Origin of the sequence: Bradyrhizobium sp. B117, assembly GCF_038969555.1 — a bacterium.
In the GTDB taxonomy this organism is placed as follows: Bacteria; Pseudomonadota; Alphaproteobacteria; order Rhizobiales; family Xanthobacteraceae; genus Bradyrhizobium.
On the sequence record NZ_CP152414.1, the window covers coordinates 7,398,067 to 7,454,107 of the forward strand.

59 protein-coding genes, 1 tRNA gene, 1 pseudogene and 1 riboswitch (1 of these 62 cut by a window edge) are annotated in these 56,041 nt (G+C 62.3%); of the genes and pseudogenes, 42 read left to right on the forward strand and 19 right to left on the reverse strand.

What is annotated here, in order from left to right; translation table 11 throughout:
* Positions 1-354: 354 nt before the first annotated feature.
* Positions 355-675, forward strand: coding sequence for a site-specific integrase (locus AAFG16_RS35755; protein ID WP_342732885.1), 321 nt, complete (start codon positions 355-357; stop codon positions 673-675).
* Here the strand turns inward: AAFG16_RS35755 and AAFG16_RS35760 are convergent.
* Entirely contained in the window at positions 664-2,214 is a 1,551-nt protein-coding gene (locus tag AAFG16_RS35760; RefSeq protein WP_342732887.1) for an NF038122 family metalloprotease, read from the reverse strand. The genes AAFG16_RS35755 and AAFG16_RS35760 overlap by 12 nt on opposite strands.
* A 728-nt stretch (positions 2,215-2,942) precedes the next feature.
* On the opposite strand from AAFG16_RS35760, the gene AAFG16_RS35765 reads away from it, so the two are divergent.
* From AAFG16_RS35765 to AAFG16_RS35785, 5 genes are all read left to right on the forward strand, one after another.
* Positions 2,943-3,155, forward strand: a complete 213-nt coding sequence (locus AAFG16_RS35765; protein WP_283081123.1) for a hypothetical protein — start codon at positions 2,943-2,945, stop codon at positions 3,153-3,155.
* Positions 3,156-3,609: 454 nt separating this feature from the next.
* The gene (locus AAFG16_RS35770; RefSeq protein WP_283081124.1) at positions 3,610-4,116 is read left to right on the forward strand and encodes a heme-binding protein; all 507 of its coding nucleotides are present in this window, start codon (positions 3,610-3,612) and stop codon (positions 4,114-4,116) included.
* Between the two features lie 387 nt (positions 4,117-4,503).
* Complete coding sequence (locus tag AAFG16_RS35775) at positions 4,504-5,835, forward strand: serine hydrolase domain-containing protein (protein WP_342732892.1); 1,332 nt, start codon at positions 4,504-4,506, stop codon at positions 5,833-5,835.
* Positions 5,836-6,380: 545 nt separating this feature from the next.
* Positions 6,381-7,667 carry a sulfite dehydrogenase gene (soxC, locus tag AAFG16_RS35780; protein ID WP_342732894.1) on the forward strand — a complete coding sequence of 429 codons (1,287 nt, stop codon included), beginning with the start codon at positions 6,381-6,383 and terminating at the stop codon, positions 7,665-7,667.
* Positions 7,654-8,190 (forward strand): cytochrome c, encoded by a 537-nt coding sequence (locus AAFG16_RS35785; protein ID WP_283081127.1) that lies wholly within the window; start codon positions 7,654-7,656, stop codon positions 8,188-8,190. Before soxC ends, AAFG16_RS35785 begins: the two co-directional genes overlap by 14 nt.
* Positions 8,191-8,625: 435 nt before the next feature.
* Here the strand turns inward: AAFG16_RS35785 and AAFG16_RS35790 are convergent, their stop codons facing one another.
* Positions 8,626-9,213, reverse strand: coding sequence for a hypothetical protein (locus AAFG16_RS35790; RefSeq protein ID WP_092214326.1), 588 nt, complete (start codon positions 9,211-9,213; stop codon positions 8,626-8,628).
* A gap of 346 nt (positions 9,214-9,559) precedes the next feature.
* On the opposite strand from AAFG16_RS35790, the gene AAFG16_RS35795 reads away from it, so the two are divergent.
* The 4 genes from AAFG16_RS35795 to copD are packed head-to-tail and all read left to right on the forward strand — an operon-like array spanning position 9,560 to position 12,262.
* A complete protein-coding gene (locus AAFG16_RS35795; protein WP_283081128.1) occupies positions 9,560-9,874 on the forward strand; it encodes a DUF2946 domain-containing protein in 315 nt (104 codons plus the stop codon).
* Positions 9,875-9,927: 53 nt separating this feature from the next.
* A complete protein-coding gene (locus AAFG16_RS35800; RefSeq protein ID WP_283081129.1) occupies positions 9,928-10,926 on the forward strand; it encodes a hypothetical protein in 999 nt (332 codons plus the stop codon).
* Between the two features lie 6 nt (positions 10,927-10,932).
* A complete protein-coding gene (locus AAFG16_RS35805; protein ID WP_283081130.1) occupies positions 10,933-11,289 on the forward strand; it encodes a copper resistance CopC family protein in 357 nt (118 codons plus the stop codon).
* A gap of 16 nt (positions 11,290-11,305) precedes the next feature.
* Positions 11,306-12,262: a copper homeostasis membrane protein CopD gene (gene copD, locus AAFG16_RS35810; protein WP_283081131.1), complete on the forward strand. Its 957-nt coding sequence runs from the start codon at positions 11,306-11,308 to the stop codon at positions 12,260-12,262.
* A 33-nt stretch (positions 12,263-12,295) separates the two neighbouring features.
* Here copD and AAFG16_RS35815 read toward each other — a convergent pair whose 3' ends face one another.
* The 7 genes from AAFG16_RS35815 to AAFG16_RS35845 form a co-directional block, all read right to left on the reverse strand.
* Entirely contained in the window at positions 12,296-12,529 is a 234-nt protein-coding gene (locus tag AAFG16_RS35815) for a hypothetical protein (RefSeq protein WP_342732901.1), read from the reverse strand.
* Between the two features lie 350 nt (positions 12,530-12,879).
* Positions 12,880-13,005, reverse strand: coding sequence for a hypothetical protein (locus AAFG16_RS35820; protein ID WP_283081133.1), 126 nt, complete (start codon positions 13,003-13,005; stop codon positions 12,880-12,882).
* 260 nt (positions 13,006-13,265) lie between these two features.
* On the reverse strand, positions 13,266-13,670 hold the full coding sequence (locus AAFG16_RS35825; RefSeq protein ID WP_342732903.1) for a host attachment family protein: 405 nt from the start codon (positions 13,668-13,670) through the stop codon (positions 13,266-13,268).
* A 42-nt stretch (positions 13,671-13,712) separates the two neighbouring features.
* The gene (gene nhaA, locus AAFG16_RS35830) at positions 13,713-15,581 is read right to left on the reverse strand and encodes a Na+/H+ antiporter NhaA (protein WP_342732905.1); all 1,869 of its coding nucleotides are present in this window, start codon (positions 15,579-15,581) and stop codon (positions 13,713-13,715) included.
* 30 nt (positions 15,582-15,611) lie between these two features.
* Positions 15,612-16,679, reverse strand: coding sequence for an ATP-binding protein (locus tag AAFG16_RS35835; RefSeq protein WP_342732907.1), 1,068 nt, complete (start codon positions 16,677-16,679; stop codon positions 15,612-15,614).
* A gap of 732 nt (positions 16,680-17,411) precedes the next feature.
* The gene (locus AAFG16_RS35840; protein WP_342732909.1) at positions 17,412-17,621 is read right to left on the reverse strand and encodes a hypothetical protein; all 210 of its coding nucleotides are present in this window, start codon (positions 17,619-17,621) and stop codon (positions 17,412-17,414) included.
* Between the two features lie 28 nt (positions 17,622-17,649).
* Complete coding sequence (locus AAFG16_RS35845; protein WP_342732911.1) at positions 17,650-17,955, reverse strand: hypothetical protein; 306 nt, start codon at positions 17,953-17,955, stop codon at positions 17,650-17,652.
* 556 nt (positions 17,956-18,511) lie between these two features.
* Between AAFG16_RS35845 and AAFG16_RS35850 the strand changes: the two are divergent.
* The 3 genes and pseudogenes from AAFG16_RS35850 to AAFG16_RS35860 all read left to right on the forward strand — a co-directional run.
* A pseudogene (locus tag AAFG16_RS35850) lies at positions 18,512-18,700 on the forward strand (NADP-dependent oxidoreductase); the annotation flags it as partial.
* Between the two features lie 64 nt (positions 18,701-18,764).
* A complete protein-coding gene (locus AAFG16_RS35855) occupies positions 18,765-19,682 on the forward strand; it encodes an NADP-dependent oxidoreductase (RefSeq protein ID WP_342732913.1) in 918 nt (305 codons plus the stop codon).
* A 219-nt stretch (positions 19,683-19,901) separates the two neighbouring features.
* Positions 19,902-20,363 carry a hypothetical protein gene (locus tag AAFG16_RS35860; protein ID WP_342732915.1) on the forward strand — a complete coding sequence of 154 codons (462 nt, stop codon included), beginning with the start codon at positions 19,902-19,904 and terminating at the stop codon, positions 20,361-20,363.
* 274 nt (positions 20,364-20,637) lie between these two features.
* Here the strand turns inward: AAFG16_RS35860 and AAFG16_RS35865 are convergent, their stop codons facing one another.
* Genes AAFG16_RS35865 through AAFG16_RS35875 form a run of 3 tightly spaced genes read right to left on the reverse strand, consistent with a single transcriptional unit; the run spans position 20,638 to position 23,111 of the window.
* Entirely contained in the window at positions 20,638-22,338 is a 1,701-nt protein-coding gene (locus tag AAFG16_RS35865) for a glutamine--tRNA ligase/YqeY domain fusion protein (protein WP_342732917.1), read from the reverse strand.
* 8 nt (positions 22,339-22,346) lie between these two features.
* The gene (locus AAFG16_RS35870; RefSeq protein ID WP_342732919.1) at positions 22,347-22,796 is read right to left on the reverse strand and encodes a DUF983 domain-containing protein; all 450 of its coding nucleotides are present in this window, start codon (positions 22,794-22,796) and stop codon (positions 22,347-22,349) included.
* Positions 22,797-22,856: 60 nt separating this feature from the next.
* A complete protein-coding gene (locus AAFG16_RS35875) occupies positions 22,857-23,111 on the reverse strand; it encodes an efflux RND transporter permease subunit (RefSeq protein ID WP_342732921.1) in 255 nt (84 codons plus the stop codon).
* 275 nt (positions 23,112-23,386) lie between these two features.
* On the opposite strand from AAFG16_RS35875, the gene AAFG16_RS35880 reads away from it, so the two are divergent.
* From AAFG16_RS35880 to AAFG16_RS35940, 13 genes are all read left to right on the forward strand, one after another.
* Positions 23,387-24,424 carry a hypothetical protein gene (locus AAFG16_RS35880; RefSeq protein ID WP_342732923.1) on the forward strand — a complete coding sequence of 346 codons (1,038 nt, stop codon included), beginning with the start codon at positions 23,387-23,389 and terminating at the stop codon, positions 24,422-24,424.
* Positions 24,425-24,427: 3 nt separating this feature from the next.
* Positions 24,428-24,583, forward strand: coding sequence for a hypothetical protein (locus AAFG16_RS35885; RefSeq protein WP_342732925.1), 156 nt, complete (start codon positions 24,428-24,430; stop codon positions 24,581-24,583).
* Positions 24,584-24,792: 209 nt separating this feature from the next.
* Entirely contained in the window at positions 24,793-25,368 is a 576-nt protein-coding gene (locus AAFG16_RS35890) for a cytochrome P460 family protein (protein ID WP_342732927.1), read from the forward strand.
* Positions 25,369-25,546: 178 nt separating this feature from the next.
* Complete coding sequence (locus AAFG16_RS35895) at positions 25,547-26,080, forward strand: DUF1993 family protein (RefSeq protein WP_342732929.1); 534 nt, start codon at positions 25,547-25,549, stop codon at positions 26,078-26,080.
* Between the two features lie 223 nt (positions 26,081-26,303).
* The gene (locus tag AAFG16_RS35900; RefSeq protein WP_342732931.1) at positions 26,304-26,705 is read left to right on the forward strand and encodes a hypothetical protein; all 402 of its coding nucleotides are present in this window, start codon (positions 26,304-26,306) and stop codon (positions 26,703-26,705) included.
* Between the two features lie 76 nt (positions 26,706-26,781).
* Complete coding sequence (locus AAFG16_RS35905) at positions 26,782-28,218, forward strand: MFS transporter (RefSeq protein ID WP_342732933.1); 1,437 nt, start codon at positions 26,782-26,784, stop codon at positions 28,216-28,218.
* A gap of 92 nt (positions 28,219-28,310) precedes the next feature.
* Positions 28,311-28,730, forward strand: a complete 420-nt coding sequence (locus AAFG16_RS35910) for a cupin domain-containing protein (RefSeq protein ID WP_260384401.1) — start codon at positions 28,311-28,313, stop codon at positions 28,728-28,730.
* A 527-nt stretch (positions 28,731-29,257) separates the two neighbouring features.
* Positions 29,258-30,082, forward strand: a complete 825-nt coding sequence (locus AAFG16_RS35915) for a hypothetical protein (RefSeq protein ID WP_342732939.1) — start codon at positions 29,258-29,260, stop codon at positions 30,080-30,082.
* Between the two features lie 281 nt (positions 30,083-30,363).
* On the forward strand, positions 30,364-31,320 hold the full coding sequence (locus tag AAFG16_RS35920; RefSeq protein WP_283081136.1) for an AraC family transcriptional regulator: 957 nt from the start codon (positions 30,364-30,366) through the stop codon (positions 31,318-31,320).
* 252 nt (positions 31,321-31,572) lie between these two features.
* Positions 31,573-32,193 (forward strand): nitroreductase family protein, encoded by a 621-nt coding sequence (locus AAFG16_RS35925; RefSeq protein ID WP_342741022.1) that lies wholly within the window; start codon positions 31,573-31,575, stop codon positions 32,191-32,193.
* A 34-nt stretch (positions 32,194-32,227) separates the two neighbouring features.
* The gene (locus AAFG16_RS35930) at positions 32,228-32,773 is read left to right on the forward strand and encodes a peroxidase-related enzyme (protein ID WP_283087052.1); all 546 of its coding nucleotides are present in this window, start codon (positions 32,228-32,230) and stop codon (positions 32,771-32,773) included.
* 44 nt (positions 32,774-32,817) lie between these two features.
* Complete coding sequence (locus tag AAFG16_RS35935) at positions 32,818-33,465, forward strand: NAD(P)H-dependent oxidoreductase (RefSeq protein WP_283081137.1); 648 nt, start codon at positions 32,818-32,820, stop codon at positions 33,463-33,465.
* 112 nt (positions 33,466-33,577) lie between these two features.
* A complete protein-coding gene (locus AAFG16_RS35940) occupies positions 33,578-34,096 on the forward strand; it encodes a DUF3788 domain-containing protein (RefSeq protein ID WP_342732944.1) in 519 nt (172 codons plus the stop codon).
* Here the strand turns inward: AAFG16_RS35940 and AAFG16_RS35945 are convergent.
* The gene (locus AAFG16_RS35945) at positions 34,014-34,412 is read right to left on the reverse strand and encodes a hypothetical protein (RefSeq protein ID WP_342732946.1); all 399 of its coding nucleotides are present in this window, start codon (positions 34,410-34,412) and stop codon (positions 34,014-34,016) included. The genes AAFG16_RS35940 and AAFG16_RS35945 overlap by 83 nt on opposite strands.
* A 569-nt stretch (positions 34,413-34,981) precedes the next feature.
* On the opposite strand from AAFG16_RS35945, the gene AAFG16_RS35950 reads away from it, so the two are divergent.
* Genes AAFG16_RS35950 through AAFG16_RS35960 form a run of 3 tightly spaced genes read left to right on the forward strand, consistent with a single transcriptional unit; the run spans position 34,982 to position 36,562 of the window.
* The gene (locus tag AAFG16_RS35950) at positions 34,982-36,058 is read left to right on the forward strand and encodes a hypothetical protein (RefSeq protein ID WP_342732948.1); all 1,077 of its coding nucleotides are present in this window, start codon (positions 34,982-34,984) and stop codon (positions 36,056-36,058) included.
* Positions 35,992-36,306: a hypothetical protein gene (locus tag AAFG16_RS35955; RefSeq protein ID WP_342732950.1), complete on the forward strand. Its 315-nt coding sequence runs from the start codon at positions 35,992-35,994 to the stop codon at positions 36,304-36,306. The genes AAFG16_RS35950 and AAFG16_RS35955 overlap by 67 nt, the downstream gene beginning before the upstream one ends.
* 13 nt (positions 36,307-36,319) lie before the next feature.
* A complete protein-coding gene (locus AAFG16_RS35960; RefSeq protein ID WP_342732952.1) occupies positions 36,320-36,562 on the forward strand; it encodes a hypothetical protein in 243 nt (80 codons plus the stop codon).
* A 38-nt stretch (positions 36,563-36,600) separates the two neighbouring features.
* Here the strand turns inward: AAFG16_RS35960 and AAFG16_RS35965 are convergent.
* Positions 36,601-36,675, reverse strand: a tRNA-Gln gene (locus AAFG16_RS35965).
* A gap of 241 nt (positions 36,676-36,916) precedes the next feature.
* Here AAFG16_RS35965 and AAFG16_RS35970 point away from each other — a divergent pair.
* On the forward strand, positions 36,917-38,692 hold the full coding sequence (locus AAFG16_RS35970; protein ID WP_342732954.1) for an acyl-CoA dehydrogenase: 1,776 nt from the start codon (positions 36,917-36,919) through the stop codon (positions 38,690-38,692).
* Positions 38,693-38,946: 254 nt separating this feature from the next.
* On the opposite strand, the gene AAFG16_RS35975 is transcribed toward AAFG16_RS35970, so the two are convergent.
* Positions 38,947-40,185 carry an MFS transporter gene (locus tag AAFG16_RS35975; RefSeq protein WP_342732956.1) on the reverse strand — a complete coding sequence of 413 codons (1,239 nt, stop codon included), beginning with the start codon at positions 40,183-40,185 and terminating at the stop codon, positions 38,947-38,949.
* A gap of 254 nt (positions 40,186-40,439) precedes the next feature.
* Here AAFG16_RS35975 and AAFG16_RS35980 point away from each other — a divergent pair, with 254 nt between their 5' ends.
* The 8 genes from AAFG16_RS35980 to AAFG16_RS36015 all read left to right on the forward strand — a co-directional run bounded on the left by AAFG16_RS35980 (position 40,440) and on the right by AAFG16_RS36015 (position 49,722).
* The gene (locus tag AAFG16_RS35980; RefSeq protein WP_342732958.1) at positions 40,440-41,198 is read left to right on the forward strand and encodes an enoyl-CoA hydratase-related protein; all 759 of its coding nucleotides are present in this window, start codon (positions 40,440-40,442) and stop codon (positions 41,196-41,198) included.
* A 224-nt stretch (positions 41,199-41,422) separates the two neighbouring features.
* A complete protein-coding gene (locus tag AAFG16_RS35985) occupies positions 41,423-43,078 on the forward strand; it encodes a bifunctional metallophosphatase/5'-nucleotidase (RefSeq protein WP_342732960.1) in 1,656 nt (551 codons plus the stop codon).
* A gap of 124 nt (positions 43,079-43,202) precedes the next feature.
* The gene (locus tag AAFG16_RS35990; protein WP_027558318.1) at positions 43,203-44,132 is read left to right on the forward strand and encodes a histone deacetylase family protein; all 930 of its coding nucleotides are present in this window, start codon (positions 43,203-43,205) and stop codon (positions 44,130-44,132) included.
* A 74-nt stretch (positions 44,133-44,206) separates the two neighbouring features.
* Positions 44,207-44,458 carry an exodeoxyribonuclease VII small subunit gene (locus tag AAFG16_RS35995; protein WP_342732963.1) on the forward strand — a complete coding sequence of 84 codons (252 nt, stop codon included), beginning with the start codon at positions 44,207-44,209 and terminating at the stop codon, positions 44,456-44,458.
* Between the two features lie 601 nt (positions 44,459-45,059).
* Positions 45,060-46,988, forward strand: a complete 1,929-nt coding sequence (dxs, locus tag AAFG16_RS36000; RefSeq protein ID WP_342732965.1) for a 1-deoxy-D-xylulose-5-phosphate synthase — start codon at positions 45,060-45,062, stop codon at positions 46,986-46,988.
* Between the two features lie 178 nt (positions 46,989-47,166).
* Complete coding sequence (locus AAFG16_RS36005) at positions 47,167-47,721, forward strand: nucleoside 2-deoxyribosyltransferase (protein WP_342732967.1); 555 nt, start codon at positions 47,167-47,169, stop codon at positions 47,719-47,721.
* Positions 47,722-47,747: 26 nt separating this feature from the next.
* On the forward strand, positions 47,748-48,482 hold the full coding sequence (locus AAFG16_RS36010) for a TlyA family RNA methyltransferase (protein ID WP_342732969.1): 735 nt from the start codon (positions 47,748-47,750) through the stop codon (positions 48,480-48,482).
* Positions 48,475-49,722, forward strand: a complete 1,248-nt coding sequence (locus AAFG16_RS36015) for a methyltransferase (RefSeq protein WP_342732971.1) — start codon at positions 48,475-48,477, stop codon at positions 49,720-49,722. Before AAFG16_RS36010 ends, AAFG16_RS36015 begins: the two co-directional genes overlap by 8 nt.
* A 58-nt stretch (positions 49,723-49,780) precedes the next feature.
* On the opposite strand, the gene AAFG16_RS36020 is transcribed toward AAFG16_RS36015, so the two are convergent.
* Positions 49,781-50,383 (reverse strand): hypothetical protein, encoded by a 603-nt coding sequence (locus AAFG16_RS36020; protein ID WP_283081149.1) that lies wholly within the window; start codon positions 50,381-50,383, stop codon positions 49,781-49,783.
* 220 nt (positions 50,384-50,603) lie between these two features.
* On the opposite strand from AAFG16_RS36020, the gene AAFG16_RS36025 reads away from it, so the two are divergent.
* Positions 50,604-51,662 carry a class I SAM-dependent methyltransferase gene (locus tag AAFG16_RS36025; RefSeq protein WP_342732974.1) on the forward strand — a complete coding sequence of 353 codons (1,059 nt, stop codon included), beginning with the start codon at positions 50,604-50,606 and terminating at the stop codon, positions 51,660-51,662.
* A gap of 28 nt (positions 51,663-51,690) precedes the next feature.
* On the opposite strand, the gene AAFG16_RS36030 is transcribed toward AAFG16_RS36025, so the two are convergent.
* Positions 51,691-52,074, reverse strand: a complete 384-nt coding sequence (locus tag AAFG16_RS36030) for a VOC family protein (RefSeq protein ID WP_342732976.1) — start codon at positions 52,072-52,074, stop codon at positions 51,691-51,693.
* A gap of 134 nt (positions 52,075-52,208) precedes the next feature.
* On the opposite strand from AAFG16_RS36030, the gene AAFG16_RS36035 reads away from it, so the two are divergent.
* Together AAFG16_RS36035 and AAFG16_RS36040 are read left to right on the forward strand one after the other, a co-directional pair.
* Entirely contained in the window at positions 52,209-52,850 is a 642-nt protein-coding gene (locus AAFG16_RS36035; RefSeq protein WP_342732978.1) for a carboxymuconolactone decarboxylase, read from the forward strand.
* Positions 52,851-52,939: 89 nt separating this feature from the next.
* Positions 52,940-53,722: a nucleotidyltransferase domain-containing protein gene (locus AAFG16_RS36040; RefSeq protein ID WP_342732980.1), complete on the forward strand. Its 783-nt coding sequence runs from the start codon at positions 52,940-52,942 to the stop codon at positions 53,720-53,722.
* Here the strand turns inward: AAFG16_RS36040 and AAFG16_RS36045 are convergent.
* Together AAFG16_RS36045 and AAFG16_RS36050 are read right to left on the reverse strand one after the other, a co-directional pair.
* A complete protein-coding gene (locus AAFG16_RS36045) occupies positions 53,719-54,351 on the reverse strand; it encodes a hypothetical protein (RefSeq protein WP_283081154.1) in 633 nt (210 codons plus the stop codon). The two genes, AAFG16_RS36040 and AAFG16_RS36045, sit on opposite strands and share 4 nt — an antisense overlap.
* A gap of 182 nt (positions 54,352-54,533) precedes the next feature.
* Positions 54,534-55,403, reverse strand: coding sequence for a DUF1194 domain-containing protein (locus tag AAFG16_RS36050; protein ID WP_342732983.1), 870 nt, complete (start codon positions 55,401-55,403; stop codon positions 54,534-54,536).
* A gap of 323 nt (positions 55,404-55,726) precedes the next feature.
* Positions 55,727-55,814, forward strand: a riboswitch (Fluoride riboswitch).
* Positions 55,815-55,909: 95 nt separating this feature from the next.
* Between AAFG16_RS36050 and AAFG16_RS36055 the strand changes: the two genes are divergently transcribed.
* Positions 55,910-56,041 carry the beginning of an MFS transporter gene (locus AAFG16_RS36055; RefSeq protein WP_342732985.1) on the forward strand. It continues 1,074 nt past the right edge of the window, so the window shows 132 of its 1,206 coding nt (coding positions 1-132); the start codon lies at positions 55,910-55,912; the stop codon falls past the right edge of the window.

Sequence of the window (56,041 nt, forward strand, 5' to 3'; positions counted from 1 at the left end):
CGTAAGGATGAGTGCTCCTAGCCGCATGGTCTTGTGCTAAATCAACCGAGTTTCGCGACGGTTTTGAGCAGCGATTACCGTCAACGCAAAGGGCAAGGGATGATGGGCAACCAAGGAGACTAGACCTTTCGCGGGCGAGGCATGGAGCGTGCCCGGGATCGCGAGATGCGCTCTCGCTCCGGTCATGCATCCGCTTTCGACGACAGACTTGGTCAGCTCCTCGATGAACAATGGCACGCCATCAGTGCGATCGATTTTTCTTCAATTAGCACTAGCTGCACGATAGCGGCTTTCTTAGCACATTCCCAAGGTCGCCTGGGGAAGTAGTTTCGTGCATGGATGGCTTGTGAAAGTATGATCTTGCAAGCCAAACCGTTGACAAAGCAACGGGCCGAAGATCCGGCAGGGCGTCTGTTCGCTAAGCAGGACGGGTCAAAGATCACTACGCTCATTGACCAGCTCAATGCTGCGTTCAGGGAAGCAGGTATCGAGCGGAGCACTGGCGAGAAGTACTCAGTGTATAGTTTGCGCCACTTCTATGCAGTGAATGCGCTGCGGAATGGCGTTGGTGTGTTTGAGGTGGCCCGCAATATGGGCACTTCAGTGCAGATGATTCAGGAGTACTACGGGAAGCAAGCTACGGCGGCCGTGTTTGCGACGACATTAGGCGACTAGATGGAAGTCATCGTGATGTAATTGTGCCGACGTGACACCAAAGAGCGTGACACTGTCGCCATGCCCATCCGTTATAACAGCTCCACTAGGGCTGTCAGCAGTGTGAGCCAGAATGTCCCGCAGCCCGTGGAATATGCCGTCATCGAACTGCAACGTGTCCTGATGGGTATTGAAATTCTTGATCGTGTCGGTCCCGAAATCCGGGCGAAACAAGAAGGTGTCTTCCCCCTTTCCCGCAATGAGCGTATCGTCAGGGCCGCCAATTAGAACGCTGCCGCTCTTCCCTGCGATGAGCGTGTCACCACCGGCTGAACCATCTAGAACGTAATGGCCTTTCCCTGCTGTCAGCGTCGTGTTGGTGCCGGAGAGGTACGTCGTGCCTCGATCAAAGACCACGATGGTAAGCGTAGCACTTGACGTACCACCTTGCCCATCTGAGACCGTATAAGTGAACACATCTTGCGCTATGCCCTGCTGTTGCTCAAAGCCGTGATAATGATCGTCCTGGGAATGATGATCATGGGCATGATGGTCCGCTACATAGGTGTAACTACCGTCAATGTTGAGGGCAAGTGAGCCGTATTCGCCTTTGATCGCATGGCCCACGGCAGACGCCTTGCCGGAGACCGCTAACACGGCCAAGTGATCGTTTGAATCGGGGTCGGTATCGTTGGCCAGTACTCCCTTTGCCGCTGAGATAGAAATCGTTGCACCTTTGGCGACGCCATTTGTATCAGAATGTGCCACTGGTGGATTATTGAGTCCGAGACTGAGGGTGTAGCCCAAGACATCCAGTACCTTCAGATCAGTGTCGCTTATCGGCAATACTTCGCCCGAATAACCGTATCCAAAGGAATCCGGAATGCCGTCATCCGACCAGTCAGCCGAATCTTGCGCAGTATCGAAGTTCTTCAGATCGGTAAGGCCGCCATCGATCGAAAAGTATGCCGGTTGATGGTCGACGAGTTGGAGTTGGCCCGCAGCTTGGTACCGAAAAAGATCCAACGACTCGTACCAACCTGGAGCATATTGAAGCCCGGCGATACGACCAAGCGCATGCGTAAGTTCGTGAAGCGCTACCCCATTGAAATCAATCTGGCCTGAACCGATGCCATTGGTTGGATCAAAATCCCAGTTCTGCGTGGCACCAAAACCTATTGTTCCGTCTATTTCGGTGCTGTTTGCCGCTAATAATCCGAGCGCCTTTTCCTGCGCTCCTCCAACATAAAATTGCCCGCCATTGGTCGGGTCGATAGTTGGAAGGTAGCTGTAGGCTAAATTGTCAACCGACGTTGTCGCGTGCGATCTCAGCGCATTCACAAGGTCATTATACGAATATCCCATCCCTCCGCGCGGAGCTCCGTTTGCAATGATGGAGCCAAGCGCCACTCCCTCATTTTCGCCCCAACCGATCTGAAATGTGACTGCGATCGAACTTGTGATGAGACTGTCGAGGTAACTTACAGCAGCATCCAGAGCGATTTTGAACTGCGCTGGTGCGGCGTTGACGCTACTGTCGTAATCAAGATTGATTATCATCGCACTCTACTCTTTGCTGTAATGTTGACACCTGCGAGCTGCGATCACCGCCCCATCGCTTAAGGGCAACTATGCAATTAGGTGGAAGCCCTGGTGATGCAGTTGAGCAGATGTGATGCCGAGAAGCGTAGCCATCGAGGCCCCCGTTCTCTAAGGGTCCTAACTAACTACGTCGTCTGAACGAAAGTGAATGTCCGTCGCAGCATGTAAAGTCGGCGACGTCTCCTTCTCGATTCACATGAACGATGCGAGATGCCACAACCGGAGCCCCGCTTTCCCAGTGCGCAGAAAGGAGCTTTCCGCCACCGGCGTCGATCGGCGCCCGCAACGCTTGTCGCATCGTGATGGATTGTCAATTGCGCAATCGGAGTAGTGCATCTGAATGATGCGCACGCTCGGAAGCAACCATTGCGCGATGGGCTGCCGATCAGGGTGTCATCGAAAACGACCTGGTAATATCGGCGGCGTTCAAAGAAGAGGTGGTACGAAGAGATGCAATCCCCCGGTCAGTCGCTGCTAACGATCCTGGCGGCAGCTTTTCGTTGTCCCGACGGATCTTACCGTCATCGATCAGCTAAATGCGGCGTTGCGGGAAGCAGCCCAAGACGATGCCCGATGATGCGTTTGGACTAGCTGCGGGGTCCGAGACTGGGTCGAACTCGAAATGCATCAGAGACTCTGGGAGAGCTAAGGCGCGACGTCAGCCCACGATGCACAGGAGAAGAGACATGGTTCTCGACAAAAGACCGACACCGCAAATTTCAGGGCTGCAAGCTGCTGAAACAATTCCGCAATTTGACTTCCACTACAAGTACAAGCACTGGCATCCCATCCTTCTTCAAGCAGAGGATTCAGCTATGCGCGACCTTCGCGATGCCAAGACTATGGCGCAAACACTACGCGCTTCTCTTACCGAAAAAGGTCTCAAGACCTCGATTTGACAGAGCCTCGAAATGGTCGCCGAGCTGTTTGGCGTGGCGGATTGGAACACGCGCGGCAATTCGACGTGAAGCCGCCCGTGCCGCATATCGGCAGCAGCTTGGCCAGTACCTTCATGCAACCGGCGCACGACGCCGCACCAACGGTGCATGAGTCCGGTTATGGGCCTTCGCTGCTTATTGCAGCGCCGCGTGATCTCGGTCGTGAACGGGGAATAGCGGAAGCCGACGAGCGGCCCTCTATCGCAGAGGGCAACGCTCCTGACGCATAGCGGTCCTTGACACGCAGCCGATCGAAGGTGGCCCGTCTGAAGAGGGGCCGCTCTGCCTTTTGCTCCGGCGCCACTATTCAGCCAATGGACTCTCGTACGGATTGGCGCAATCCTGCAATCGCAAGTGGTCCAAGCGCAGGGGGCTAACTATTTAGTCAACCACCAGATATCGGGAGGACAACAACATGAGGACGCAGGGCAAGACGCTAGTGGCCTCCATCCTGGCTGCCGTGATATTCACGGCAACAGCCAGCGCTCAACAGGCGCCATCCCCACCTCCGATAACGCCTTATGGAGCGCCACTTGGGCTTGAGGCGGCCAAGAAAGTGATGGCTGCCGCGGAAGCGGAGGCCGTAAAGAACAACTGGGCAATGGCCATCGTCGTCCTCGACAGCACGGGCCACATGGTGATGTTGCACAAGCTCGACAATACCCAATACGGCTCTCTCATGGCTGCCGAGGACAAGGCACAGAGCGCGATTAACTACAGGCGCCCCAGCAAGGTGTTCGAGGATCTCGTGGCTCAGGGCGGCATCGGTTTGCGTTCCTTGGCACTCCGTGGGGCATCCCCGCTAGAAGGCGGCATTCCCATTAATGTGGATGGCAAGATTGTCGGGGCGATCGGCGTCTCTGGCGGGACGTCAGTTCAGGATGGCCAAGTTGCAAAGGCGGGTGCCGACGCAGCGAAGTGAAACCCGCCGCTTGCTCGCAATCACCGAGGCCATCCCGTCGGGCGGCCTCAACGCGTGCTCTATGTCGCTTAGTCCTCACGCAATTGGCCCACGTCCGTTGTTGGCCCGAAGCCGCCCATCGCAGCAACTCCCGCTTGGCTGCTCTTCCGAGCAGAGCGGACGTACGACAGAACTGACCCCCACAGCCCGTTTTGACCCAGACCCGACATTGCCCCTACGGACATCATGATGGCGGCCGCGTGCGGTGGTCGTAGGAAAAAGCCAACGCTAGGCTGTTCCAGCCTGATCATTTTCATCCGGAAGCGCGTTCCAAGGGCGACGCCGTCGGATAAAATCATTGGGCCGGGCGAACCCGGCCCTCGCAAAAACGGTCCCAGGAGGAGCGTCATGTTTAGATGGAAAATACTGGCAACGACGGCGCTGGCCTCGATGCTGGTCACTGCAACAGCGGTACTGCCGGTCTCGGCGCGCGAGCTCCAGCCTCTCGCTACGGCAACGCCTGAACAGGTCGGCATGTCGGTGGAGCGCCTTGGGCGCATCACCACCATGCTCAAAAAGGAGATTGCCGACGGCAAGCTGCCGGGTGCGGTGGTCATGGTCGCCCGCAAGGGGAAGATCGTCTATTCGGACGCCATCGGCTTCCAAGACAAGGGTTCGGAAGCGCCGATGAAGCTCGATTCGATCTTCCGCATCTATTCAATGACCAAGCCGCTTGTCTCGGTAGCTGCTATGATGCTGGTCGAAGATGGCGCTATTCAGCTCACAGATCCCATCTCCAAATTCCTGCCGGCCTTCAAAGACATGCAAGTGAGCGTGGCGGGCACAGGCACCGACGGCAAGGCCACCTATACGAATGTTCCGGCGGCCAAGCCAATCACCGTGCAGGATCTTCTGCGGCATAGTGCAGGTATCGCCTATGCCGAGATCACCAAGAACGAACCGGTGAAGTCAGCCTACGTCGAGGCCAAGTTCTCCCAGCCGGGCGTGCATGAGTACGACTCTCGGGATATGACGCCGGCCGATCAAGTCGCGCGCATGGCAAAAATACCCCTCATTCAGCAGCCGGGCACGATGTGGGAGTACAGCATGGCCGTCGATATTCTCGGCCGCGTGATTGAGGCAGCGTCGGGTAAGCGGCTTGCCGTGTTCTTGGACGAACGACTGTTTACGCCGCTCAAAATGGTGGATTCGGGCTTCTGGGTGCCGTCGTCGAAGATCTCGCGCCTCGCGCAGCCGCTGCCGGTCGACATGGCGTCAGGCATGAAGACGAGCGTCCTCGATGTGTCGGCAGAACCGAAGAATGATTCCGGCGGCGCCGGCGCAGTTTCGACCGCCACGGACTATTTGCGATTCGGCCAGATGCTCCTGAATGGCGGCGAGCTGGACGGCGTACGCATCTTGAGCCGCTCGACCATAAAGCTGATGACGTCAGACCATCTCGGCACGCGCGTCGCGGCGCCGATCCAGCCGGGTGAGCTCCTGCTGGGAACTCCCGGTTATACGTTCGGCCTAGGCTTTGCAGTGCGTCAGGGCGACGGCGTAGCTGGTGTGCCCGGCTCGGCGGGCGAGTTCATGTGGGCAGGTTACGCCGGGACCTTTTTCTGGGTCGATCCCCAGGAAGAGATCGTCGGTGTCTACATGACACAGGCCCCGAGCCCAATACGCGCCTACTACCGCAAGATGTTCAAGGCGCTCGTCTATCAGGCGCTCGTGGACTGAAGCCGTCACGCTGCCCTCGATCGCATTCCGAATGCGAGGCAACGATCTCTCGCTGCCTCGCTGTTCGACTGCCCCTTTTCGCGGACAGAAAAACCTTATGCCCTAGCGAGATAAGGCAGGCAGTCAAGACAGTAACGGTACGCCGTCGAAGCCCGTGAACTAAGCCGTGCCCTGAGCCGACCTGCGGCACGCCGTTGGCGCCTAAACCGGCAACAACTGCGCTTATCGAGGTCGCTTCAATGGCCATCTCGTGTTTGATGCTGGCCCTCCATTTCAGAGCTCTGTCTGCTTGTGGCTCGTGGCTGACCTCAGCCCAGAGCGCGGCGATGTCGGCTTCCGAGAGATGACCCGACCAAGGGTAGGCTGGCTGCAGAGGGCAGCCTTTGACCCATTGCAGAAATGTCCTGTCTTGGCCATCGGCCGCTGCGGTGGATTTTTCCCCCTCCCTGACGGCTCGCCAATTTGATATAAAATACCGGCCCGCAGTGAGTGGATAACATCGCGCTTCGTCCGTGGAAGTTTGGCTCCACTGGGAGGAGAGCATCATGGGACATCGCAAATCCAAGGGCGTGACGATTGACGCCGACGTGGTCGCCGGAAACGGATTGCTTGATCGACGCGTTTTCCTGGGCGGCGCCGCCATGGCGGCAGCAACCGGAGGCATTACGTTCCCGGACACGGCAGCGGGCGGTCCGTTGCCGGTTGAATCTTGGATGAAGACGCCGGGCGCGCCATTCGTCCCCTATGGGCAACCGTCTGAATACGAAAATAAGGTCGTGCGAACCTTCACGACGGCCCCGGGCACCACCGGCACCGGCGCGTCGCGAACACCTCATCATCTGCTCGATGGGATGATCACGCCGAACGGCTTGCATTTCGAACGCCACCACAGCGGAATTCCCGACATCAACCCCGATGCCCACAGATTGGTCATCCACGGCCTGGTCAAGCGCTCACTCGTCTTCACGCTCGATGAGCTCACGCGTTATCCAATGGAGTCACGGATCGCCTTCATCGAATGCGGCGGCAACGGCCAACTGCTTTATCAGAAGGAGCCCGCGCAAGTCGGAGTCCAGCAGATGCAGGGTCAAGTCTCTTGCGCCGAGTGGACGGGTGTCAAGCTGGCGGCCCTGCTGCAGGAAGCTGGCGTAGACCCGAAAGCGAAGTGGATTCTGGCGGAAGGTGCCGATGCCGCCGGCATGAGCCGCAGCCTGCCGCTCGCAGAGATCATGCAGGATGCATTGATTGCGTTATACCAGAACGGCGAGCGCGTGCGGCCGGCGAATGGCTATCCCATCCGGCTGCTGCTCCCGGGATTCGAAGGCAACATGAACGTGAAATGGCTTCGACGCATCAAGCTGACCGAAGGCCCAACAATGACCAAGGACGAGACGTCGAAATACACGATCACGATGCCTGACGGCAAATCGCTCCAATTCGTTTTTCCGCAGGAAGGCAAGTCGGTGATCACGCGTCCGTCGCCGGGACTCACGATGAAGGAACCGGGCGTCTACGAGATTACAGGGCTCGCCTGGTCGGGCTACGGGAAGATCGCCAAGGTCGAAATTTCGGCCGATGGCGGCAAGAGTTGGGCTCCCGCAGCTCTGCAGGAGCCGGTGCTGTCGAAGGCGTTGACGCGTTTCCGCATGGCGTGGCGCTGGAGCGGCGGCCCCGCTGTCCTGCAAAGCCGCGCGACCGACGACATAGGCTACGTCCAGCCGACGCGCGAGAAAATGATCGCTGATCGTGGGAGCAGGACGATCTACCACTCCAATGCGGTCACGACGTGGGGCGTGTCCGAGAACGGAGAGGTGAAGCATGTCTACGCATAACTCTGCCCTGGCTGCCGCTTGCGCACTTGGCTTACTTTCATCTGCGGCGCTGGCCGACAGCCCGAACCTCGGCAAGGTCATAACTCCCGAGCAAGTCGCCCCGTGGGACATCAGCATAAGTCCTGACGGCGCCGGTCTGCCGCCCGGCAGCGGGACACCAAAGCAGGGTGAGGCCGTGTACGCGTCGAAATGCCTCGCCTGTCACGGCGATAAGGGAGCGGGCAAACCGAACGATGCACTGGTGGGAGGGATCGGGTCGCTTGTCGGAGACAAACCTGCCATAAAGACGGTCGGAAGCTTCTGGCCCTATGCCACAACAATTTTCGATTACGTTCGGCGAGCAATGCCCTACAACGAATCGAAAACGCTGACCAATGAGGAACTCTACGCAGTGGCCGCCTATATCCTGCAGCTCAACGGCATCATCGGAGAGAACGAGACGATGAATGCCCAGACGCTGCCGAGGGTACGTATGCCGAATCGGGATGGCTTTGTGACATTCGTCCCGGCAAAGCCGAAGTAGGTGATCGCAGTAGTTTCTTCAATGCACCTGCGGCGGTCCACCATGAGGACGTATGCCGCCTTTGATGTCGTGGGATTCTGCGCGCGGTTCTCGCTGCCGCAGCCGAGGTGATCGCGTGAGGCATTGCAGCCCGCGTGCTTCTTTTGCTGCGGCGCATGAGTCCGTTTGTGGCCCATCAGCGAAGTCGCGGCACAAGTCACTAGGGTCCGCTTTGTAGAGCGGAGCGGACTGGATTTGCCCACTCTGAGGTCTTCGCATTTTGCCCCAACTCCGACACGACGACCTGCGTCGTCGTGCAGCCGACTAACTCGACTTCGCCGAATGAAGCCTCCGAGCTGACGCTCCAGACAGCGATCACGCGGCAACCGCCAATCCTACCTGCTGAGCATACTTCCAGCGACCCGGCGCTATCAGCCACGGCGGAGTTCCCGCGCGTCACCGCGTGCTGCCCGTCGTAATCTCTTGCGAGTGCACCGGGATCATCAGGTGCTCGTTGGGTTTGCCGGGGTACATGACGAAAGGCTGCGTCGCGTCTTTGACATCCACATCGCGCGGATAGGGACTGAGCATCTCGTGTGCTGCGCCGCCGACGATCATCACATGTGGCCCGGTCTGGACCCAATGCTGGTGGGTGTGCCGTTCGGTGGAATCATGATTGCTCGTGCCAGTGTCCCCGGCCAGCATGAAGATGAAGCCAATCTTGTTCGGCGGGGCTTGATTGGCCTGCAGAGCTTTGCGCCATTCCATGGCGTTCTGGTCATCGCATTCGGGCGTTCCGTCCTTGCCGATAAAACACGTGAAACCGTTCGATCCGGCTTGGACGGTCTTAGAAGATCCATCCGGCTGCGGCATGGTGATCGTCGCGTTGTTCACGACCGACGCCGGGGCGGCGGTCTTCGCCTTGGCGATGTACTCTGGTTCGCTCTTCGGGACTTCCTCGCTTGGAAATGCCGATGCGGACGTGATGAGGGCTGCCGAAGCTACGCAGAACCCAGCCGAAGCGAGAGCGTAGAGCCTGTTCATGGCTTACCTCCTATAGTGGTCGACCAGCATGAAATTGTACCCCAGAAGCAAGTGGGTGCATCCTCCAAAAGGCATCTCAGGCGGACATCCTCGGCGAGGTGCCGCCGCCGCCAAGGCGGAAGGAACGGGCTACCGTTGGCCTAATGGAGAACCGCGGTGAGCGAGTGCGGGCGCCGTTGCCGGCGCACAACACGCGGTAACTAAATCGCTAAAGCCCTCGTCCCTGCGCCCCGGCATTGTCAGTTGCCTCGACCACGGCCCCACCTTGGGCTAGCCTGTGGCGCATGGTGGACCGATGCGTCGAGGACTAGAACGATTTCTTCCCATCGTCCTGCTCGCGCTGGTGATGCAGATCCTGGCGCCAATTGCGGCGTGCTGGGCTACCACCGTCGCGATAGTCGATCCGCTGCAAACGGCCAGCATTTGCCACGGCAGCGCCGGCAACCGTTCGGGCGACCAGGACCGCGGAAGTTTTGCGCACGATGGACTTTGCGCGGTGTGCGTGTCGCATGCAGGAGGAGCCGTCGATGCGCCAAGAGCGCACACCGTCGCGGCTCATCCAGAGCAGGTCCTGATTGTTCAATGGCCGGCACAGGCAGCGCCCGCATGGGCCCGGATCGCCTCGAACATTCAAGCGCGTGGGCCTCCGGCGTTGGCGTGAGCATGGCGGCCTGCGCTGCTGCATCTGCACGTCGACACTTGTGGAGACCTTTCATGTCCATCTTTCGTGCGCAAGCGGGCCTTTGGGGTGCCGCAATCGCGCTTGTTCCCCTTTCCGGAAGCCTGGCCCACGAGATTGTGGGCAACCGCTTCTTCCCGGCAACCCTCAGCATCGATGATCCCGGCGTGAACGATGAACTGTCGATTCCCACGGTCGATAGTTTCAAGACCGGCGACGTTCCGCCAGTTCGACAACGGGATGTGTCCGGCGAGTTTTCCAAACGGATCACCGAGGACTTCGCGATCGCGCTTGGCTCGACCTACACCTTTCTCAGTCCAACAGATCCGACCATTCCCGGCGCCAACGGATTTCAGAACCTGGAGACCACGTTCAAATACCGCGTGTTCAGGGACCCTGCGCATGAGTTCGTCATGTCGGTCGGCCTCAGTATCGAATGGGGCGGCACCGGCTCTCAGAACGTCGGGGCCGATCCGTTCAACACCTACACGCCGATGCTGTGGTTTGGCAAAGGCTTCGGCGACCTGCCGGACACGTTTTCATGGCTGCGCCCGGTGGCTGTCACCGGCCAGGTCGGCTACGCGATTCCGGCCAGGAACTTCACGACGACGTTTGGGATCGACCCCGATACCGGCGAGCTTACTGCCGATACCGAATTCCACCCGCGCGTGCTGAACTGGGGCGGAACGATCCAGTACAGCATGCCCTATCTCAAATCCTCGGTCGTGGATCTGGGCTTGTCCGAGTTCGTCAATCACCTGATCCCGCTGGTCGAAGTAAATTTGCAGACCCCGGTGGCGAACACGCTCACCTCGGGCACGACAACGACGGGTACAATCAACCCCGGCGTGCTCTGGGTCGGCAACAAGTTTCAGGTGGGCATCGAGGCGCTGATCCCGATCAACCGACAAAGCGGGACCAACGTCGGCGTGATTGCTCAATTGCACCTCTACCTCGACGACATCGATCCGCGCGGTATTGGCAAGCCGATCTTTGGCGGGCCGGTGCAGCCGGCGAGCCCCTTCGCAAGGTAACAATCCATGCAACCCTCACGTCTGATTCCCGTCGCCTCGCTGCTGCTCCTGGTCACGGCCGCTGAAGTCAGAGCACATGCGTTTCTCGACCACGCCGAGCCGCGCGTCGGCAACAAGGTCGCGACGCCGCCGCGTCAGGTGACGCTCTGGTTCACTCAAAAGCTGGAGCCCGCTTTCAGCAGCGTCACCGTCACCGGGCCGGGTGGCCAGCGGGTCGATACTGGCAAGGCTCGTGTCAGCGGCGAGCAGATGTCGGTCTCGTTGAAGCCGAGTGGCACCGGAACGTATCACGTGAACTGGCGCGTGCTGTCGGTTGACACACATACGACCGATGGCAGCTTTACCTTCCAGGTCGGCCAATAGGAGATCGGCGCTGCCGATGGACTGGTCCGCGACAGGCGTAGCAATGGTCGCGGCGCGTGCGATCCACTTCGCCGCGACTGCGGTGATAGTCGGAACCCTGGTCTTCCGGACCAACATCGCGAAGGCGGCATTGCGCTCGAAAGAAAACGTCGCAATTCCGTTCTGGACACAAACGCTGCACCTGCTGTGGGCTTGTCTTGCCGTCGGGGTGATCTCCGGGCTCGTCTGGCTATTGCTGCAAGCAGTCTCGATGAGCGGGCTGCCATTCGGCGAGGCGGTAAGCGCGGACGTCCTGTCGACGGTATTGAACGAAACCCAGTTCGGGCGACTCATGGAGGTCCGCGCTGGCCTGGCAGTCGCTCTGGCGGCCTGCCTCGCGTTTGATCGCGCGGCACTCGCGGAGTGGCTTGCGCTCGCGGCGGGGCTCGGCCTCGCCGCCAGCCTTGCCTGGACCGGCCATGCCGGCTCGACCCTTGGGGCAATGGGCGACGTGCATCTCGCTGCAGATGCACTGCATTTGATCGCCGCCGCGACCTGGATCGGTGGTCTCGTGTCGCTGGTTCTTTTCTTCGCTGCAGCCCGGAATCAGGCGACCGCCTGGGCACCGGTTGCGGGCGATGCGGCCGAACGCTTTTCGATCTTGGGCATGGTCAGCGTGGCCACGCTTTCCGTCACCGGCATTGTCAACGCCTGGATCCTGGTCGGCTCGTTTCGTGGGCTGTTTACAACCGAATATGGCCGGGTGTTGATGCTCAAGCTCGGCATATTCGCCGCCATGCTCGCAGTTGCCGCGATTAACCGATTCTACCTGATGCCGCGGCTCGCCCTGCCATCCGCCACCGGAGTGCAGTCGGACTCACTCCGGCAACTCACGCGCAACAGCGTTATCGAGATCGCGCTCGGACTGACGATCCTCGCCATTGTCGGAATGCTCGGCATGATGCATCCCGCCGTCCATCTGGTCTCGACCTAACCATTTCTATAGAACATGTCGGGTTTTGGCCCATCAGCGAAGTTGCGCCTCATCTGGCGGAGGCCCGCTGCTTGCGGCTAAACCAACCTTTACGGGATCAAAGTCGCCGCCGAGCCAGAATTTTTTTGTTCGTTCTGCAGCCGGCATCAGCATCTCGTACAGGTTGGGCACCGAGCCGTTGTGCATGAAGGGCGGCGTCGCCCACACGCCATCACGGGGCGCTTTGCTCTTGATCGGGTCGAATTGTTGGTCGCCCAGTTCGTTCAAGCCGAAGCACACTCCGCGCGAGCGATGTTGATCCGGGCGCGGGTCGCATCGATGGCGCGCCGCGGACATCCGTGCTGGCAGATCAGGTCACTGGCCTAGTTCGCTTGCCATATCGCCAGCGACCCGGCGCCAGATGCATGGTGAGCTTGGGCTGGCGGATCCTTCGGCCTCAACTCAGCCCGCCAGCGAGTTGGGGCCCCTTTTTGCGACGACGGTGCTTCGTTCATCGTGGTTCAACTCGCGAAGAAGCAAAGATCCATCGGGATTGGGGAACGGTGCAATGTGCGTTGTCATTTCAGGCGCCAACGATCTTTCTCTCTGGCACGTGCCGCAGGACCAAGTAGGGAGCTCTATGGCTCCACGCCGCGGCGCTTCAATTCAGTCTTTAACGCGTCAAAGAGGATCTCGGTTGGCACCATTGCAAGGCTCGTCCAGAAGATGATCGCGGCGCGTGAGGCGATTAGGTAATAGGTCATGCGGAGGCTCCTCCTAATGCGAGATGCGGGTTAGTCGAGAGATTGGAATGTGACACCGAGCAGTCAGCAGAACCTTGCTTCCTCTTGATGCTGCTTAGAATGCCAGAGGCAGCTTTGACTATCTTGTCCATTGCTGATCCATTTAGACGGTTGGGTTGGTTCAGATTGGTCGAGAGCAGTAGTCTTGGCCGGTAACTTTGAGTTATTCGCGCGGGTTGTGACTGGACTGACTTGCGCCAGCAGCCGCTTCCAGAGGCGCGTCAGGCGTCAGCGATCAATGAGGCGATGTCCTCGAGCGGCCGCCGGCTGAAGTCCTTCGCGAACTCGCCCATGATCTTGCCTCTCAGGTCGCGGTGGAAGTGCTTGCGCATCTCCCCCAGGGTCCTGGGGTCGGAGATGACGACTAGGTGTTTTATGGTCCCGTCCAGGCTGCGCTTGTTAAGGTACGCGGCCGTAGCTGCCGCGAAGTCGTCCTCGTCAAGCCGCCTGCCATCGGGGTTGGCGGAGCCGGCGTGATGGCGCGCACCCGAGCCTGAGCGGGCGGGTGCAGGCGGAGCCGCCGTGATCTCGACCAGATGCACCCCAGGTTTCACACCCGTATTGCGGAACAGGCGGACCGTCTCGCCGTCAGCGACTGCTACTGTCGTACCGGTAGGTAGAATCATCGAAAAACCTCCTGTTCACGATCCTGCGTAAACGCCGGCCGGCTATGACACTTGCGTGCTGACGCATTGCGTCGCCTCTTCGATAAGCTCCTGACGCGAAGCTCCCCAGAGCAGGGCAGTCCCAACAAGGGCCGAAAGAATCGACGCGGCGAACACGGCGATCTTGGCGGCCGAAAAGTCGGGAGCGCTTGGAAACGCCTGCCCGGCGATAAAGAGCGACATCGTGAAGCCGATGCCAGCGAGGGCTCCCGCCCCGGCCAACTGCCGCCACGTGTACTCTGCCGGCTTGACAGCTATGCCTGCGCGCACGGCCGCAGCAGCCATGAGAAAGACGCCGAGCGGCTTTCCTATGACGAGGCCAGCAACGATCGCGGCCATGAGCCGGCCATGCCCAACAAAGACGCCCGGATTGATCGCCACCCCCGCATTCGCCAGTGTGAAGATCGGGAGGACAGCGTAGCTCGATCGTGCGCCGGCGTGCCGCAGCAGCCGGTCGGCCGGCGATTCAAGTCTGTCGAAGATTGCATCGAGCGCGTGCAGCGCCGGGGTGGAGGGGCCGTGCCTGAGAACCTCACCCTCGTGCCGGGCCTCGGAGGCGATGATGGTGCTGGCCTGCGTCATCAGGGCAGCTAGGTTGGCGGGCGGGCGCGTGGGAACGAACAGCGCCAGTACCACGCCGGCCAGCGTCGCGTGGAGACCGCCCGCGTAGACGAATGTCCACAACGCGATGCCCAACAGGATGTAAGGCGAGAGAAGGTAGACTCTCGACCGGCTCAGCAGCGCCAGCGCTACGACGACCGAGGCGGCGGCGGCCAGGAACCCCGGATGAATATCGCCGGAGTAGAACACAGCGACGACGACGATCGCACCGATGTCGTCGACGATGGCCGCCGCGGTGAGGAAGATGCGCAGCTCGACGGGAACGCGGGCGCCCATCACGGCGATCAAGGCAATCGCGAATGCAGTGTCGGTCGCCATCGGAACGCCCCACCCGTGCGACCACGGCCCCGCAGGGATGACCAGCGCATACAGAAGCGGCGGCACGACCATGCCACCGAGTGCGGCGGCGATCGGAAGCGCTGCGGAGCGGCGGCTTGCGAGGTGACCAACTGTCATCTCGCGCTTCACTTCCAATCCCACGACGAGGAAGAACACCGTCAGCAGGCCGTCGTTGACCCAATGGAGGATGGACATCTGAAAGGCTGCGTCACCCAAGCTCACGCCGAGCTTCTGGCGCCAGAGCGCCTCGATCGACGCCCCGATCGGCGAGTTCGTCAAGACCATCGCCGCCACGGTCGCGAGGACCAGCAAAATGCCAGCGGACGGCCCCCAGCTCGCGAAATCCAGGGCTGCCGTACGGACGCGGTGGCCGAGCGTGCCAAGCATCGCGTCGACGAGAGAGCTCTCGTCCCACGGTCCGTCGTAGCGCCGGCCGTTGATGTAGAAGGTCGGCGTGAATCTCACCCCGCTTGCGCGTGAGCTTGCGACGTCCGCCTCCACCCTCGCTCTCGCGCGCCGCATGGCGTCGCTGTCGCCGAGCGCGAAGTTGGCGTTCACGCCAAGATCGGCGGCCACCGCGACGAGGTCATGCTCTGTGAGCTGCATCGACCTCGTCATCAGCTTGATGTGCGCGGACCAGAACGCCTCGGGCGTCTGGGCAAGCTCGGCGAGCTCGGCGGCCCGAAACGAAAGGCTGTTGTCCGTGAGCGGTCTATGGCGGAAGGCGTAGCAGACGCGGTCGCCAAGTTGGTCGCGTGCTTGCGCGATGCGCTCGTTGGCAGCCCTGCAGTGCGGGCACGCGTAGCTGCCGTACTCGACGAGCGTGATCTCGGCATCGGTGGGACCGAGCACGTGATCCCTCTCCTGGTCGACCGGACGGTCGAGGTGGCCGGGCGGGATCATGAGCTGCATCGCTGAACCAATCTCAGGTGTTCGCGCCGGCTACGAAGTCGGCGCAGCCGCCGCTGGGTTGACGACGTGGAATACGCCGCCGTTGGGTGACGGCGTGTACGCGATCGACGCGCCGACGATGCGGCCGGGGAGCCCAGCTGCGCGCGCGCGCGGGAGGAAGAGGCGCACCAGCGTGCCGTTACCCTGCTCGCTCTCTATACACACCGCGCCGCCTCGTCCTTCGGCGAAGCGCTGGACCTGGAGGAGCCCTATACCGGTGCCGGTGCCCGCGGCCTTTGTCGTGAAGTACGGGGTGAACGCCTGCGAGAGAACCTCGTCGGGCATGCCCTCCCCGTCGTCGGCGACGACGATCTCGATGAATCCCCGAGCCGCGCCAGCGGAAGCTTCGACGTTCCGCGCTGCGACGCTGATCGCACCGCCACTTGGCATAGCATCGGCCGAGTTTCGGCAGAGGTTCAGCAGCGCGAAGTACAGTTCCTCCGGGTCAGCGTCGAAGTCCCATAAATCGCGGGCGATATCGGCGCGGATCGTGATGTCGGGGCGCAACGCCTGGTCCAGCGTGCCTACCAGCGCCACGAGGCGGCCGCCTGCGACAAACCTGCCGATCGACTCGGGCCATGGTCGCACAGCGTCGAGGAGCTGACGGCTGAGCAACGCTGCTCGCGTGATCGCGTGCTGCATCTTGCTGACGATGGCCGTTCGGTATGTGGCGTCGCCCTGGCACGCGAGCAGCCGCAGCTCGCTGCCGATCACAGCGAGAAGGTTGTTGATGTCGTGGACCACGATCTGCGCCACGTCTCCGATCGCCTTCGCCTCCCCCGACCCGTGGGAGGAGAACACGCCGCGCGTGTCGGATCGCGGGAGGGGCCGGCGCAGGACCCCGGAGATCTCGCCATCCCGCCCGACGAGCGGAATCTCGACGCATCTGGACGCGATGAGATCACTTCCGTCATCGCGGACGCTCCACACCCTTGCGCTGAATGCGCGCTGCACTCCAAGCGCGACGCCGGCGCTGTTCGCGAGCACGACGACATCCTCCAGCGGAGGGCTCTTGACCACGCCGAAGAAGGAAACGTTGGATGTCTCTTTGATCTGCATGTCGGACCTCCTGGCTTGCGATCGTTCAAGGGAACGCCGACTTCGGCCCCTACACGAGGGCGGGCGACGACAGCTCGAAGTTTGAGTCTATGACGGTCTAAAGGAAAATCACCTCTCGCCATGGAGTCGATAGCCGACCGTTATCGGAATGGCTGAGAGACGGCTGGCGCGCTGCGGGGAATCTCCATCAATCTCGCGCTCGACGACCGGGCTTCCCACACTCGTCGATTCAAGTGCCCCATGCCTGACCGATCCAGCGCCGTTGCCCGACGGCCCCTGAGGAGGAGCGGCCGGTCCCCGGGAGGGAAGGACCGGCCGCGGGCGAACCGCGGCGAAGGGGGATTCGCCGCGCGCCGAGCACTTGGGAAGCTGTCCGCCTCCGTGAGGCAAATTGGTATCCGACGAGGAACGTCCGTGCGAGTGAAACAATCCAAATCTCGGCAAATCGTGCCGAATGCGTATGCCATTGGGTCGACCGCATTCGCTATGAGAAGTTGCCTGCGAGCGGCCTAATAGAACGCGATATCGCTGATGTCGATCGAGAGCCTTTTGGTTGCGGCGCGCCAATTGAAAGCGCCACTGCCAACCGTCCGCAAGGTCTTCGAGCTCGCGTCCTGCGGACGAAACTGTTCAACCGGACCAGCCGGAAGGACCTACCCACGAAACGATCTTCCGAAACTCGACGCCATGATACATTACGCTCAGAGTTTGCGAGCTGGTCGACATTTCATCCTAAGTACCCCGGCCATCCTTTTGACCGATCACGCAGCGCCATGCCGCAAGACGCTCAGTCGGATGCTGATTCATCCAGTCGGCGAGCTGCGGTGCGCCCATCAGGCAGGACTGCATCGAGACGTCAGCGAAGTCCGAGGTGGTGACGGTCTGCTCGTGGCAATTGTCCGGAGAAGACAAACTGCAGAGCACGGCGATGATCGCGACCATGATAGGCCCCTCCCGAGAGAACTGAGGGTCAGCTATCGCATTTCGTGCCGAACACGTCTTTGAAAGCCTTAATCACAGACTGGACTGCAGTTAACACCAGCGCGCCGTCGGCCCGACCGGCAGCGATTTGCCGCAGCACCGCGGACTCATAATAGGAGGCCGCGTAGGCGCGACAAGTCTTCTCGCTATCGGCCGCGTTATCAGGTTTGCTGTGTACACTCGCCGAGACACCGCGAGCAACAAAAACATCCTTGTTTAACGTGGGTGCCGCAAGCCCAGGAATTGTAGATGCATTGATCAGAGCAGAAGCAATGAGAACAGTAATTCTCCTCATGGGCAGACTCCAGAATGCGAGTTGTTGCGAGGAGATTTGCACTTCTGTCGGTCTATCTTCTATTGCACGTGGGGCTGATCAGGATACGGCTGTAGTTGCGCCAGATAAGCCTTGGCTTAGAAAACGAATGACGGTTTCGGATGCCGGCGGAGGGTCCACCGCCCTCGTCCCTGAAAATTGACGAACAACGCCAAACTTGTAGCCAGCCAAATGCGGTTCGCGAAGCTCCAGGAGCTGACCGAATATTCGCTACAGAAAACGGCTGCCCGCTATTGTCGCGACCACGGTAATGCCTCACCGAATTTTCCCATGCTTCGCCAGTTGCGCTCAATTCTCGTGAGCCGACATAGCGACTGAGGCGACGAAACAGTAGCCGCGTCCGGGGATGTTGACGATGAAGCGATTCCCACCCTGACCGTCACGCAATGCGCGACGTAGCGCTGACATATGAACCGTGAGGTTGGCGGCCTCAACGAAAACGTTAGGCCAAACGCGAGCCATCAGATCCTGCTTGCTGACCAACTCTCCGTGGCATTCGAGCAAAGCAATCAAAATTTCCAATGGCCTGACGATCGACTTTGTTCTCGTGTCCGATCGCGCCCAACTGAGTGAGATCGTCCAGCGAGTGCGCGACGGACGACTGCGGACGAACATCGGCAACATCGCGACCCTCGACGATGCCGTCGCCGCTTTCAATCCGACCAAGCGGATCAACGGGAAGACGATCATCCGCGTTCGTCCGTGAGCGACATGCGCCTGTCACAGCGACATTTCCACCAAAGAGACAAATAACCAAGGAGACAATTCACATGAAGGCGATCGTTGTGACGGACCAGGCTGCGGGAACGGCCGGGATGAAGCTGGCGGAGCGGGCCGAGCCGCAGGCAGCGATAAATGACGTCGTCGTTCAGATTCATGCGTCGGGATTCGTCCCGACTGAGCTGACGTGGCCCCCTACCTGGACCGATCGCCACGACCGTGACCGAACACCGTCGATCCCCGGCCACGAGCTGGCCGGAGTGGTCACCTCTCTCGGCTACGGCACGACGGGACTGTCGGTAGGTCAGCGGGTGTTCGGCCTCGCCGACTGGTATCGCGACGGCACCCTGGCGGAGTATGTCGCCATCGAGGCACGCAACCTCGCGCCGCTGCCGGGCGACATCGACTTCACGGTGGGCGCGAGCCTGCCGATCTCAGGGCTAACCGCGTGGCAGGGACTGTTCGAGCACGGCCGTCTTCAGGCGGGGCAGAGCGTCCTCGCGCACGGCGCGGCCGGCGCAGTCGGGTCGATGGTGACGCAACTCGCACGAGAGGCCGGCGCCCACGTCATCGGCACCGGACGCGCCGCCGACCGTCAGAAGGCGCTCGACTTCGGCGCAAAAGAGTTCGTCGACCTCGAGGACGACGCCCTGGAAGACGTCGGCAGAGTCGATCTGGTGTTTGATGTCATCGGCGGCGACATCCAGAAGCGGTCCGCAGGCCTGATTCGAGCCGGAGGAACGCTGGTGACCGTCGTCGGACCGGCCGAGGCGCGGCCCGCCGACGGCCTTGCGGTCGACTTCGTTGTCGAGTCCGATCGTGCCCAACTAACTGAGATCGTCCAGCGAGTGCGGGACGGACGACTGCGGACGAACATCGGCACCGTCTCGAGCCTCGACGATGCGGTCGCCACCTTCAACGCGACCGAGCGACGCGCGGGAAAGACGGTCATCCGTGTTCGTCCGTGAGCGACATGCGCCCATTGATCCGTGCAGCCGGACGAAATTTCCCGCGCGCAGTCCCACACATACGTGCGCGGGTGGTTCGGCAGCGAGGCCGGGCACGGCACGCGGCACGGGCCGAGGCCTTCAAGACGACAAAGCAGGTTTGGAGGATCCCGATAGTGAGCGAGTTGCGAGAGGTCATTGGCGCGCTGCAAAGCGAAGTTGAATTCGAGGCTGTTCTAAGTGAGTTGGGAAACCGCGGGGATCGACCGCGCTCGCATAAGCTTCCTGGCGCAGGAGGATATTGCAGCGTCCTGCGCCGGCGCCGTCGGTTGCGATATCAAGCAGCTGCGCCGCGTCGAGATCAGCTTGAGCGACGACCGGCAGCAGGTTCGCACACTTGCGACCTCGCTCGCAGCCACCGTCGCGTCGTTCGCCGGAGCCGGCGCCGTCCTTGCGGCGACTGGCGGAGCGGCCGCGCCGGCTCTACTGGCGGGGTTGGCTTCCGGCGGTAGTGCGGGCGGGCTGGCAGCTTTGTTCGGGCAGCGACACGAAGGCCACGTGCACGAGTGGGCTGAAAGCCAGATCCTCAACGGTGGCATCGTGTTAATCGTCCACCCCGCCAGCGTAGAGCAGTTCGAGGCCGCCACCGCTATTATGCGCCGGCACTGCGGAGCCGACGTCTTCGCGTCGCTGTCAGCCTAGCGAGCCTCGCCCCTCCCTCACTCATCATCGGCGTTAGCGGGCGGACCAGTTCTTCGCTCCACGGCGGTCCGCGGACTCTGGAACGCAGAGGCCGACGGCACCCGCTATTTTGGCGAAATGAAATGGCAGCTGGCCTCAGCGGTGTCGAGCGCCGCCGACTTCGAACTGGGGAGCGTCGTGGCGCCGAACTCTAAGGTCCGACAAAATGAAGCCGGCCGGTTCGCCGAGCCAGTGAGTGAACTCCGGCCATGAAATGGACACTGTGCAATATGCCTCACTTCCTGAGAAGGTCGAGATGGGCTGTCGGCGGCTTTCCCGGGCTCTCGCGCAACGAGGCGGTTCGATTGAAGACCAGCTTCTCTGGGCAGGAATCGTCGTCGTGAGTGAAGTAGCCTTGGCGCTCAAACTGTAATGCTTGGCCATGGGGATCAGAGCCGGTTGCACGCTCGACGAGGCAGCCGCTTAGCGTTTGCAGGGAATGCGGGTCGAGGTCCGCTGCGAGGTCCGTCGGGCTCGGACTCGCTGCTGAGAAGAGCCGGCCGTAGAGCCTGACCTCTGCTGGCAACGCATCTACAGCGCTGACCCAGTGGATTGTCGCCCCGACCTTTCGCCCACCGGCGCCACTCCTGCTGTCGGGGTCGTAGGTGCAGCGTAGCTCGACCACACGGCCTGCTGCGTCCTTCACGACATCACGGCAAGTGACGAGGTAGGCGTAGCGGAGCCTCACCTCGCGGCCCGGCGCGAGGCGCCGGAAACCATGTGGTGGTGCCTCGTGGAAGTCGTCTTGCTCGATGTACACCTCGCGGGAGAACCGGACGACTCTCGTCCCGAAGGCCGGGTCCGCCGGGTGGTTTGGAGCAATTAACTCCTCTATCCGGCCGACATAGTAGTTCTCAATTGTCACCTTGAGCGGCTTGAGCACCGCCAGTCGTCGGGGAGCCCGCTCATTAAGGACATCCCGGATCGCTGCGTCCAGGACACCGTCGTCGACCGTGCTGTTGGCCTTCGAAACTCCGATGCCGCGTATGAACCGACGCACCGCCTCGGGAGGCACGCCCCGTCGGCGCAGGCCTGCAAGCGTCGGCATCCTCGGGTCATCCCAGCCCGCCACGCGGTCGTCGCGCACTAGCTCCGTCAGCACGCGTTTTGAGAGGACGGTATGTGTAATACCCAGGCGAGCGAACTCATATTGTCGGGGTCGCGATGGCACCGGGAGGTTATCGAGGAACCAGTCGTAGAGAGGTCGGTGATCCTCGAACTCGAGGGTGCACAGCGAGTGGCTCACCCCTTCGATGGCGTCGCACTGGCCGTGCGCGAAGTCATAGCTCGGGTAGATGTGCCAGGCCGTGCCGGTGCGCGGATGGCTGACGTTGAGAACACGGTAGATGACGGGATCACGCAGGTTGAGGTTCGCTGACGCCATGTCGATTTTCGCGCGGAGAACCCGCTCGCCGTTCCTGAACTCGCCGGCGCGCATCCGCGCGAACAACTCAACATTTTCCTTCACGCTGCGGTCGCGGAACGGGCTGTTCCGGCCAGGGCTCGTCAATGTCCCCCTGCCCTCTCTGATATCGTGTGCGGACTGGTCGTCCACGTAGGCCTTGCCGATGCGAACGAGATGGCAGGCCCACGCGTAGAGCTGCTCGAAATAGTCGGAGGCGAAGTGGAGGCCCTGCGCCCAATCGAATCCGAGCCACTGGACGTCGCGCTTGATCGCGTCGATGTACTCCACCCTCTCCTTTGCCGGGTTCGTATCGTCGAGGCGCAAGTTGCAGCGGCCGCCGAATTCCTTCGCAAGCTCGTAATTCAGCACGATCGACTTCGCGTGTCCCAGGTGGAGGAAGCCGTTCGGCTCGGGTGGAAAGCGCGTGACCACGACACGCGTGCGGCCGGTCTCGACGTCAGACGCTATGATGCCGCGGATGAAATTGCTGGCGCTCGCGCCCGCTTCCCCGACGTCGTTCTGTTGAGCCACCTTCCGCCTCACGCCCGGAGTTCGTCGGGCGGGTGCGCGCCAAAGCCATGCATCCTGAGCGCCCATTGCAGCGCCACGACGGCACCCTTGACCGGCTGCAGGAGAACTATCGAGGCCAAGGCCGTAATCGGAAGATAGATGCCAAGCTGAAACGCCAGCGACGGTGCATAGTCCACCTCGATCCAGAGAATCACGGGGACCACGACGTGTCCGACGATGACAATCACTAAGTAGGCCGGCAGGTCGTCGGCTCGGTGGCCGGTGAAATCGAGGCGGCAGACAGAGCAGTGGTCGTCGACTTTGAGAAACGCGCAGAACAGGCGACCGTGCCCGCAGCGCGGGCACCTTCCTCGAACGCCTCTCCAAAGGGAGAGGCTAACGTTACGCCCCGCGGCAGTCTCTGCAGACGTCCAGTCGTTGTCGTGACTTCCAACATTGCATTCAACTGTCGTGGCCATCGCCCGTTCTCCTGCCTCACACGGCAGCATGAGTTATTCCGGCTTCATCGCGCATCGGCGTCACCGCAACTCACTCCGATGCAGCCGCCGTCGTCCGGGTCGCCTTGCGCTCGTTCTTGCCTTCCGCGAGGTCGCGCACCACCATGTAGAAGATCGGCGTGAGATCAGGCCGAACAGCGTGACGCCGAGCATGCCGAAGAAGACGGCGACGCCGACCGCCTGGCGCATCTCCGATCCGGAGCCGGTGGAGATCACCGGCGGTTGCACGCCGAGGATGAAGGCGAACGAGGTCATCAGGATCGGCCGCAGTCGCAACCGGCAAGCCTCGATCACCGCCTCCAGGCGCGGTTTGCCCTCGAATCTGGCATCGTGTTCCGCGTGTCCATTTCGGCACTGAAAGTTTCGGTACGACGATGTTTTGGAGAGTGACCTTGCAACGCCGGCAAGGGAAATCACCAGTCGCCATAGAATCGATAGACGATCGTAATTGCCGCTTGCCGCGCGGCGTGATACGCGAAGGCACGTTTTCAAGCCTGTCCTGGAAGTCGTCTCGTACACCGGTTTCTTCGTTGTGGCTTTATGGGTCTATGATGGAAGCACTCGTTCGCCGGAAGAACCGCCGAAGGTTGCTTGAGAAGCCTTTTGACTGTTTGGCTCTGGTTCCCGCGGCGGCGGCGATTTGTTATCCATTTCTGCTCAATGCTTTTCATGCCATCGTCGGCACGCAGGCCCTAAGCCCGCCGCCGCTCGCAATCGTCAGCGCGACCTTCATCCTGGTCGTGGCGTTCGTCGTGCCGTTTCTTGGGATCGCTCTGGCTTGTCGTCCGACGTCCAATCCCGGTTCAAGACGCCTCGCCTATGCCAGCGTGGTGTCGCCAACGCTTTATGTCTTTCTCGGCGTTGTCCAGACCTTGATCAAAAGCCCTATTCCCGACGAGGTCGTCTGGTGCGCGATTTGGCTCGCAATCGCGATCTGGTCGCAGTCTGCCCGAGACCCGGTCGCCGCAGCTGCGCCTGCAGCCGGGGGCTGGCGGGTGGCCCACGGGGTGACGGCCGCGGTCCTGTCCCTATATGTGGTGTGTCATCTCACCAATCATCTGTTCGGCTTGATAGGGCCGGATGCGCATGCGGCCGTTATGAAGATCGGGCGCGTGGTTTATCGCTCTGCCGTAGGTGAACCGCTGTTAGTGGCGGCCATGCTTTTCCAGGTCGGCACCGGCCTCTTTCTGGCCTGGCGCTGGAGCGCCGCAGCGCATGACTTCCAGCGGACCTATCAGGTCGCTTCGGGAGCCTATCTCTCAGTGTACATTCTCGGCCACATGAACTCGGTCTTTGTCTACGCGCGAAGCTTTCTCGGCATACCGACAGATTGGAATTTCGCGATCGGAGCCCCAACTGGACTCATTCATGACGCATGGAATATCCGTCTGCTGCCTCACTACGCGCTCGGCGCCTTCTTCGTCCTGAGCCACCTTGCTTCGGGGCTGAGAGTGGTGCTGATCGCGCACGGTGTCGATCAACGTAATGCCAATCGCCTTTGGAGTGTCTGCGTCGTGATGAGCGCCATCGTCGCGGCCGCGATCATCGCGGGAATGTGCGGCGTCAGGATCGGTGCATTGGCTTCGTGACTTGTGAACGAGATTATCGCGGTCGCATACGCCGTTCTGCGCAAGGCGCGCTGGAACCCCGACTTGGGTGGCCTGCCGACGCCCCACGTGGTGATTGACCTCTCCGATTCGCTGTCATTTGACCTCAAGGCGGTGTTGTACGGCGTCCTCGACGGTTAATCGAAGACGGACGGCGCGCACGCGTACAGCGCTTTTAGGCAATGATACCCCATGCTTATCGAATGCATGTCCAAACGGAATTTCTAATTTCGCCGGCTGCGTCCGATCCTGAGGTCCACGGGGTCGGCCGAACACGCGGCTGCCTCGACATTGATTGAAGCCATCGTGACGAGCCGCCGTGCCGTGCGCGGACAGCAAAGGAGCGCCTAATGAAATTATCGAGGACTGTCGGCCTGGCTGTCGCCATTTCCCTGGTCGCCGGCACCGTGGCGGCGCTCGCTCAGATCAGCGGAGCGGCTCCGGCCGGCCCAACCGCGAACGTGGTGGACGCCTCCGGGCACCTGCGCGTGCCGGCAGACTACCGAACCGTCTACCAAACGCTGGGGAGCTGGGCGATTGCCGCCGACAGCGGCCAGGGCTCGAAGGAAATGCACACCGTCTACGCATCCCCCGGGGCGATCGACGCCTACCAAAAGACGGGACACTTCCCGGACGGCGCCGTTCTGGTGAAAGAGGTCTTCGCGACCTCGACGAACGAGATGACCACCGGCACAGTAAGCCACGCCGACAAGCTCAAGGGCTGGTTCGTCATGGTGAAAGACAGCAAGGGAACGCATCCCGACAACCCGTTGTGGGGCGACGGGTGGGGATGGTCGTGGTTCGACGCGGACAAGCCGCTCAAGACTACCTCTACCGACTACCACACCGACTGCCAGGGGTGCCATGTGCCCGCCAAGGCCACCGACTGGATTTACGTGAACGGATATCCCGTCCTGCGTCACTAGGCGGCCGCATGCGTAGGCGCTCTCCTCCTGCTGCTGTTTCGCGAAGGCCACTGTCGGGTCCGGCGAGCTGGTGTAGCAAGCCGTGAGATAGGAGGAGTCATTGTGACCATCCACTTCGGTTATCGACCTGTCGGGTCGGACCGACTTTCAGACTACAAACGAGCGCATGGAGTTCGGCGTGTCCTTCTCGGTCTATGACATCACAGTCCCTGTCATGGTGCATGGACTGAACGTAATGGACGACTATCTCGACCACGCCCAAGCACTCGAACGGACCAAGGCGTTTGAGCCTGGGAGGATTCTTGGCGAGCGGCTCGCGCCCAACATGCTTACTTTCGGAGAACAGTTCTCCGTAAGCTGCAATAAGGTCGAGGCGCATGTGGCGAAGTTGATGCAGCATGATCCGCCAGCACCCAGTAACACCCCGATGATGTATCCGGCGTTGAAAGAACGGCTCCTTGAGACTCGCGGTTTCCTTCAAAACGTGCAGCCCGACGAGATTTCCGGCGCGCAGTCCCACACATACGAACTGACGCCGCCTATCGTGCGCGGGTGGTTCGGCGGCGAAGACTACATCCGGCACCTGGTGCTGCCCGACTTCTTCTTCCACATCTCGATCGCGCACGCGATCCTCCGGCACCTTGGAGCGACGATCGGGAAGCGTGACTACCTCGGCAACCTCACTCAGCAAAGCGGCGGTGACTACTCGTAAGAGGCGCGCTTCCATGGCGCGGGGCGAGTGGAATGGAAACCATAACGACCGGACATTTCCAAAGGTTAGCGTGCCGGCATAGCTTTTCTGTGCATCTAACCGGGCTGACCTGTGACGTTGTGCGGGGTGCCTGCCAGCATAAGGCGGTGATCATCCTCTTGCCTGGATGCACTCTCCGCGTCGCAACGACCCGGTCGAGCAACCAACAACGTAGGAGTCACTGATGTCGTTCCGCTTCATCACCAAGTCTATCCACGCCTACCTAATCGATTATCCCGTCGCGATCGTCTTGATCGGAGCGCCGTTCGCGCTGAAGCTCGGCCAGAGCGGACCGGTCGCAATGTGGCTTTCAGTTGTCGTCGGTGTCGCGGCGCTACTCTTGGCCGCCCTGACCGACCATCCCACCGGGCTCGTCCGCATCATTCCCTACTGGCTCCACCTTTGGGTCGATCGCGCCGTCGGGGTCGTGTTTATCATCGCTCCGTTTGCCTTCAAATTCGTTGGGCTCGACGCCTGGTACTACTGGGTCCTCGCCGCCGCCGTCCTGCTCACGACGTCAGTCCTTAACGCGCCGGAGAAGCCCGTCGCGGCGCGTTCGCGATTGGACACGCGCACGGCGGGTTGAACGGCTGTGCCGGCGTCGAGCTCGTCGGCTTCGAGCTCGCGCCGCGCAGCGCTCGACCCAACCTGAGGATTAGGTCGTGAGCAGCACGTCCCTGATCGTGACCGACCGCAGCCTGGCGCTCACCGAGCCTAAGGCTGTTGGCGCACAGGGCAGCACGAAGGTGCTCGCCGCGTCGAGCCTGGGTAGCGGCCTCGTGTTCGTCAGCAGCGCCGTCGTCACCGTCGCGCTCGCGGCGATTGGCCGAGACATGCGCCTGTCGCCACTCGACTTGCAGTGGGTGTTGAACGCCGAGCTCCTGCCGCTCGCAGCCTTGACCTTGGTCGCCGGCGCCCTGGGTGACCGGTTCGGACAGAAGCGGATCTTCCTCGCCGGGATCGCTCTCTATGGCCTGGGCGCTACCGCGATCGGGTTCGCGCCGAGTTTCGCCCCACTCATCGTCGGCCGCTTCCTGCAAGGCTTGGGCGAAGCCTTGATTTTGCCCAACGGCCTGTCCGTGCTTGGGCAGGCCTTTCCCGCCGACAAAAAAGCACGTGCGGTCGGCATCTGGTCCGCCGCCGCGGCTGTCGCCAGCGGCATCGCGCCCGCAATCGCCGGCGCGATCCTCGATCACGGCTCCTGGCGGACGACCTTTTTGATGCTCCTGCCCGTCGTCGCCGGCGCGCTGGCTATCGGTACCGCGTGGATACCCAAGGACTCCCTGACCAGCCACGCCCGGATCGACATCGGTGGCGCGGTCTTTTCGACAGTCGGGCTCGGCGGGCTGGGCGCGGGGCTGACCAGCCTGACCAACGGTTCCGGTGTGAATTTTTGGGTGCTCGTCACCCTAATCGTCGGTCTGGGCGGCTTAGCCTGCCTCATCGTGACCGAACGGCGATTAGGCGACAACGCCATGCTGCCCCCGTCCCTCTTCGCCTCGCGGTCGGTCATCGGCGCAAACCTGTTCACCGCGCTCCTCTACGGAGCGTTCACGGTCGTGCTAACCTTGATCCCGTTCGTGATGATCCGGGGCGCGCACCTGCCGACGCTGGTGGCGGGCCTGGCCTTCATTCCCCTGCAAGTGCTGATCACGGTCATCTCACCGCTTGCCGGCATGCTCTGCCGCGGATTCGGCCGGCGCTTGCCATTGTTCGCCGGCGGCGCCGTCGTCGCCTTGGGATGCGCCATGGCGCTCCGTGTCAGTTCAAACGCGACCTATTGGGCGGATATCTTCCCCCCCATCCTGTTGCTGGCGCTGGGCATGAGCCTGACGATCGCGCCGTTGACGACCCTCGTCCTCACCTCCGTCGAGTCCGATCGCGCCGGAACCGCATCTGGCGTCAACAGCGCAGTTTCGCGCGCCGGGTCCCTCTTCGCCATCGCCCTGCTCGGCGGCGTCCTGCAGCAAGGCGGTCCTCGGCTGTTCTCAGGATTCCACATGGCGATGGCTGTCGCCGCGGTCGCGTGCGTTCTTGCCACGCTCGCGGTGTTCATTATCGAGCCGGGGCGCCACGTCGACTTCATCCCGCGAGACTGACCCGTTCGGTGTTCGTAATCAGCAGGCCGGCAAGGCCGGGATGAGAAAAAATGAAGAACGAAGACCAACCTATAGGCAGAAGGAGAAAGCCCATGAAGATCCGAATCATCATCGCCGCCACCTGCACCGCCCTCGCTTTCTCGATGGCCGGCCCCACCAACGCCCATGATAGCGAAGCGCAAACCGTCACGAAGAACTTCGAGGCGGCTATTCCCAATGTCCCTGGCAAGTCGCTGATCGCCGTGGAAGTCGATTACGCGCCCGGCGCGGCCTCCCTGCCCCACACCCACGCGAAGTCGGCTTTCATCTACGCCTATGTGATTTCGGGCGCGATCGAGTCGAAGGTGAATGACGGCGAGACGCGAATCTATCGGGCAGGCGAGAGCTGGTCCGAACCGCCGGGCGCTATCCATTCAACCAGCCGCAACGCGAGCAACACCGAGTCAGCAAAGCTGCTCGCTGTCTTCGTCCTCGATACCTACGACGGCCCTCTGACCACGCCCATCAAATGAACCTTTAGGCGCATTGAGATGAACAAGGGCCGTCTTCGCATGCGGCTGGCCTGCGACCTTCCCATCAGTCGCAGGACCCTCGTGCGCAGGGCCTAAGCCTTGGTGTGCTCTTCTCAGCCAAAGGTCAGGGGAGGATCAACCTCTGTGCAATGGCTTGGCCCATCTCTCGGAGCCTACGCTTGGGCCTAACGGCCGATGTGTTTAGCTGCGAGAGAAATAGGAGAGGTTCATCGATGATAACAATGGGTGCAACCGCATTTTCATGTTTTGCTCGTAGGATGACTGAGTTTGCTTCCGACTTCGCCAGTGTCATTCACAACCTGATTATGGACGTGCGCGACAGCTACCGACCCGAGCTGCACTACATGCGTGGCCCCGGCCCGAAATGGCGCGCCAAACATCAGTCCCGGCTAAGATTCGATTCTGGATCTGTACCGACCAACCCGGCGGCACCAGGTGTCGCCGCTGTACCCAAGCCGTTGTGACGCGGCTCATTCCACCCGATAGCTAGCCCAGGAAAGAGATTCATGCTCGCTCGCCGAGCGACTACCCGAGCTTGGACGTTGCTCAGCGTCGCCACCTGTTGCATCGCATTGCTCGGCCTTGTGGCCATTCCGGGCCGCTCGGCGTACGCCGGCGCCGCCCTCGAGGAACGCCAATTGCCCATGAAGTTCAGCTGGGTCGCTTGCCAGCCGAATTGCCGAGGCTGGATCAGCGCAGTCGGCATCGTCACCTCCGAGACCCCAGGCGATTTCGATGCATTCGCACGCGATTATCGGCTCAAGGGCGAAACCGTCGTGCTGGATTCCGGCGGCGGCTCGGTCAACGACGCGATTGCGCTCGGACGGCGGTTCCGGGCGCTCGAAATGTTCACGACCGTCGGAGTAAGCGTGCTTACCCCCAGCGCACGTGACGAGCGCGCCCACGTGTCGCCGGAGGCCTACTGCGAATCAATGTGCGTTTTTCTGCTGCTGTCGGGCAAGTCGCGTTCCGTGCCTGAACAAGCGCATGTCCGCGTGCATCAGATCTGGATGGGCGACCGCGCCGACAATGCTCGAGCCGCGAGCTACAGCGCATATGATCTCATGACCGTTGAGCGCGATATCGGACGTCTCGCCAAATATACCTTCGACATGGGAGGCGCGGGTGATTTGTTGTCACTGTCGCTCAACGTTCCGCCGTGGGAAGATTTACATGAACTCTCTCGGGAGGAATTGCGAGCGACTAATCTTATCACTACCGACAAAGTTGCTCGGCTGGGCAGCACCAACGCAGCGGTGGTCGAGCTGGCGCCCAAATCGCTACAGAGAATCTTCGTGAGCACGGCGGCGGCCTCTGCTGGGCAAGAGTAGCGAGTAGCCTCCAGAAATGTTGAGGGCTATCGCAAAGGGCACCACCTTTCCTGACATCCGCCGCCTCCGCAACGACCGAATGTCCGTCCTCATCGATGATCTCGACCAGCATCATTCGAATTGACGCGACCGCATTCGAAGAGCTTGCGGTCAATGACGATGACTCGCCGTTTGAGGCTCCCACGATTCGGAGGCGCAAGCTATGCAGTCAATTTCGACAATCGGTCTGGATATCGCGAATTCCGATATACTACGCGATCCGGCCAAGGTAGCGAGATCTTATGTCCCAAATCGATTGGCTTAGCCATCTCCTGCAACTGATCACCGTCACCGGCCAGCTCGAGGTCCGCTGCGCGTACGGTGCGCCGTGGCGTCTTACCTGGGGCCGGGCAGCGGCGAACGAGATCCCTTACCACGTCATAGTGAAGGGCCGGGCCATTTTAGAGAATCCGGAGACGAGAACGGCGCGGGAGCTGGTGAGCGGGGATATCGTGCTACTTCCTCATGGTGCGGCGCATGTGCTGCACGACGGGAGTGGGCAGACGCCAATCCGTACACACGAAAGCGTAGGCTCCGCCGGATGGATGTTGAGCGAGAACGACGGGCAGGGCGAGCAACTGGATCTGATGTGTGGGCGATTTTTCATTGCGCCACCCCATGATCGGCTGATCCGCAACTACATGCCCGCCGAACTGGTCGCGCGGGCCATGAACAGCAATGGAGAAGACGAAACCGGTCCCGCATCCAGCCAACTGGCCAGCTTGGTGAGGCTGATGCGAATGGAGTCCGCCGGTGACAGAGCGGGAGGACGCGCTATTCTCGACGCACTTTCTTCAGCCCTGTTCACCCTGGTATTGCGCTCGGCGAGCGAAGCCGAGAAAGCACCCGAAGGCCTCTTGGCCCTCGCCGGTCATCCGCGACTGGCTCCAGCCATTGCGGCGATGTTTGCCGATCCAGCGCGGTCCTGGAAACTGCCTGATCTGGCGGAGATGTGCGGCATGTCGCGCGCTACGTTCATGAGGCACTTTCAAGACAGGCTAGGTTGCTCCGCCCTCGACCTGTTGACCGATCTCCGCATGAGCCTGGCCGCCAACGAGTTGAAAAAACCTGCCATCAGCACCGAGGCTGTGGCCGAGACAGTTGGGTATCAATCCGTTTCGGCATTCCGGCGTGTATTTGCCGAGAGAATGGGGATGACACCGGGGGAGTGGCGCCGAGTGGCGCACAAGGATGAATAGACCTGCGACTTGGGTCGGACGCGCGCCAGTTTGATCCTTTCGCGCATCGAATCGGGCTGATTCAGTCTCGAAGTTTCCACGACCAACCGTAAATTGGGCTCCGTCATCACTTGATGAAGGAGCCACCTAATGAACTGCACCACCACAGTCGCCGCCGATCCCGCAACCAGCGCAACCACTGAGATCTTCCCGCAGGCCAAGACGAGCGGAAATACTCCCGCATCCCGACCTTCCCATTCGCTCGCCCAGCCGATGCCGACGAACGTCGTCATTGAAACCATTCTGAGCCGCAGTGCCGCCAAGTACTACGACCCTACCGCCATTCTGCGCGACGATCAGATCCGCGAGTTGGTGCGGATCGGCACGTCCGCGCCGACATCCTTCCACCTGCAGAACTGGCGGTTCATCGCCGTCCGTACGCCCGAGGCCAAGGCTCGGCTCCATCCGATTGCCTGGAAGCAGCCCGCGATCCTCGACGCTGCCGTTACCTTTATCATCATCGGGCAACTGGCCGATGCCAGCACCGTTCCCGATCGTCTGGCGTCTGTCGTGGAAGCCGGAATCATGCCGGCGCACCTAGTGCCGGATTGGGAAATCCCTGCGCGCGGACTGTATGACGATCAGCCCCAGCGGCAGCGCGATGAGGCGGTACGCTCCGCGACCTTCGGCGCCGCGGCGATCATCTATGCGGCTCGCTCTTTGGACTTGGGTTCGACGCCGATGATCGGCTTCGACGCCGAAGCCGTGCACCGCGAGTTCGGTCTGGCCGAAGACGAAGTGCCGGTCATGCTGCTGACCGTCGGGCCGGAGCGAGCAGGCAACTGGCCGCAGAAGCCCCGCATGCCGGTGGCTGACGTGCTCGACTTCGCATAGTTCCAAATCAACTCGAGAACCTATGGAGACTACGATGGCAAGGACTGTTGCCCTGAAGCAAGAACAGGTGCCGGTTGAATCGAAATCGACCCTTGATGCGTTCACCAAGAACATCGGGTTCACCCCAAATATGATGGCGGCCTTCGCGCAGAGCCCAATCGCATTCAACTCCTGGGCCACTCTGCTCGGCTCCCTGAGCAAAGCGCTCGACGTGAAGACACGCGACAGTATCGGACTCGCGGTCTCCGAGGTGAATGGTTGCAACTATTGCCTGACGGTTCACAGCTTCACAGCCGAACGCATGGCGAAGCTATCGGCCGATGACATCATTCTTGCCCGAAAGGGCCATGCCAACGACCCGAAGCGGGACGCCGCCGTCCAGTTCGCACGCAAAGTCATCGGGACGCGCGGGCACGTCAGCGATGCCGATCTGAAAGCGGTCCGCGAGGTTGGCTACACCGATGCGAACATCATCGAGATCGTAGCATTGGTGGCCATGTACTCGCTGACGAACTTCTTCAACAACGTTTTCGATCACGAGAAGGACTTTCCGGCCGTCGCCCCGGCCGGCTCGATCTGAGCTTGGTCGCGTCGCAATCTCACGAAGCAATTGGAATCGATCGCATGAACATCCTCCATATTGATTGCAGTCCGCGTCAGGATTCGCATAGCCGCCAGCTTTCGGCGGCGATCGTCGAAGAGCTTCTCGAGGTTGCGCCCGGGGCGAGCATCACTCGGCGTGATTTGGGGACTGAACCCTTGCCTCACGCCGTGGCGGATTACGCGGTCACGCTGTCTTCGCTGGCCACGTTGGCGGCTCCGCTGAAGGGTGCTCTGGACGTTTCCGAAGCGCTTATTCAGGAAGTCGAGGCGGCCGATGTGATCGTCATGGGAACGCCGATGCACAACTTCACCATTCCCTCGGTCCTCAAGGCCTGGATCGATCAAATTCTGCGCGTCGGTCGCACGATGAAGTCGACGCCGTCCGGAAAGGTGGGAATGCTCCGGGATCGTCCGGTTTTCATCGGCGTCGCTTCCGGTGCCGTCTTTTCTGGCGAGCGAGCCAATCAGCCGGATTTCCTCACGCCGTACCTGACGCTGGCGCTGAACTCCATTGGGCTGAAAACCCTGCAATTCCTCCCGGTACAGGCCACTGCGTTTCTTGACGGGGACAAGGCCACCTCAGCGAGGGACAACGCTCTTGCCGCCATCGACCTTACGCTCATGGGAGAGCTTCGAGGCGTCCTCGAGCGGCCTGCAGTGCTCTCGTGATGCCCTCCTGCTCTGGGGACGGTCGCACCAGCAGCATTCAAGAGCGCGCCTCTTGGTACGCTCGCATCATAACCCGCCGGCCTCCGCCGGACTATGAACACGAGGTCTTTCGATGATTTTACCTGCCGGTACGCTTCCCCAGGTCGGCGACAGGATCACCGACAAATCAGCATCGCCCGATGACAGCGCCGTACGCAAATGGCTCGGACCAGATGCGTTCGCGCATTGGGCTGAGCTGCGGAACTGGATCGACGAATTCTACCCTGGAATTTTCGCGCCGGACTGGCTCTACGGTGGCAAGAATCGCGGTTGGTCTCTGCGCTACAAGAAAACCAAGGCGTTCTGCACCTTGGCGCCGGAATACCGAAGGTTTTCGGCTGTGGTGGTGATGGGTGGCGCGGAACGAGAGAAGTTTGAGGAGCGGCGCTATGTCTGGCGGCCGCAATTGGTCAAGCTCTACGATGAAGCCAAAACATACATCGACGGGAAATGGCTGACGGTTGCTATCTCATCGGCAGATGATCTGCATGATGTGACGAAGCTTCTGACTATGAAGCGCCCGCCAGATGTATCGTCGGCATCACACAGCAATTCAACATCACGGTCGTCGCGGAAGGCGTCGAACCGATAGCTAACTGCGTGAAAGATCTAAAAGACTTGATCAGCTTCTTCTTGCCGTCAATCGATGTCCCGACCGAGGTAACATCTGCAACGAAGACGGCGGAACGGTCGATCTTGTCGAAGATGGTACGGGCGAGATCGGGGCTGCCCGAGACACCTTGCCGATCATGGTCCAGGTGAATGCCTTCGCGCGTCTCGGCGGCCGTGGGCTCCTCAACATCGCGCGCCTGCTTTAGCTCCTCAATGACGAGCTTTAGCGCGTCGCGCACGAAGTGGCGGCCAATCCTACCCGGCGTATCGGACTGCCAAGACCAGAAGATTTTCATTTGGCAGCTCTCTTAGCCCATTTGGAGCTGAAATTTGGGCTGAATTTACACACTCTCTGACACACTCACCTGCAGCGCTGAGTTTCATGGCGTAATATCAGATAGTTACCTTAGCCATACGGGACACAGGGCGCTCTCATTAATCGCGCCTAGTCGGACGAGGGCTATGGCGCGGGGGATAGCACGCCAACACAATTGTAAGCACGCCGCGCTGTCTTTTTCTACGATTTGCCTGCTGGGGCCGTTTCAAGCGTGGCTGGTGATTGGCATCATCGGCCGTCGCCAGACGAGCAAAATGCTCGATCCGATTCCTATAGCTCCCGTTGACCCTTTGCGATGGTACGTTCTGCCATAATTCCAGCAGGTTCTTGGCCGCGTCGTATGCCAGCCGCAATCGCAGCCGGGTATTGCGGCGAAACAACTGTAGAGGCCTTTCTCAAACGAGTCGGTAAGGAGTATCCTCGACCACGTGTGAAAGAAGGGAGGCGTCAGCTGTGGTTGAGAGACGATCTGGACCGAGCTATCGCCCCGGACATAGTGCCGGGCGACCTCGCCGAGGATTTGTGACGTTGGAGCGGCCGCTTCCACGCTTTGTGGAGGTGCGTCGGCTTGCCCGCGGTTCGGTCGCATTCTATTTCCGGATTCCCACCTATTACCGCAAACTCGGCTGCGAGATGGCAAATGAGCCACTTGGGACGAGCTACGAAACTGCATGCGGCGACGACGGAAAAGGCGGACGCGCCGCCACACTCAATGCCTTGTTCGATGAATGGAACAACCAGCGCAGAGGCCAGCCGGGTGAGCAGGGAAAGATCGCGCGCTATGGCACGATCGATTGGCTGTTCCGACAATACAAGACGGAGAAGGCGTATACTGAGAAGGTCTCAGCTCGGTCGCGCCCCGACTACGAACGGATCATGCAAATGATCTACGACACCGTCGGTAAGAGCGGACGGCGGATCGGCGAACGGCAGATCATGGAAGTTACGCCACGAGCCGCCGATAAGATCTACGACAAAATCATCAACGGCCCGAACGGCATCAGACTGCGGCAGGGAGAAAAGGTGGTTGGGCTCTGCCGAAAGGTATGGCGGATCATGCGTCGGCTACACCCGGAGCTGTTCGATAAGAAGCACCCGAACCCCTGGGACGATTTCACCCTCAAGAGCCGCACCAAGACCAAGAAGCACGCGGTCACTCGAGAAGAGGTCTATAAATTTGCATGGGGCTGCATCAAAGAAGGGCGGCCTGAACCAGCGGCCGTCGCGGTGATCTGCTTTGAATGGCTACAACGACCGGAGAACGTGGTGGCCGGGTTTTTGACTTGGCCCGACTATCGCAGCAAGAACTGGCCACACGCCGTGCGCATCGAGCACCACAAGAACAAGGCGTTGGTCTGGCATCCGCTCGAAGAGACTCTCGACGGAGAGACCATCAAGTTTTACGCCGAAGCGGAGGACGTCTTGAGCCATCTGCCCAAGCTCGGCGTCCCGATGATCATGCGTCGGATCCAAAAGGGTGAACGCAAGGGCGATGCCAAGGTGTGGTCCTACCCTGGCATGGAAAAGTGGTGCAGCAGATGCGCAAGAAGATCGACGGCGTGTCAAAGCTGTTCACGCTTGATGCCTGTCGACACGGCGGCATGACCGAACTCGAGGAAGCCGAACTGACGGACGGCCAGGGTCGTGCACTCTCGGGCCACAAGACCGCACAGGCCTATCGCGGCTATGCTAAGGAAACGATGATGCGAGCGTTGGCTGCGACCCGTAAGCGGCATGCACATCTCTTGGCGCAGAAGGAGCTCGATCAGCAGAATGCTGATGGAGCAGCATCACCGCGAGACGAAATGCAGACCTCCCCAACTTCGAAGACTAGCGTCCGATCCCAAGGATAGACTTGGCGCTTCGTTGAACGCTGCAAAAGGCGGCGGGCTTCTGCAACTGTCGATCCCGCACGCGACGTCAACGGCAGCGGTCGGAAACTTGCAACGCGTAGACAGCGTTCATCCGCTCAATTCGTATTTTGATAAGTTGAGCGGCGTTCAACCCACGACGACTTCGCATCGGTCGTCGACCAAAAACGAAACCAGCACAGAATTTCCAAATGCGAGGCAAACGGAATTTCCAAATGCGCTGGAAATTCTGCTTTGAGCAGGACCGTTTTCATAACAAGATCAGCGCGTTGGCTTTGGCTGGGGCGGGAGGGATCGAACCTCCGAATGGCGGAATCAAAATCCGCTGCCTTACCGCTTGGCTACGCCCCAACTGGCGACCGGAACTGGCGGAAGCGCGGGCTACCGCAGATTCCCTTCGGTCGCAGCCGGTCTATAGGGAGCGGCGCGGCATTTCAACCGCCTGGAGGGGCAAAATACCACCGGTCCGGGGGCGGCCGCGCCCCACTCTATTATAGGACCGGGCGCCCCGTTCCGTCCCCGCCTCCCGCCCATTGAGACCTCCGCCGTTTCATGGGAATACGGCGCCAATGATGTCCACGGGGAGTGAGCCATGACCTACCGCGCGCCGATTTCTGACATGCTGCTGTCGCTCAACCATGGCGCCGGCCTGAAGGCTGCGGTGGAAGCCGGCCATTACGGGGATTTCGACGCCGACATCGCCGCGGCCGTGCTGGAGGAAGCCGGCAAGTTCGCAACCGACGTGCTGGCGCCGCTCAACAAGGTCGGCGACGAGCACGGCATCAAGCTCGATGACGGCAAGGTCACGACCGCGCCGGGCTGGCCGGACGCCTACAAGCGCTGGACCGATGGCGGCTGGAACGCGGTCTCGGGCCCGGAAGGTTTCGGCGGCCAGGGCCTGCCGCTCGCGATCAACGCGGCCTGCACCGAGATCTGGAGCGCCTCCAACGTCGCCTTCGGCCTCTGCCCGCTGCTGACGGCCTCCGCGATCGAGGCGCTGGAGGCGCATGGCAGCGACGAGCTGAAGACAATCTATCTCGAGAAGCTCGTCACCGGCGAATGGACCGGCACGATGCAGCTCACCGAGCCGCAGGCCGGCTCCGACGTCGGCGCGCTGCGCACCCGCGCGGAGAAGCAGGCCGACGGCACCTATCGCATCAAGGGGACGAAGATCTTCATCACCTATGGCGAGCACGACATGACCGACAACATCGTGCATTTCGTGCTGGCGCGCCTGCCCGATGCGCCCGCCGGTACCAAGGGGATCTCGCTGTTCCTGGTGCCGAAGTTCATGGTCAATTCCGACGGCTCGCTCGGCGCACGCAATGACATCTTCGCCAGCGGCGTCGAGCACAAGCTCGGCATGCATGCCTCGCCGACCTGCACCATGACCATGGGCGATCATGGCGGCGCGATCGGCTTCCTGATCGGCGAAGAGAACCAGGGCATGCGCTGCATGTTCACGATGATGAACCAGGCCCGCCTCGGCGTTGGCCTCGAGGGCGTCGGCGTTGCCGACCGCGCCTATCAGCAGGCCCTCGCCTATGCCCAGGAGCGCAAGCAGGGCCGCGCCGTCGGCAAGAAGGGCGACGGCTCGGACCCGATCTTCGTGCATCCCGACGTCAAGCGCATGCTGATGCGGATGCGGGCGCAGACGGCGGCCGCGCGCACCATCTGCTATGCCACCGCCGTGGCACTGGACGTCTCCATTCGCGCCAGGGATCCCAAGGTTCGTGCCGATGCTGCCGCGCGCGCAGCGCTGCTGACGCCGATGGCAAAGGGCTATTCCACCGACATCGGCAACGAGGTCGCCTATCTCGGCGTGCAGGTGCATGGCGGCATGGGCTTCATCGAGGAAACTGGCGCCGCGCAGCACTATCGCGATGCGCGCATCACCGCGATCTACGAGGGCACCAACGGCATCCAGGCGATCGATCTCGTGACGCGCAAGCTCGCGGCCAATGGCGGCGCTGCGGTGTGGGCGCTGCTCGACGAACTCGCAGCGACCGTCAAGCAGGTGGAGACGTCCAACGATCCCGCCTTCGGCACCACCGGCGTGAAATTGCGCGAGGCGCTGGAGGCCTTGACGCGCACCAGCAAGTGGCTGCTCGAGCGCGTAACGTCCGCGCCGAACGAGGCGCTCGCCGGCGCAACGCCGTATCTGCAGCAGTTCGGCGCGACGCTCGGCGGCTGCATGCTGGCGTCCGAAGCACTTGCCGCGAAGGCCGATGGCCTTGGCGATGCGCCACGCTACGTCTCGCTCGCACGCTTCTTCGCCGAGAACATCGCGGTGCAAGCCGGCGCGCTCGAGCGCACCGTGACGGAAAGCGCGGACTCGGTCGCGGCGGCGGATGCGGTGCTGTTGTAGGCGACGTTCCGCTTTGACTGCGATGTAACGGGAGGCATCTCCACTCCCCGCTGTCATTCCCCGCCACCGGGTCTCGCCTTCGGCGAGCCCGATGACAGGCTCCGGCGGGGAATCCAGTACGCCGTGGCTTCTCGGTCAATCACTGATGTCTCGGAGTACTGGATCGCCCGACCAAGTCGGGCGATGACATCGCGTGTGTGCTATGCGCCTGCCACAAGCGAAGCTTTCCCGGATCGCGCTTCGCTCCATCCGGGCTACGAAGCCACGACCTTCACGCGTCTCCCCGGCCGCCACAGCACGATGCCCGCGGCCACCAGATCCAGCATCACGCACATCGAAAACGCCGTCGTGTAATTGCCGGTAAAACTGTGCACGAGGCCGACGATGCCGGGGCCGAAGGCGCTGACGATACCGCTGATCGAGGTGCCCAATCCCATCGCCGCCGCGAAGGCGGTGGAGCCGATCTCGCGCTGGATGATCAGCGGTGGGAACGTGATCATGTTGCCGATCGAGAAGCCATAGACGGCGCAGCACAGCAGCAGCACCGTCGGGCTGGTGGTCTGCAGGAGCACGAACAGCGCCGCCGCCTGGCTCGTCATCGACGCCGCGCAAGCGAGCCGGGGATCGAGCCGGTCCACGAACAGGCCGAGCGATAGGCGGCCGACCACCGCCATCGCCGCCATGATGGTGACCGCAAGGCCGGCGGCGTGACGGCCGATCAGCGGCTCGAGGAACGCCACCTGGTGGATGATGAATCCCATCTGCGCCAGCAGCGCGATGGCGATCGGCAGCACCATGGTCCAGAACGCCGCGTTGGCGAGCAGGGTCCTGCGCGAATGCGCCGGCGCGGTCACACCGCCCGCGGCCGCACGCCCGCCGGAGACCGGCGACATCCCTGCGGGCCAGCCGATGAAGCCCACGACCACCGGCAGCACCAGCCCGACCATCACGATCGTCGCCGTGAGCATTGCCGAGCGGAAGCCGATGCTGCTCGTCAGCGACAGCAGCAGCGGCACGAGGATGATGCCGCCGCAGGTAGCGCCGTTGAACGCGAGACTGAGTGCGAGCCCGCGGCGCCGCTCGAACCAGGCGTTCAGCACCGTCGCGATCACCACGGTGCCCATGCCGGCCCAGCCGACCGCCATCAGCGCATAGGCGAGATAGAGCTGCCACGGCGTCTGCATCAGCGCCAGCAGCGCGGTTGAAGCGCCGAGCGCCGACAGGCCGCACAGGATCAGCGCGCGCAGCCCGATGCGGGCGAGCAGATCGTCGGTGAAGATGACGAGGACGGAGGTCAGCAGGAACGAGAAGGTGCTGGCGGCGGAGACCAGCGTGCCCGGCCAGCCATGAGCGCGCTGCAGCTCGGCAAGATAGACGCCCTGGCCGTAAAGGCCGAAGCCGAACATGAAGAAGGCCATCAGGAAGCAGGCCAGCACCACGCGCCAGCCGCGATAACGCAGCGAGGATTCGTCAACTCCCGTTGCAGCAATCATCGGTCGAGCGATCGGCCAAGATGAACGACATGCGCAACCCTGCCCCACAACCAACGGTTTTTCAAATGAAACATTGTAGCCAATTGTTGCAATGCGCAACGGCTCGTGAGACACCATGCGGCGAGCGCCATACGCCCGCCTCACGGGGTCGTTCCCGAAAAGGTCGAGCTGCCGCATTGGCACGCCTGCAAGATCATGTAGGCTGAGGCTTGCGAGACTCGCCAGCAGCGGCGCGGCGGGTGCAGGGGGTTGTTATGGCGAATGGCAATATCGTCGTCACCGAAGAGCGCGGAACCCGCGTGATCACCCTGCGCCGCCCCGGCAAGAAGAACGCGATCACGCAGGACATGTACCGCGAGATGAGCCGCGCGATCGACACCGCGCAGAACAATCCCGACATCCGCTGCATGATCATCACCGGCGGCTCGGGCGTGTTCACCGCGGGCGACGACATCGACGACTTCCTGAAAGCCGACGCGGCGCGCCCGGAGACGCTGTCGAACGGCGCGAAATTTCTCTATTCGCTCGCGCTCAACGTCAAGCCGATCATCGCGGCGGTCGACGGTGCCTCGATCGGCATGGGCACCGTGATGCTGTTCCATTGCGATTACGTGCTGGCCTCCACTGCAGCGACCTTTTCGGCGCCCTACATCAATCTCGGGCTCGTGCCGGTCGGCGCAGCCAGCCTGTTGATGCCGAACACGATGGGCTACCAGCGCGCCTTCGCCATGCTGATCATGGGCCGGACCTTCACCGCCGAGCAGGCCGAAGCCGCAGGCTTCGTCAACACCGTGGTCTCGCCGGGACATACCGAGGTCGAGGCCCGCAAGGTGGCGCGCGAGATCTGCAGGCTGCCGGCCGAGGCGGTCGCGACCTCGCGCAAATTGCTGCGCGCGGCCCCGGAAGCGCTCACCCGCCGCATCGACCAGGAAGCCCATCTGTTCGGCGAGCGGCTCAAGTCGGACGAAGCCGTCGCCGCGTTCAACGCGTTCGCGAACAGGAAGAAGCGCTGAGGAGCTTGTCCCCTCTCCCCTTGTGGGAGAGGGTGGATCGCCGCGGAGCGGCGAGACGGGTGAGGGGTTGTCTCCGCAGGCTCCTCTCTCAACGTAATTCGCGGAGACAACCCCTCATCCGGCGCTTCGCGCCACCTTCTCCCACAAGGGGAGAAGGAAGAAAGCAGAGCGCGTTCACGACAATGCTTCGTGAAATCTTCGCCCGGACCGACTAGTCTGGTTCCATGCGATACCGATCCATCCTTGCCGCGCTCGCGCTCATCTCCGCCCTGCCCACCTCGGCCCAAACCACAGCGCCGGTCGAGCTGCGCATTCTCGCGATCAACGATTTTCACGGCAATCTACGGCCGCCGCCGGGTGGCATCCGCATTGGCGATCCCGAGGACAAGAGCAAGAAGGTCATGGTCGCCGCCGGCGGGGCCGAGTACATGGCGACGCTGGTCAAGCAGCTGCGCGAGGGGCACAAGAACACGATCTTCGTCGCCGCCGGCGATCTGATCGGCGCGAGCCCGTTCCTGTCGGCGATGTTTCATGACGAGCCCACGGTCGAAGCGCTGTCGATGATGGGGCTCGCGATCACCTCCGTCGGCAATCACGAGTTCGACGAGGGCAAGACCGAGCTCCTGCGGATGCAAAACGGCGGCTGCCATCCGCTCGACGGCTGCCAGGGGCCGCATCCGTTCACCGGCGCCAAATTCCACTATCTCGCGGCCTCCACCGTGGAGACCGCGACCGGCAAGAGCGTGCTGCCGCCTTACGAGATCCGGGAATTCGACGGCATTCCCGTCGCCTTCATCGGCCTCACCTTGAGAGAGACCGCGGGCATCGTCTCGCCGTCAGGCATTGCCGGGCTCGAATTCCGCGACGAGGCCGAGACGGTGAACGCGCTGGTGCCGCAGCTGAAGGCGCGCGGCGTCGAGGCGATCGTGGTGCTGGTCCACCAGGGCGGCGAGCCCTCGGGCGACTACAATGAATGCCCGGCGATCACGGGCCCGATCGTCGACATCGTCAAGAAATTCGACCGCGCCGTCGACGTCGTCGTCAGCGGCCACACCCACCGCGCCTATGTCTGCGACATCGACGGACGGCTCGTCACCAGCGGCGACAAATACGGCACGCTGGTCACCGCGATCGATCTCAAGCTCGATCCTGTTACCCGCGACATCGTCGGCGCGAAAGCCGAGAACGTCATCGTCGCCAACGCCTCGCTGGCGAAAGACCCCGAGCAGACCGCGCTGATCGAGTCCTACGACAAGCTCGCAGCGCCGATCGCCAATCGCCCGGCCGGCTCGGTCACGCAGACGCTGTCGCGCGTGCCGAACGAGGCCGGCGAGAGCGCGCTCGGCGACGTCATCGCCGATGCGCAGCTCGCCGCAACCAAGGACACCAAGGACGGCAGCGCAGTCATCGCGCTCACCAATCCCGGCGGCATCCGCACCGATATCGTGCCAAAGGAGAACGGCGCGATCACCTTCGGCGACGTGTTCTCCAGCCAGCCGTTCCGCAACCGTCTCGTCACCATGACGCTGACCGGGAGCCAGCTCAAGGACATGCTCGAGCAGCAATGGCTCGATCCGAAGCGGCCGCGGATCCTCCAGGTCTCGAACGGGTTCAGCTACACCTGGGACGCATCGAAGCCGTTCGGCGAGCGCGTCAGCCTCGACAAGATGACGCTCAACGGCACGCCGATCGAAGCCGGCAGCACCTACCGCGTCACCCTCAACGATTACCTCGCCGTCGGCGGCGACGGCTTTACCGTCGCCAAGCAGGGCACCACGCCGCAATATGGCGGCTATGACGCGGACGCGCTGTTCGCCTTCTTCCGGGCGCACGGACCGATAGGTCCGCTGCCGCCAACCCGCATCCTCCGGGTGAATTGATCCGGATCAAACGGGGCCCACAGTTTGCCATTCCCCGGGGAACGCCTAGATTGGGTTTTGCATTGCGTTTTGGCGCCGGATGCGTCAACGACGTCGAGAGCCCGTATTCTGTGAGGCCGACCTGATGAGCACGCTTCTCCTCTCCCACAAGGCCTGCCTCGACCACGTCACGCCGCCGGGACATCCTGAACGGCCCGACCGCCTGCGCGCGGTGGAGGAAGCGCTGTCGCATGAGCGCTTCCAGTTCCTGGTGCGCGACCAGGCGCCGGAGGGCGATCTCGATCTCGTGACGTTGTGCCACAACGAGCATTACGTCACCGAGCTGCGTCACATCGCGCCGACCAGTGGCCAGGTCTATATCGACGGCGACACCTCGATGTCCCCCGGCACGTGGGAAGCGGTAATGCGCGGCGTCGGCGGCGCGGTGGCGGCGACTGAAGCTGTCATGAACGGCGAGCACCGCAATGCCTTCGTCGCAGTGCGCCCACCCGGCCATCATGCCGAGATCGGCAAGCCGATGGGCTTCTGCTTCTTCGACAATGTCGCGATCGCGGCGCGCCATGCGCAGCGCAAATACGGCATCAAGCGCGCGGCGATCGTTGATTTCGACGTGCATCACGGCAACGGCACGCAGGACATCTTCTGGTCGGACCCGACCGTGATGTACTGCTCGACGCACCAGATGCCGCTGTTTCCGGGCACCGGCGCCAAGGGTGAACGCGGCGATCACGACACCATCGTCAATGCACCGCTCGCTTCCGAGGACGGCGGCCCTGAATTCCGCTCCGCGTTCGAGAGTCTGATCCTGCCGCGGCTGGAAAAGTTCAGCCCCGAGCTGCTGATCATCTCCGCCGGCTTCGATGCGCATTACCGCGATCCGCTGGCGTCCCTGAATTTGCGCGCCGAGGACTACACCTGGGTCACGCGCAAGCTGATGGACCTTGCCGACAAGTCCGCAGGCGGGCGCGTTGTCTCCGTGCTCGAAGGCGGCTATGACCTGCAAGGATTGAAAGAATCTGTTACGGCGCATGTCGGCGCCCTCATGGGCGCCTGACGACAATCGCCACATTAAGCCCGCAAAACCTGCCTTCACTCCAAGGAAAGCGAATAGGGCAATCGGAAACGGATATGGCCGAAAACACCCAAGTCGACGTCTCCAGGCTCACCTTCGAGCGCGCGATCGAGGAACTCGAAACGATCGTCAAGCGGCTCGAGGACGGCAAGGTGCCGCTCGAGGAATCCGTGACGATTTACGAGCGTGGCGAAGCCTTGAAGCGCCGCTGCGAGGACCTGCTGCGCCAGGCCGAGGCCCGCGTCGACAAGATCACCACCGATGCCAGCGGCCAGGCCACAGGCACCACGCCGCTCGACGTGCAGTAAGGCCGACACGCCCAATTCCATTCTGCCCGGCGCCGCCTGCGTGAAAGGCTTCATGCGGGAGTTCCGTCCGTATTTTCCGTGGCGGGGTAGTTCCGCGAGCGTTCCGGCTGCGGAACCGGTCAAATCCAACGCCTCCGCAGGCCGGAACCAGGCCACAAGCGGGCAAAAAGTACATATTTTCACCGAAAAGCGCTGCCAACGAAGCAGTTGGGGAGGAACCGCCGGTCCCTGCCCAAGGTTAACCAATCTGGCCCGCCGGTTGCAGCTGCATGACCGTAATCGGCGGGGCGGGTTGGCTTTGGCCCAAGCTTTGGTGTAAAGCTGCGCGGAGTGTGGCTTTTTGCAAGCCTTGCGTGGGCACTGATTACCGACGACAAGCGCTTCAAACTGCTGGTGAATTGGCTGGGACGGACGAAGCCGATCTAAGTGACAGGGATCACAGAGACTGAACCGGAGCGCACCTAAGCTCACCTAAGCTTGAAGACGGGGCCGTGCCCCAGGCAGGTGGCTCCGACGGTTTTAGGATTCGCGCTGCGCCGATATTGTGCAAACCCATCGCGCACCGGAACGACCTTCCGGCGCTGACAAATTGGAAATCGCCGTGAACGCATACAGTAAGACGCCGCTTCTCGACACCATCCGGACCCCGGACGACCTGCGCAAGCTCAAGATCGAGCAGGTTCGCCAGGTCGCCGACGAGCTACGGCAGGAGACCATCGATGCCGTCTCGGTGACCGGCGGTCACTTCGGCGCGGGCCTCGGCGTGGTCGAGCTCACCACCGCGATCCACTACGTCTTCGACACGCCGCGCGACCGGCTGATCTGGGACGTCGGCCATCAGGCCTATCCGCACAAGATCCTCACCGGCCGCCGCGACCGCATCCGCACGCTGCGCACCGGCGGCGGCCTCTCCGGCTTCACCAAGCGCAGCGAGAGCGATTACGATCCGTTCGGCGCCGCGCATTCCTCGACCTCGATCTCGGCCGGTCTCGGCATGGCCGTCGCGCGCGACCTCTCCGGCGGCAAGAACAACGTTATCGCAGTGATCGGTGACGGTGCGATGTCGGCGGGCATGGCTTATGAGGCCATGAACAACGCCGGCGCCATGAACTCGCGCCTGATCGTCATCCTCAACGACAACGACATGTCGATCGCGCCGCCGGTCGGCGCCATGAGCGCCTATCTGTCGCGCCTCTACTCCGGCAAGACCTATCGCACGCTGCGCGACGCGGCCAAGCAGATCAACAAGCGCCTGCCCAAGATCATCGCCAACCGCGCCAACCGCGTCGAGGAATATTCCCGCGGCTTCATGATGGACGGCGGCACGCTGTTCGAGGAGCTCGGCTTCTATTACGTCGGCCCGATCGACGGCCATAACCTCGACCATCTGCTGCCCGTGCTGAAGAACGTGCGCGACATGGAGGAAGGCCCGATCCTGGTCCACGTCGTGACGCAGAAGGGCAAGGGCTACGGCCCGGCGGAAGCCTCCGCCGACAAGTACCACGCCGTCGTCAAGTTCGACGTCGCGACGGGCACGCAAGCCAAGGCCAAGCCGAACGCGCCGGCCTACCAGAACGTGTTCGGCCAGAGCCTCGTCAAGGAAGCCCAGAAAGACGACAAGATCGTCGCCATCACCGCGGCGATGCCGTCCGGCACCGGTGTCGACATCTTCAACAAGGCGTTCCCGGACCGCACCTTCGACGTCGGCATCGCCGAGCAGCACGCGGTGACCTTCGCCGCCGGTCTTGCCAGCGAAGGCTACAAGCCGTTCTGTGCGATCTACTCGACCTTCCTGCAGCGCGGCTACGACCAGATCGTGCATGACGTCGCGATCCAGAACCTGCCCGTCCGCTTCGCCATCGACCGCGCCGGCCTCGTCGGCGCCGACGGTGCGACCCATGCCGGCTCGTTCGACAACGCCTATCTCGGCTGTCTGCCCAACATGGTGATCATGGCGGCGGCGGACGAGGCCGAGCTGGTGCACATGGTCGCGACCCAGGTCGCGATCGACGACCGTCCGAGCTCGCTGCGCTATCCGCGCGGCGAAGGCCGCGGCATCGAGATGCCGGACGTCGGCGTTCCGCTCGATGTCGGCAAGGGTCGCATGATCCGCCAGGGCAGCAAGATCGCCCTGCTCTCCTTCGGCACCCGCCTCGCCGAATGCGAGAAGGCCGCCGACGAGCTCGCCGCCCTCGGCCTCTCCACCTCGATCGCGGACGCGCGCTTCATGAAGCCGCTCGACACCGAGCTGGTGCTCAAGCTCGCCCGCGACCACGAGATCCTGATCACGATCGAGGAAGGCTCGGTCGGCGGCTTCGGCTCGCATGTCGCGCAGTTCCTGACCGACCAGGGCGTGCTCGACAGCGGAATGGTCAAGTTCCGCTCGATGGTGCTGCCTGACGTGTTCCAGGACCACGACACGCCGGCGGCGATGTACGGCCGCGCCGGTCTCGACGCCAAGGGCATCGTCGCCAAGGTGTTCGAGGCGCTCGGCAAGGACGTGAAGACCGAGACGGTCAAGCTGGCCTAAGCCATCGCGACAGACGCTGGACCCCACCTCTCCCATCGGGAGAGGTCGGATTGCGCAAGTAATCCGGGTGAGGCGTTCAGGTCCCACGTGAGAGCGTAACCCCTCACCCGGCGCTTCGCGCCGACCTCTCCCGATGGGAGAGGTGTGGCACCGCGCTTCGCATCGGCAGACCTCACCCATGAAAATCTATCTGGCAGGCCCCGACGTGTTCCTGCCGGATGCGGTTGAGATCGGCCGGCGCAAGGTCGAGATCTGCGCGGCGCACGGGCTCACCGGCCTCTATCCGCTCGACAATGCCGTCGACCTCGACGCACCCGACGCCGCGCGGCAGATTTTCTGCGGCAACGAGGCGATGATGGACGAGGCCGACGCCATCATTGCCAATCTCATCCCGTTCCGCGGCGCCGGCGCCGATCCCGGCACCGTCTACGAGCTCGGCTACATGGCCGGCCGCCGCAAGTTCTGTCTCGCCTATTCCAACGATCCCGCCACCTATGCCGACCGTCTCGGCCGCCTCGCGCACGTCACCTCCGAGGACGGGCGGCTGGTCGATGCGCAGGGGCTGACGGTCGAGGACTTCGGCCTCGTCGACAACCTCATGATGATCCATGCGCTGGAGCTGCACGGCTGCCCCTTGGTAACGCCGGTGCAGATGCCTAACGACGTCTGGAACGACCTCGCCGCGTTCGAGACTTGCGTCCGGATGGCGGCCGCGCAATTGATCGCTACATAAGCGCTCAGTCGCTTCCGGAGAGAACGATGTCCCCTGCCCGCAAGCGTGCGGATGTTCTGCTGGTCGAGCGCGGCCTGTTCGAGAGCCGGGCGCGGGCGCGCGCGGCGATCGAGGCCGGCCTCGTCACGGCCGACGACAAGCAGGTTGCAAAACCGTCGGAGACGATCGCCGAGGATGCCGTGATCCAGGCCGAACCCGCGCACCCCTACGTCTCGCGCGGCGGCGTCAAGCTCGCCGGCGCGCTGGAGCGCTACCCGATCGAGATCGAGGACCATGTCTGCCTCGACGTCGGCGCTTCCACCGGTGGTTTTACAGAAGTGCTGCTGGCGAACGGCGCGGGCCTCGTCTTTGCCGTCGATGTCGGCACCAGCCAGCTGCATCCCTCGCTGCGCGGTCATCCCAAGATCGTGTCGATGGAGGAAACGGACATTCGCAGCTACGACGGCAAGCGCCTGCCGGCGCGGCCCGATGTCGTCGTCATCGACGTCAGCTTCATCTCGCTGAAAACCGTGCTGCCGGTGGCGCTGTCGCTGGCGGCAGCGCCGATGAGCCTGCTCGCGCTGATCAAGCCGCAATTCGAGGCGGAGCGGAAGCACAACAAGAAAGGCATCATCCGCGACACCGCCGTGCATCAGGAGATCTGCGACGACATCGCCGCCTTCGCCGCTTCGCTCGGCTGCACCGACATCGAAATCTTCCCCTCGCCGATTACGGGCGGCGACGGCAACATCGAATTCTTCCTGGGCGCGCGCCGTGGTTGAACGCTTGAGGATCGATCACGTCGGCCATCGCGGCGACGGCGTCTGCCTCGACGCCGGCGAAGCGATCTATGTGCCTTACACGCTTGGCGGCGAGACCGTCGAGGTCGATCACGTCGCGGGCAACCATCCTGATCGCCGCAAGCTTCTGGCGGTCGATGTCGCCAGCCCCGAGCGCATCGAACCGTTCTGCCCGCATTTCGGCATCTGCGGCGGCTGCGCGATCCAGCACTGGGCAGCCGAGCCGTACCGCGCCTGGAAGCGCAGCATCGTGGTCGAGACGCTGGCGCAGGCCGGCATCGATTGCGAGGTGGCGCCGCTGGTCGATGCCCACGGCGCCGGCCGCCGTCGCGTCACGCTGCATGGAAGATTTGGCACACATGACGTGCTCAAGGTCGGCTTCTCGGCGGCGAGCTCGCACGACGTCATCCCGATCCATCGCTGCCCGATCCTCGATCCCGGCCTCGAAGGTGCACTCGACGCCGCCTGGGCGCTGGCTGAGCCGTTGACATCGAAAATGCTGGTGACGAAACCGCTCGACATCCAGGTCACCGCGACCGTCAACGGCCTCGATGTCGACGTGCGCGGCTCCGGCCCGCTGCCGACACCGATCGTCACCGCGCTGTCGCGCGTCGCCGAGCAGCACCGCCTGGCGCGGCTGACGCGGCATGGCGAGCTGGTGCTGCAACGTCTGCTACCGATCGTGAAGATGGGTCGCGCTGACGTGACGTTGCCGCCCGGCTCGTTCTTGCAGGCGACGGTTGCGGGCGAAGAGACGCTGGCCGCGCTCGTCGCCGAGCGCGTCGGCAAGGCCAAGGAGGTTCTCGACCTCTTCTGCGGCGTCGGCCCGTTCGCGCTTAGGCTTGCTGAGAAGGCGCGCCTCACCGCCTATGACAACGATGCCGGCGCGATCGCCGCACTCGCGAAAGCCGCGCGCACGCCCGGCCTGAAGCCGATCAGGTGCGAGCCGCGCGATTTGTTCCGCCGCCCGCTGGTGCCGCAGGAGCTGCGCGATTTCGACGCGGTCGTGTTCGATCCGCCGCGCCAGGGCGCGCAGGCGCAGGCGCTGAAGCTTGCCGCGAGCAAGGTGCCTGTGGTGATCGCAGTGTCCTGCAACAGCGCAACGTTTGCCCGCGATGCGCGGCTCTTGATCGATGGTGGTTACAAGATCGAGAACGTGGTGCCGGTGGACCAGTTCCGCCATACGCCGCATGTGGAGCTGGTGGCGCGATTTACGCGGTAGTCTTTTTGTTTGAGCATGACCTTTCGGGAAACCGCTGCACACTTTCCCGGGTCATGCTCTAGCGCCGCAACCCGCTCAACGCCGGCGACTCGCCGGGCAGCATGTTCGATCGGATATCGCTGTCCATGCGGCCCGAATCCTGCTGGACGACACCGGCGCCGAACGACAGGCTGAGATTGGAGGTCGGCTTGAACTCGACCCCCGCGAACGCGCTATAGCCGGGAGAGGCACCAGAGGTGAGCGGCGCAAGCGAGCTGCCGATGCCGTCGCCATATTTCAGCGAGTTGAAACCGGCAAAGAACGTGACCGGCATGCCGCCCGCAGTCTTGGTGTTGTAACCGAACTGCGTGCTGTCATAGGACAGCGCGCTGAAATTGCCGGCCGGGACGGACTGGCTGAGGCCGCTCAAACCAAGATTGCCGCGCGCGCCGCCGACAAAGAAACCGGGACGAAAATCATAGCCGCCATTGGCATCGGCCGCATTGAAGCTCGGAAAATTGCCGTAAGCGTCGGCGCTCTGGACGGCGCTGCCGCCGAAGCCGAAAGGCCCGCCCGGAATCCAATATTGCAGCGGGGCCGCCTGCGCATGGGCCGGCGCATCGCCGAGGCAGAGCACCGCGAACAGAGTTGCAAGAGCGCAGGACCGAGTGAAGCTGGACATTCAGGTGACCGTCAGAAACCTCGCAGATTATATGCCCATGATCGTGCAAATGCCAGCGACGCAATGCCTGGGCTCACGCGATCCGGTTCCGGCCATCACCTTTTCCTGACGCCATGAACCTCCCCTCCGACGCGCGGACCCATTTACAGGGCATGCAGCGCGCTCCCGACAGTGGATGTGCGCGGACCCTCGAAATGTCCGCCATCGCATGGAGGCTATCATGGACGTCGATACCGACAGGTTGAATGCCTTTATGGGCAAGATGATCACCGAGGTCGGGGCGGCGATGAACGCATCGCTGGTCCTGCTGGGCGACAAGCTCGGCCTTTACCGCACCCTCGCCGCCAAGGGACCGATGAACTCCGTCGAGCTGGCGAGCGCCACCGGAACGACTGAGCGTTATGTCCGTGAATGGCTCTCGAGCCAGGCGGCGTCCGGGTACGTCGAATTTGACTCAGCATCCGGAAAATTCTCGATGCTGCCAGAGCAGGCGATGGCGCTTGCCGACCCGGACAGCCCGGTGTTCCTCGGCGCCGTCGGCAACGTCATTGCCGCAGCGTTTCTCGACGAGCCGAAGATCACGGACGCGTTCAAGACCGGCAAGGGTGTCGGCTGGAATCGGCGCAGCGAGTGCCTGTTCTGCGGCACCGCCCGTTTCTTCCGCACCGGCTACATGCATCATCTGGTGCAGGAGTGGCTGCCGGCGCTGGACGGCGTCGTGGACAAGCTCAAGCGCGGTGCCAAGGTCGCCGACGTCGGCTGCGGTCACGGCGTCTCGACGCGGCTGATGGCGGAGGCCTTCCCCAATTCGCGCTTCTACGGCTTCGACTATCACGAGGGCTCGATCGAGGCGGCGCGAAAGGCTGCAGCCGAAGCAAAGCTCGGCGATCGCGTCAGCTTCGCGGTGCACTCGGCCAAGTCCTATCCGGCCGAGGGCTACGATCTCGTCTGCTTCTTCGATTGCCTGCACGACATGGGCGATCCGGTCGGCGCCATCCGCCACGTGCGCGAAAGCATGGCCAAGGACGGCACCTGCATGCTGGTCGAGCCGTTCGCGGGCGACCGCCTCGAGGACAACCTCAACCCGGTCGGGCGCGTCTATTACGCGGCGTCGACCATGATCTGCACGCCGGCCTCGCTCGATCAGGAGGTGGGCCTGGCGCTCGGCGCCCAAGCCGGCGAGGCGAGGCTGCGCAAGGTCGCGGGCGAAGGCGGCCTGTCGCGCTTCCGCCGCGCCGCCGAGACCCCGTTCAACCTGATCCTGGAGGCACGGATCTGAACGCGCGCAAGCGCCGCGGCCGACGATGTCAGGCCGCGTCGCCCACGCCCATTCCGAACGTGATCTGGTTGCCGTCGGCATCGACGACGTCGAAATCGCGCATGCCGTAATCGCGGTCCTCCGGCCGGTTGAGCAGCCTGGCACCGCGCCGCGAGACTTCGGCACAAATCTCGTCGACGTCGCGGACGAAAACGCAGAGACCGCCATGTCCGGGCAGCCGTTTCGTTGCGGCCGCCGCGAGCAGATGCAGGCCGACCTCGTCCCGGCAGAGGCAGGCATAGGACGGAGGCTGGCCATATTCGAAAGTGACCTCGAAGCCGAGCACGTCGCGGTAATAGGCAAGGCTGGCGGCGATATCGGAGACGACGAAGACGGTGGCTGAGCCGGCCATCATCACGGGTTCGTCGGTCATTGGTCCCTCTCCATCGCAAGCAATCTCCAGCGCGCAGTGTAGCATGCGCGCCCGAGGTCTTGCACGGGCCAGGCTGCAACGTAAGCTGGCGATCGAACAAGGCGGCATGAGTCCGCCAACATGGGAGGATGACGATGAAATATTCCGGCCTGGCGCTGGTTGTGCTGCTTGCCGTGACGATCTCCCGCGCGGGCCACGCGGCCGAGCCGACGCGCTTCACACCGCTCAAGCCGGACGAACTCACGCCGCCGCAGAAGGAATGGGCCGATGCGATCGCGGTGCCGCCGCGCAACGCCAAGTTCACCAACCCGCCCTATCGCGCCTATATCCGCAACCCCGAGTTGGCGCCAAAGCTCTCGGCGATGTCTGACTATCTGCGCTGGAATTCGTCGCTGCCGGCGCGCCTCAGCGAATTCGCGATCCTGATCACGGCACGGCAATGGACGGCGCAGTACGAATGGTTCGCGCATTATCCGCTGGCGATGAAAGCCGGCCTCGATCCGCAGGTCGCCAAGGACGTCGCAAACGGCGTGCGGCCGCAGACGATGAAGGATGATGAAGCCGCGCTCTATGATCTCGCGATGGCGCTCTACCGCGACAAGAAGGTGTCCGATGAGGTCTATCGCGCCGCCCAGCAGAAATTCGGCGAGCGCGGCATCATGGATATCATCGGCCTGATCGGCTATTACGACCTGGTCTCGATGACGCTGATCACGATGCAGGCGGAAGCGCCGAAGGACAGCGTCCCGCCCTTGCCGCCGCTGGCTGCGAAGTAGCATCAGCAAAATTGCCCTCCATGCCGCACGATCCCCTGCTCACGCGCCTGACATCCGCTCTCGCCGAAGTGCCGGGCATCGCGGCCATCGTGCTCGGCGGCTCGCGTGCGCGGGGCAGTGCACATCCGGCGTCGGACTACGACATCGGGCTCTACTTCACGGCGGCGAGCCCGCTGGACACGGAACGGCTCCTGGCGGCGGCGAAGACGATCGCTGACGACCCGGCCACTACGTCGGTGACGCCGATCGGAGAATGGGGACCGTGGATCGTCGGCGGCGCCTGGCTGTCGGTCGAAGGAAACAAGGTCGATCTGCTCTACCGCAACATCGATGCGGTCGAGGCCGTGATGGCATCCTGCCAAGCAGGCGTCGTCACCATGGATTACCAGCCCGGCCATCCACATGGCTTCTGCTCGGCGATCTGGATGGGCGAGATCGCCTGTTGCCAGCCGCTGCACGATCCAGAGGCCCTGATCGCCCGGCTGAAGTCTGCCGCGCTGCCCTACCCGCAGCCGTTGCGGTGCGCTCTGATCCGGCGCTTCCAGTGGGAAGTGCTGTTCGCCATCGAGAACGCAGAGCTGGCCATCGCGCGCGACGAATGGACCCATGTCGCCGGATGCGCCTACCAGTCGCTGGCTTGCGTCGCACAGGTTCTGTTTGCGTTGAACGAACGCTATCTCATCAACGAAAAAGGCGCACTGGGGGAAGCCGCGCGCCTGACGCTGACGATTTCGCATCTGAACGAGCAGACGAAAGAGGTCTGGCGATTGATCGGCGATGGTGCCTTTGCGTCCGCCTGCGATGTCTTGCGTGAAATCGACCGGCAATTGAAAGCGCTGACGCAGTCCGCGACAACGAGCCGTAGCGGCTAGGCCGTCTTGTCCACCGAGGACGAACCGTTCGTCGGCGGGTACTTCGTCACCGGCACCATGAAGGACTTGGTGCCGACCTGGTAGATGATCTTGCCGTTCTTGCCGTCGTCGGTCGCGATCTGCGACTGGCCGAACGTGATCACGTTCTTGTAGACGTAGCCGGTGCCCTGGCGGGTGATGCCGTCGGTGGTGACGCTGACCGTGGCTTCCTTGCCGTTGATGGCAAGGACGCGAAAGCTTGCGCTCTTGCCATTGTCGGCCGAATAGCCGCCCCAGGTTCCCATGAGGTTGCTGTCGGAACCGGGAGGCGCCTGCTTTGCGAGAGTGGCGGTCGCCTGGCCGCCGCCGGCGGAGAACACCAGCGCGAGATTCTTGCCATCCTTGGTGCCGACAGTGACGTTGCCGTAGGTGATGGTCGCACCATTGACCTGGCCGAAACCGCGCTCGGTATGCCCATTATGGGTATACTCGATCTGGGCTCGGGCTCCCCGGATGTTCACGACCTTGAAGCCGACTTGCTGGTTGTTGCCCGCCCAATTGCCTTTCCAGTCACCGACCAGGTTGCTCTGGTGATACATCCGCTCGTTGGCGGGCGATATCTGGTTGGTGCTGGACGAGATGACGGCCATTGGATTGCTCGGCGGACGATCCTGACAAGGACGCTTTCGTTCGCGTGTCGGCACACAGTATCAGGACATGATCCTGAAACAGCTGGAAACAATTGGATTAAGACCACGCGCTGGTTAACGAGCCGTTAAATTCAACCGCTGCGCGAGTGAGGCAAACGGTCCCATTCGACAGGTCGCGCGGCTCAGCGGCCCCAGCGGTCCGACCAGATCTTCTCGCCGATCATGCAATTGACCCGCGGCTCCTTGTCCTTGTCGGCAACGGGCACCACGGGTCGCTCCGGCGTGCGGCCCGCCACCTCCATCAGGAGTTTCGTGCGGATCGCTTCCTTGAACTTCTCGCGATCCTTGATCGAGATCACGAAGGAGCCGGGACCGCCGATGACGCAGTCTTCGTAATAGTAGTCGAGATTGTCGATATCCATGGTCGAGTAGGACGGCTCCTTGACCATGATCGGCAGGCCGTTGATGACGATGCCCTTCTCGAGCGCGGCGTCGCGCGCCACCGTCACGGGGCCGCCATTGTTGTTGGGACCGTCGCCCGAGATGTCGATCACGCGGCGCAGGCCGCGATAGGGATCCTCCTCGAACAGCGGCATCGCGAAATTGATCGCACCGGAAATCGACGTGCGCGAGGCGCGCCGGATCGGCGTCTTCATGATTTCGGCCGCGACCGCATCGGCAGTCTCCGGTCCGTCGATCAGCCGCCAGGGGATGATGACCTTCTGGTCGCTGGAGGCCGCCCATTCGAAATAGGTCACCGCGATCCGGCCGTTCGGACCGAGCTTCAGCGCCTGGAGGAATTCCTTCGACTGGATCGCCTGCGCATAACCTTCGCGCTGCACCGCGAGTTCGTCCATGTCCATGGAGTAGGAGACGTCGACCGCGAGGATCAGCTCGACGTCGACGGTCTGCGCATCCTTGTCGGCTGCAAGGCGTTGCGGCTGATGTCTGGACGGCTCAAATTTGGGTCCTGGTGCCGCGATTCCCGCGACCTCCCCTCCGGCCAACATGCCGGCCACCAGCACAGCCCCGATCGAGAACAGCAAGCGCATCGCAGTCTCCCGTCGTATGACGCGATGGTGACATGCAATCGCCTTGCCGCAAAGCGCGAAGATCGCTTCCGCTTCACATTCGAGTTAGGAATTTCGCGCTTTACGCAAAGCCGCCGCGGTGTTGCCGCGCTTGCGTCATCGGAACGCGTGCGACCACGGGCTCCGTCATTCCGGGGCGGCTCGAAGAGCCGAACCCGGAATCTCGAGATTCTCTGGCGCGCAAGGGCGCGCCAGAGTTCTCGCTTCGCGAGGCCCGGAATGACGGCGTTAGTGGAGCTACTCCCCCGCCCACTTGTCCGGCGCGATTTCCATGCTAGGCTGGACGCACAGATGGGGATGGAGTCCCCCGACAACCGCCCGGCGGCTCAGATTGTACCTGGACCGTAATGGGCTGATGACTCCTGCTTGAGGTGGGGCAATCATTGAGCCTCCGCCTTTGGCGGGAGCATGGACAAACCCGCCGATGGCGGGTTTTTTGTTGCCTGAAGCCGGACGAAGGAGAAGGCGTGACGACGACACCGAATGCTGCGCGCAGCACGTTGCCCAGGGGGATCTGGGTGCTCGGCTTCGTCTCGATGCTGATGGACGTCTCCTCCGAGATGATCCACGCGCTGCTGCCGGTCTATCTCGTCACCGTG

Coding starts and splice junctions, on each gene's coding strand:
- AAFG16_RS35785 (WP_283081127.1), top strand. CDS start 7,654: ATGTCTACGCATAACTCTGCCCTGGCTGCCGCTTGCGCACTTGGCTTA.
- AAFG16_RS35940 (WP_342732944.1), top strand. CDS start 33,578: ATGATTTTACCTGCCGGTACGCTTCCCCAGGTCGGCGACAGGATCACC.
- AAFG16_RS36045 (WP_283081154.1), bottom strand. CDS start 54,351: ATGGCCGTCATCTCGTCCAGCACCAACCAGATATCGCCCGCCAACGAG.
- AAFG16_RS35820 (WP_283081133.1), bottom strand. CDS start 13,005: ATGACCTATTACCTAATCGCCTCACGCGCCGCGATCATCTTCTGGACG.
- AAFG16_RS35890 (WP_342732927.1), top strand. CDS start 24,793: ATGAAATTATCGAGGACTGTCGGCCTGGCTGTCGCCATTTCCCTGGTC.
- AAFG16_RS35925 (WP_342741022.1), top strand. CDS start 31,573: ATGCCGACGAACGTCGTCATTGAAACCATTCTGAGCCGCAGTGCCGCC.
- AAFG16_RS35915 (WP_342732939.1), top strand. CDS start 29,258: ATGCTCGCTCGCCGAGCGACTACCCGAGCTTGGACGTTGCTCAGCGTC.
- AAFG16_RS35945 (WP_342732946.1), bottom strand. CDS start 34,412: ATGAAAATCTTCTGGTCTTGGCAGTCCGATACGCCGGGTAGGATTGGC.
- AAFG16_RS35825 (WP_342732903.1), bottom strand. CDS start 13,670: ATGATTCTACCTACCGGTACGACAGTAGCAGTCGCTGACGGCGAGACG.
- AAFG16_RS35755 (WP_342732885.1), top strand. CDS start 355: ATGATCTTGCAAGCCAAACCGTTGACAAAGCAACGGGCCGAAGATCCG.
- AAFG16_RS36050 (WP_342732983.1), bottom strand. CDS start 55,403: ATGCGCTTGCTGTTCTCGATCGGGGCTGTGCTGGTGGCCGGCATGTTG.
- AAFG16_RS36025 (WP_342732974.1), top strand. CDS start 50,604: ATGGACGTCGATACCGACAGGTTGAATGCCTTTATGGGCAAGATGATC.
- AAFG16_RS35835 (WP_342732907.1), bottom strand. CDS start 16,679: ATGCAGATCAAAGAGACATCCAACGTTTCCTTCTTCGGCGTGGTCAAG.
- AAFG16_RS35955 (WP_342732950.1), top strand. CDS start 35,992: ATGCGCAAGAAGATCGACGGCGTGTCAAAGCTGTTCACGCTTGATGCC.
- AAFG16_RS35765 (WP_283081123.1), top strand. CDS start 2,943: ATGGTTCTCGACAAAAGACCGACACCGCAAATTTCAGGGCTGCAAGCT.
- AAFG16_RS35800 (WP_283081129.1), top strand. CDS start 9,928: ATGTCCATCTTTCGTGCGCAAGCGGGCCTTTGGGGTGCCGCAATCGCG.
- AAFG16_RS35795 (WP_283081128.1), top strand. CDS start 9,560: ATGCAGATCCTGGCGCCAATTGCGGCGTGCTGGGCTACCACCGTCGCG.
- AAFG16_RS35985 (WP_342732960.1), top strand. CDS start 41,423: ATGCGATACCGATCCATCCTTGCCGCGCTCGCGCTCATCTCCGCCCTG.
- AAFG16_RS35760 (WP_342732887.1), bottom strand. CDS start 2,214: ATGATAATCAATCTTGATTACGACAGTAGCGTCAACGCCGCACCAGCG.
- AAFG16_RS35870 (WP_342732919.1), bottom strand. CDS start 22,796: ATGGCCACGACAGTTGAATGCAATGTTGGAAGTCACGACAACGACTGG.
- AAFG16_RS36035 (WP_342732978.1), top strand. CDS start 52,209: ATGAAATATTCCGGCCTGGCGCTGGTTGTGCTGCTTGCCGTGACGATC.
- AAFG16_RS36005 (WP_342732967.1), top strand. CDS start 47,167: ATGAAAATCTATCTGGCAGGCCCCGACGTGTTCCTGCCGGATGCGGTT.
- AAFG16_RS35995 (WP_342732963.1), top strand. CDS start 44,207: ATGGCCGAAAACACCCAAGTCGACGTCTCCAGGCTCACCTTCGAGCGC.
- AAFG16_RS35845 (WP_342732911.1), bottom strand. CDS start 17,955: ATGAGGAGAATTACTGTTCTCATTGCTTCTGCTCTGATCAATGCATCT.
- AAFG16_RS35990 (WP_027558318.1), top strand. CDS start 43,203: ATGAGCACGCTTCTCCTCTCCCACAAGGCCTGCCTCGACCACGTCACG.
- AAFG16_RS35910 (WP_260384401.1), top strand. CDS start 28,311: ATGAAGATCCGAATCATCATCGCCGCCACCTGCACCGCCCTCGCTTTC.
- soxC (WP_342732894.1), top strand. CDS start 6,381: ATGGGACATCGCAAATCCAAGGGCGTGACGATTGACGCCGACGTGGTC.
- AAFG16_RS35805 (WP_283081130.1), top strand. CDS start 10,933: ATGCAACCCTCACGTCTGATTCCCGTCGCCTCGCTGCTGCTCCTGGTC.
- AAFG16_RS36020 (WP_283081149.1), bottom strand. CDS start 50,383: ATGTCCAGCTTCACTCGGTCCTGCGCTCTTGCAACTCTGTTCGCGGTG.
- AAFG16_RS35975 (WP_342732956.1), bottom strand. CDS start 40,185: ATGATTGCTGCAACGGGAGTTGACGAATCCTCGCTGCGTTATCGCGGC.
- copD (WP_283081131.1), top strand. CDS start 11,306: ATGGACTGGTCCGCGACAGGCGTAGCAATGGTCGCGGCGCGTGCGATC.
- AAFG16_RS35855 (WP_342732913.1), top strand. CDS start 18,765: ATGAAGGCGATCGTTGTGACGGACCAGGCTGCGGGAACGGCCGGGATG.
- AAFG16_RS35970 (WP_342732954.1), top strand. CDS start 36,917: ATGACCTACCGCGCGCCGATTTCTGACATGCTGCTGTCGCTCAACCAT.
- AAFG16_RS36030 (WP_342732976.1), bottom strand. CDS start 52,074: ATGACCGACGAACCCGTGATGATGGCCGGCTCAGCCACCGTCTTCGTC.
- AAFG16_RS35840 (WP_342732909.1), bottom strand. CDS start 17,621: ATGGTCGCGATCATCGCCGTGCTCTGCAGTTTGTCTTCTCCGGACAAT.
- AAFG16_RS35930 (WP_283087052.1), top strand. CDS start 32,228: ATGGCAAGGACTGTTGCCCTGAAGCAAGAACAGGTGCCGGTTGAATCG.
- AAFG16_RS35935 (WP_283081137.1), top strand. CDS start 32,818: ATGAACATCCTCCATATTGATTGCAGTCCGCGTCAGGATTCGCATAGC.
- AAFG16_RS35775 (WP_342732892.1), top strand. CDS start 4,504: ATGTTTAGATGGAAAATACTGGCAACGACGGCGCTGGCCTCGATGCTG.
- AAFG16_RS35980 (WP_342732958.1), top strand. CDS start 40,440: ATGGCGAATGGCAATATCGTCGTCACCGAAGAGCGCGGAACCCGCGTG.
- AAFG16_RS35920 (WP_283081136.1), top strand. CDS start 30,364: ATGTCCCAAATCGATTGGCTTAGCCATCTCCTGCAACTGATCACCGTC.
- AAFG16_RS35770 (WP_283081124.1), top strand. CDS start 3,610: ATGAGGACGCAGGGCAAGACGCTAGTGGCCTCCATCCTGGCTGCCGTG.
- AAFG16_RS35790 (WP_092214326.1), bottom strand. CDS start 9,213: ATGAACAGGCTCTACGCTCTCGCTTCGGCTGGGTTCTGCGTAGCTTCG.
- AAFG16_RS35900 (WP_342732931.1), top strand. CDS start 26,304: ATGTCGTTCCGCTTCATCACCAAGTCTATCCACGCCTACCTAATCGAT.
- AAFG16_RS36010 (WP_342732969.1), top strand. CDS start 47,748: ATGTCCCCTGCCCGCAAGCGTGCGGATGTTCTGCTGGTCGAGCGCGGC.
- AAFG16_RS35880 (WP_342732923.1), top strand. CDS start 23,387: ATGGAAGCACTCGTTCGCCGGAAGAACCGCCGAAGGTTGCTTGAGAAG.
- nhaA (WP_342732905.1), bottom strand. CDS start 15,581: ATGCAGCTCATGATCCCGCCCGGCCACCTCGACCGTCCGGTCGACCAG.